This window comes from Agromyces sp. NPDC058110 (assembly GCF_042884735.1).
GTDB lineage: Bacteria > Actinomycetota > Actinomycetes > Actinomycetales > Microbacteriaceae > Agromyces.
Map to the genome: position 1 here is coordinate 1 of NZ_JBHVTI010000007.1, position 55,669 is coordinate 55,669.

At 71.5% G+C, this 55,669-nt stretch carries 51 protein-coding genes (1 of these 51 cut by a window edge); 16 read left to right on the plus strand and 35 right to left on the minus strand.

Translation table 11 applies throughout. From position 1 onward, the window contains the following. Positions 1-176: 176 nt before the first annotated feature. Positions 177-683, minus strand: coding sequence for a MarR family winged helix-turn-helix transcriptional regulator (locus ACFVS8_RS16980; protein ID WP_387064901.1), 507 nt, complete (start codon positions 681-683; stop codon positions 177-179). A 138-nt stretch (positions 684-821) separates the two neighbouring features. Between ACFVS8_RS16980 and ACFVS8_RS16985 the strand changes: the two genes are divergently transcribed. After that, positions 822-2,255, plus strand: coding sequence for an MFS transporter (locus ACFVS8_RS16985; RefSeq protein ID WP_387064904.1), 1,434 nt, complete (start codon positions 822-824; stop codon positions 2,253-2,255). Positions 2,256-2,382: 127 nt separating this feature from the next. On the opposite strand, the gene ACFVS8_RS16990 is transcribed toward ACFVS8_RS16985, so the two are convergent. Next, positions 2,383-2,976, minus strand: a complete 594-nt coding sequence (locus ACFVS8_RS16990; protein WP_387064907.1) for a nitroreductase family protein — start codon at positions 2,974-2,976, stop codon at positions 2,383-2,385. Between the two features lie 173 nt (positions 2,977-3,149). Here ACFVS8_RS16990 and ACFVS8_RS16995 point away from each other — a divergent pair, with 173 nt between their 5' ends. Then, positions 3,150-3,704 (plus strand): TetR/AcrR family transcriptional regulator, encoded by a 555-nt coding sequence (locus ACFVS8_RS16995; protein ID WP_387064909.1) that lies wholly within the window; start codon positions 3,150-3,152, stop codon positions 3,702-3,704. Between the two features lie 71 nt (positions 3,705-3,775). On the opposite strand, the gene ACFVS8_RS17000 is transcribed toward ACFVS8_RS16995, so the two are convergent. Next, positions 3,776-4,894, minus strand: coding sequence for a threonine aldolase family protein (locus ACFVS8_RS17000; protein WP_387065559.1), 1,119 nt, complete (start codon positions 4,892-4,894; stop codon positions 3,776-3,778). A gap of 338 nt (positions 4,895-5,232) precedes the next feature. Between ACFVS8_RS17000 and ACFVS8_RS17005 the strand changes: the two genes are divergently transcribed. Continuing rightward, positions 5,233-9,108 carry a hypothetical protein gene (locus tag ACFVS8_RS17005; protein ID WP_387064912.1) on the plus strand — a complete coding sequence of 1,292 codons (3,876 nt, stop codon included), beginning with the start codon at positions 5,233-5,235 and terminating at the stop codon, positions 9,106-9,108. Between the two features lie 69 nt (positions 9,109-9,177). Here the strand turns inward: ACFVS8_RS17005 and ACFVS8_RS17010 are convergent, their stop codons facing one another. The 4 genes from ACFVS8_RS17010 to ACFVS8_RS17025 form a co-directional block, all read right to left on the minus strand. Further along, positions 9,178-11,289, minus strand: a complete 2,112-nt coding sequence (locus ACFVS8_RS17010) for an alkaline phosphatase family protein (RefSeq protein WP_387064915.1) — start codon at positions 11,287-11,289, stop codon at positions 9,178-9,180. A gap of 301 nt (positions 11,290-11,590) precedes the next feature. After that, positions 11,591-12,715 carry an ABC transporter permease gene (locus ACFVS8_RS17015; protein ID WP_387064917.1) on the minus strand — a complete coding sequence of 375 codons (1,125 nt, stop codon included), beginning with the start codon at positions 12,713-12,715 and terminating at the stop codon, positions 11,591-11,593. Continuing rightward, the gene (locus ACFVS8_RS17020; RefSeq protein WP_387064920.1) at positions 12,712-13,596 is read right to left on the minus strand and encodes an ABC transporter ATP-binding protein; all 885 of its coding nucleotides are present in this window, start codon (positions 13,594-13,596) and stop codon (positions 12,712-12,714) included. The genes ACFVS8_RS17015 and ACFVS8_RS17020 overlap by 4 nt, the downstream gene beginning before the upstream one ends. A gap of 120 nt (positions 13,597-13,716) precedes the next feature. Next, the gene (locus tag ACFVS8_RS17025; protein WP_387064923.1) at positions 13,717-14,718 is read right to left on the minus strand and encodes an Lrp/AsnC family transcriptional regulator; all 1,002 of its coding nucleotides are present in this window, start codon (positions 14,716-14,718) and stop codon (positions 13,717-13,719) included. 104 nt (positions 14,719-14,822) lie between these two features. Between ACFVS8_RS17025 and ACFVS8_RS17030 the strand changes: the two genes are divergently transcribed. The 3 genes from ACFVS8_RS17030 to ACFVS8_RS17040 all read left to right on the plus strand — a co-directional run bounded on the left by ACFVS8_RS17030 (position 14,823) and on the right by ACFVS8_RS17040 (position 19,146). Further along, entirely contained in the window at positions 14,823-16,328 is a 1,506-nt protein-coding gene (locus ACFVS8_RS17030) for an MFS transporter (RefSeq protein WP_387064925.1), read from the plus strand. Beyond that, positions 16,325-17,569, plus strand: a complete 1,245-nt coding sequence (locus tag ACFVS8_RS17035) for an amidohydrolase (protein ID WP_387064928.1) — start codon at positions 16,325-16,327, stop codon at positions 17,567-17,569. Before ACFVS8_RS17030 ends, ACFVS8_RS17035 begins: the two co-directional genes overlap by 4 nt. 215 nt (positions 17,570-17,784) lie before the next feature. Further along, positions 17,785-19,146, plus strand: coding sequence for an MFS transporter (locus ACFVS8_RS17040; protein WP_387065563.1), 1,362 nt, complete (start codon positions 17,785-17,787; stop codon positions 19,144-19,146). Between the two features lie 10 nt (positions 19,147-19,156). Here ACFVS8_RS17040 and ACFVS8_RS17045 read toward each other — a convergent pair whose 3' ends face one another. From ACFVS8_RS17045 to ACFVS8_RS17070, 6 genes are all read right to left on the minus strand, one after another. Next, complete coding sequence (locus ACFVS8_RS17045) at positions 19,157-19,720, minus strand: dihydrofolate reductase family protein (protein WP_387064930.1); 564 nt, start codon at positions 19,718-19,720, stop codon at positions 19,157-19,159. Then, positions 19,720-20,196: an SRPBCC domain-containing protein gene (locus tag ACFVS8_RS17050; protein WP_387064932.1), complete on the minus strand. Its 477-nt coding sequence runs from the start codon at positions 20,194-20,196 to the stop codon at positions 19,720-19,722. The genes ACFVS8_RS17045 and ACFVS8_RS17050 overlap by 1 nt, the downstream gene beginning before the upstream one ends. After that, positions 20,189-20,530: a helix-turn-helix transcriptional regulator gene (locus tag ACFVS8_RS17055; RefSeq protein WP_092968908.1), complete on the minus strand. Its 342-nt coding sequence runs from the start codon at positions 20,528-20,530 to the stop codon at positions 20,189-20,191. The genes ACFVS8_RS17050 and ACFVS8_RS17055 overlap by 8 nt, the downstream gene beginning before the upstream one ends. Positions 20,531-20,667: 137 nt before the next feature. Beyond that, positions 20,668-21,276: a class I SAM-dependent methyltransferase gene (locus tag ACFVS8_RS17060; RefSeq protein WP_387064935.1), complete on the minus strand. Its 609-nt coding sequence runs from the start codon at positions 21,274-21,276 to the stop codon at positions 20,668-20,670. A 52-nt stretch (positions 21,277-21,328) separates the two neighbouring features. Next, the gene (locus ACFVS8_RS17065) at positions 21,329-22,042 is read right to left on the minus strand and encodes a response regulator (RefSeq protein WP_387064938.1); all 714 of its coding nucleotides are present in this window, start codon (positions 22,040-22,042) and stop codon (positions 21,329-21,331) included. Next, positions 22,039-23,487, minus strand: coding sequence for a sensor histidine kinase (locus ACFVS8_RS17070; protein ID WP_387064940.1), 1,449 nt, complete (start codon positions 23,485-23,487; stop codon positions 22,039-22,041). The genes ACFVS8_RS17065 and ACFVS8_RS17070 overlap by 4 nt, the downstream gene beginning before the upstream one ends. A gap of 118 nt (positions 23,488-23,605) precedes the next feature. Between ACFVS8_RS17070 and ACFVS8_RS17075 the strand changes: the two genes are divergently transcribed. The 3 genes from ACFVS8_RS17075 (at position 23,606) to ACFVS8_RS17085 (ending at position 27,440) form a co-directional block, all read left to right on the plus strand. Further along, positions 23,606-24,181, plus strand: coding sequence for an EXPERA domain-containing protein (locus ACFVS8_RS17075; RefSeq protein WP_387064943.1), 576 nt, complete (start codon positions 23,606-23,608; stop codon positions 24,179-24,181). Positions 24,182-24,222: 41 nt separating this feature from the next. Then, the gene (locus tag ACFVS8_RS17080) at positions 24,223-25,665 is read left to right on the plus strand and encodes an FAD-binding oxidoreductase (protein WP_387064946.1); all 1,443 of its coding nucleotides are present in this window, start codon (positions 24,223-24,225) and stop codon (positions 25,663-25,665) included. A 65-nt stretch (positions 25,666-25,730) separates the two neighbouring features. Continuing rightward, positions 25,731-27,440 carry a SulP family inorganic anion transporter gene (locus ACFVS8_RS17085; protein ID WP_387064949.1) on the plus strand — a complete coding sequence of 570 codons (1,710 nt, stop codon included), beginning with the start codon at positions 25,731-25,733 and terminating at the stop codon, positions 27,438-27,440. Positions 27,441-27,458: 18 nt separating this feature from the next. Here the strand turns inward: ACFVS8_RS17085 and ACFVS8_RS17090 are convergent, their stop codons facing one another. Next, positions 27,459-28,277 (minus strand): alpha/beta fold hydrolase, encoded by an 819-nt coding sequence (locus ACFVS8_RS17090; RefSeq protein ID WP_387064952.1) that lies wholly within the window; start codon positions 28,275-28,277, stop codon positions 27,459-27,461. 51 nt (positions 28,278-28,328) lie between these two features. Continuing rightward, positions 28,329-29,174, minus strand: coding sequence for a PIG-L deacetylase family protein (locus tag ACFVS8_RS17095; RefSeq protein ID WP_387064954.1), 846 nt, complete (start codon positions 29,172-29,174; stop codon positions 28,329-28,331). Between the two features lie 191 nt (positions 29,175-29,365). Here ACFVS8_RS17095 and ACFVS8_RS17100 point away from each other — a divergent pair, with 191 nt between their 5' ends. After that, the gene (locus tag ACFVS8_RS17100) at positions 29,366-30,673 is read left to right on the plus strand and encodes an MFS transporter (protein ID WP_387064956.1); all 1,308 of its coding nucleotides are present in this window, start codon (positions 29,366-29,368) and stop codon (positions 30,671-30,673) included. A 114-nt stretch (positions 30,674-30,787) separates the two neighbouring features. On the opposite strand, the gene ACFVS8_RS17105 is transcribed toward ACFVS8_RS17100, so the two are convergent. Then, the gene (locus tag ACFVS8_RS17105) at positions 30,788-31,177 is read right to left on the minus strand and encodes a phage holin family protein (RefSeq protein WP_387064959.1); all 390 of its coding nucleotides are present in this window, start codon (positions 31,175-31,177) and stop codon (positions 30,788-30,790) included. A 245-nt stretch (positions 31,178-31,422) separates the two neighbouring features. On the opposite strand from ACFVS8_RS17105, the gene ACFVS8_RS17110 reads away from it, so the two are divergent. After that, positions 31,423-32,361 (plus strand): hypothetical protein, encoded by a 939-nt coding sequence (locus ACFVS8_RS17110; RefSeq protein ID WP_387064961.1) that lies wholly within the window; start codon positions 31,423-31,425, stop codon positions 32,359-32,361. A gap of 110 nt (positions 32,362-32,471) precedes the next feature. Here ACFVS8_RS17110 and ACFVS8_RS17115 read toward each other — a convergent pair whose 3' ends face one another. Both ACFVS8_RS17115 and ACFVS8_RS17120 read right to left on the minus strand, forming a co-directional pair. Next, positions 32,472-33,146 carry an SDR family NAD(P)-dependent oxidoreductase gene (locus ACFVS8_RS17115; RefSeq protein ID WP_387064964.1) on the minus strand — a complete coding sequence of 225 codons (675 nt, stop codon included), beginning with the start codon at positions 33,144-33,146 and terminating at the stop codon, positions 32,472-32,474. Positions 33,147-33,281: 135 nt separating this feature from the next. Beyond that, positions 33,282-34,745: a DUF6421 family protein gene (locus tag ACFVS8_RS17120; RefSeq protein WP_387064966.1), complete on the minus strand. Its 1,464-nt coding sequence runs from the start codon at positions 34,743-34,745 to the stop codon at positions 33,282-33,284. Between the two features lie 223 nt (positions 34,746-34,968). On the opposite strand from ACFVS8_RS17120, the gene ACFVS8_RS17125 reads away from it, so the two are divergent. Continuing rightward, a complete protein-coding gene (locus tag ACFVS8_RS17125; protein ID WP_387064969.1) occupies positions 34,969-35,799 on the plus strand; it encodes a DNA alkylation repair protein in 831 nt (276 codons plus the stop codon). Positions 35,800-35,890: 91 nt separating this feature from the next. Here ACFVS8_RS17125 and ACFVS8_RS17130 read toward each other — a convergent pair whose 3' ends face one another. After that, the gene (locus ACFVS8_RS17130) at positions 35,891-36,523 is read right to left on the minus strand and encodes a TetR/AcrR family transcriptional regulator (RefSeq protein ID WP_387064971.1); all 633 of its coding nucleotides are present in this window, start codon (positions 36,521-36,523) and stop codon (positions 35,891-35,893) included. An 89-nt stretch (positions 36,524-36,612) separates the two neighbouring features. Here ACFVS8_RS17130 and ACFVS8_RS17135 point away from each other — a divergent pair, with 89 nt between their 5' ends. Further along, complete coding sequence (locus ACFVS8_RS17135) at positions 36,613-38,145, plus strand: MFS transporter (RefSeq protein ID WP_387064974.1); 1,533 nt, start codon at positions 36,613-36,615, stop codon at positions 38,143-38,145. Between the two features lie 72 nt (positions 38,146-38,217). Here ACFVS8_RS17135 and ACFVS8_RS17140 read toward each other — a convergent pair whose 3' ends face one another. After that, on the minus strand, positions 38,218-38,520 hold the full coding sequence (locus ACFVS8_RS17140; protein WP_387064977.1) for a DUF4190 domain-containing protein: 303 nt from the start codon (positions 38,518-38,520) through the stop codon (positions 38,218-38,220). 172 nt (positions 38,521-38,692) lie between these two features. Beyond that, entirely contained in the window at positions 38,693-40,735 is a 2,043-nt protein-coding gene (gene acs / locus ACFVS8_RS17145) for an acetate--CoA ligase (RefSeq protein WP_387064979.1), read from the minus strand. 262 nt (positions 40,736-40,997) lie between these two features. Between acs and ACFVS8_RS17150 the strand changes: the two genes are divergently transcribed. Beyond that, positions 40,998-41,633 (plus strand): MBL fold metallo-hydrolase, encoded by a 636-nt coding sequence (locus ACFVS8_RS17150; RefSeq protein ID WP_387064982.1) that lies wholly within the window; start codon positions 40,998-41,000, stop codon positions 41,631-41,633. 13 nt (positions 41,634-41,646) lie between these two features. Here ACFVS8_RS17150 and ACFVS8_RS17155 read toward each other — a convergent pair whose 3' ends face one another. From ACFVS8_RS17155 to ACFVS8_RS17180, 6 genes are all read right to left on the minus strand, one after another. After that, on the minus strand, positions 41,647-42,621 hold the full coding sequence (locus tag ACFVS8_RS17155; RefSeq protein WP_387064985.1) for an ABC transporter permease: 975 nt from the start codon (positions 42,619-42,621) through the stop codon (positions 41,647-41,649). Between the two features lie 12 nt (positions 42,622-42,633). Next, positions 42,634-43,671 carry an aliphatic sulfonate ABC transporter substrate-binding protein gene (locus ACFVS8_RS17160; protein WP_387064988.1) on the minus strand — a complete coding sequence of 346 codons (1,038 nt, stop codon included), beginning with the start codon at positions 43,669-43,671 and terminating at the stop codon, positions 42,634-42,636. A gap of 42 nt (positions 43,672-43,713) precedes the next feature. Then, entirely contained in the window at positions 43,714-44,607 is an 894-nt protein-coding gene (locus tag ACFVS8_RS17165) for an ABC transporter ATP-binding protein (protein WP_387064991.1), read from the minus strand. 156 nt (positions 44,608-44,763) lie between these two features. Next, a complete protein-coding gene (locus tag ACFVS8_RS17170; RefSeq protein WP_387064993.1) occupies positions 44,764-45,705 on the minus strand; it encodes an arginase family protein in 942 nt (313 codons plus the stop codon). 2 nt (positions 45,706-45,707) lie between these two features. Next, positions 45,708-47,087 (minus strand): RNA polymerase sigma factor, encoded by a 1,380-nt coding sequence (locus tag ACFVS8_RS17175; protein ID WP_387064996.1) that lies wholly within the window; start codon positions 47,085-47,087, stop codon positions 45,708-45,710. Positions 47,088-47,170: 83 nt separating this feature from the next. Then, positions 47,171-47,524 carry a YciI family protein gene (locus ACFVS8_RS17180; RefSeq protein ID WP_387064999.1) on the minus strand — a complete coding sequence of 118 codons (354 nt, stop codon included), beginning with the start codon at positions 47,522-47,524 and terminating at the stop codon, positions 47,171-47,173. 192 nt (positions 47,525-47,716) lie between these two features. On the opposite strand from ACFVS8_RS17180, the gene ACFVS8_RS17185 reads away from it, so the two are divergent. Next, positions 47,717-48,427, plus strand: a complete 711-nt coding sequence (locus ACFVS8_RS17185) for a DUF998 domain-containing protein (RefSeq protein ID WP_387065002.1) — start codon at positions 47,717-47,719, stop codon at positions 48,425-48,427. Between the two features lie 17 nt (positions 48,428-48,444). On the opposite strand, the gene ACFVS8_RS17190 is transcribed toward ACFVS8_RS17185, so the two are convergent. The 3 genes from ACFVS8_RS17190 to ACFVS8_RS17200 all read right to left on the minus strand — a co-directional run bounded on the left by ACFVS8_RS17190 (position 48,445) and on the right by ACFVS8_RS17200 (position 50,354). Then, a complete protein-coding gene (locus tag ACFVS8_RS17190) occupies positions 48,445-49,047 on the minus strand; it encodes a GNAT family N-acetyltransferase (RefSeq protein WP_387065005.1) in 603 nt (200 codons plus the stop codon). A gap of 120 nt (positions 49,048-49,167) precedes the next feature. Further along, entirely contained in the window at positions 49,168-49,878 is a 711-nt protein-coding gene (locus ACFVS8_RS17195) for an NAD(P)H-dependent oxidoreductase (protein WP_387065008.1), read from the minus strand. Positions 49,879-49,880: 2 nt separating this feature from the next. Further along, positions 49,881-50,354, minus strand: a complete 474-nt coding sequence (locus ACFVS8_RS17200; RefSeq protein WP_387065011.1) for a MarR family winged helix-turn-helix transcriptional regulator — start codon at positions 50,352-50,354, stop codon at positions 49,881-49,883. 249 nt (positions 50,355-50,603) lie between these two features. Between ACFVS8_RS17200 and ACFVS8_RS17205 the strand changes: the two genes are divergently transcribed. Next, a complete protein-coding gene (locus ACFVS8_RS17205) occupies positions 50,604-51,443 on the plus strand; it encodes an SDR family oxidoreductase (protein ID WP_387065013.1) in 840 nt (279 codons plus the stop codon). A 171-nt stretch (positions 51,444-51,614) separates the two neighbouring features. On the opposite strand, the gene ACFVS8_RS17210 is transcribed toward ACFVS8_RS17205, so the two are convergent. From ACFVS8_RS17210 to ACFVS8_RS17230, 5 genes are all read right to left on the minus strand, one after another. Next, a complete protein-coding gene (locus ACFVS8_RS17210) occupies positions 51,615-52,097 on the minus strand; it encodes a GNAT family N-acetyltransferase (RefSeq protein WP_387065016.1) in 483 nt (160 codons plus the stop codon). Between the two features lie 54 nt (positions 52,098-52,151). Beyond that, on the minus strand, positions 52,152-52,607 hold the full coding sequence (locus ACFVS8_RS17215; RefSeq protein ID WP_387065019.1) for a hypothetical protein: 456 nt from the start codon (positions 52,605-52,607) through the stop codon (positions 52,152-52,154). Next, entirely contained in the window at positions 52,607-53,962 is a 1,356-nt protein-coding gene (locus tag ACFVS8_RS17220; protein ID WP_387065022.1) for a serine/threonine-protein kinase, read from the minus strand. The genes ACFVS8_RS17215 and ACFVS8_RS17220 overlap by 1 nt, the downstream gene beginning before the upstream one ends. 88 nt (positions 53,963-54,050) lie before the next feature. Further along, positions 54,051-55,619 carry a hypothetical protein gene (locus tag ACFVS8_RS17225; protein ID WP_387065025.1) on the minus strand — a complete coding sequence of 523 codons (1,569 nt, stop codon included), beginning with the start codon at positions 55,617-55,619 and terminating at the stop codon, positions 54,051-54,053. A 10-nt stretch (positions 55,620-55,629) separates the two neighbouring features. Next, positions 55,630-55,669, minus strand: the end of a protein-coding gene (locus ACFVS8_RS17230; RefSeq protein ID WP_387065028.1) for an exodeoxyribonuclease III. Its footprint extends 803 nt past the window's final position; only the last 40 of its 843 coding nucleotides appear in the window; the start codon falls outside the window, past its right edge; it ends in the stop codon at positions 55,630-55,632.

The following is a 55,669-nucleotide window of genomic DNA, read 5'->3' on the forward strand; positions in this document are numbered from 1 at the left end:
AGGGGGGACCCTGTGGGAGAGTAGGACACCGCCGGACAACCATTCCCGAAGAGCCGCCCACCACGTGGGCGGCTCTTCGCATTTAACACACCAACGCGAACGCGGCCCTCGAGCCCGCCCGCCACGAATGAAGGCCGCCCGATGGGCGGCCTTTTCTGCATTCCAGGGTCTCCGCGCTACGCGTCGACGTCGTCGAGGCGCGCGATGACGACCTCGAGCAGGCGCGCGAGCTCGCCGCGTTCGGCGTCGCTCAGGTCTTGGAGCACGTCGGACTCGACGACGTCGGATCCGCGGATCGCGACGCTGAACAGCTGCCAGCCGGCATCCGTGAGGTTCACGAAGATGCGCGTGCGGTTCTCGGCGTCGGGGGTGCGCTGCACGAGCCCGCGCTCGACGAGCTTGTCGAGTCGATGCGTCATCGACGAGGGTGCGACATTCGTGAGCTCCGCGAGCTGGCTCGGCGTCAGCGCCTCGCCGGCCTTCGCGAGCGACGTCACGACCGCCCATTCGCCCGCAGTGACCTCGAGGTCGACGAGCTGCCTGGCGTACCACTGGTCGAGCTTCTTGGTGAGGCCCTGCACTGCGGTGATCACCCGCTGCACCGACTCCTCGCCCCCGGCCTTGACGTAGGTCGCGACGGCGCGCCGATGGAGTTCCTGCGCGCTCGGAGTTCGTTTGGCCATACGGGAATTCTCGCATGCATCTTTCGGTTGCTAATATTTCGATATCGAAAACTTCGGATTCGAAGAGCGAGGATGACGGGCCGGGGGCGGCCCGCGGCATCCGCCGTTCTTCGACGACCTCGAGAGGAGGGCGCGTCCATGCGCGCGAAACTGCTCGTGCTCGCCAGCGCCATCGGCTCGCTCGGCTGGGGTGCCGTGCTGCCGTACCAGTACGCCTATGCGGCCGACACCCGCGAGTGGGGCGCGCTCATCGCCGCGGGCGCATCATCGCTCTTCTCCGTCGGTGCGCTCGTCGCGGCTCCGCTCGCCGGGCGCCTCGCCGACCGCTTCGATCCGGTGCGCGTCGCCGTCATCGCCCAGCTGATCGGCGCCGCTGGCGTCGCGTCGCTCGTCGTGGCCGACGTGCCCGGACTCTTCCTCGCGGGCATGCTCGTGTTCGGCCTCGGCCTCTCGGCCGCGGTGCCGGCCAAGCAGGTGCTGGCGCTGAACTGGTCGTCGAGCGCCGATCGCCGCAAGATCTTCGCGTACAAGTTCACCGGCGAGTCGCTCGGCATGGCTGCGGGTGCGTTCCTCGCCGGGCTCGTCGTGGATCTCGATCGTCCAGACGGGCTCGACATCGGCTTCATGATGGCCGCAGGCGGCTTCGTGCTCTCGTCGGCCATCATCGCGGTGGCCGGGCGGCTGTCGCGGGCGGGCGCCTTGCGTGCTGCGGCGATCGGCGTCGGCGCGGCTCCCACGACGGGTGCCATCGGCACGGTCGACGCGGCCACCGGGGCGATCGCGGTGGTCGACCTCGACGGCGATGGACACGCGGACGGCGCGGCGCGGTCGCGCGGCGCCCTTCGGCTCATCTTCGCCCAGCCGGCGATGCGCTGGACCGCGGTCGTCACGATCGCACTCGCCCTCGGGTTCTACGCGCAGTTCGAGTCGGGGCTGCCGGCGTACGGCCTGACGGTGCTCGACGTCGACGCCTCGGCGATCGGCGTGGCCGCGGCCGTGAACTGCCTGGTCATCGTGGCGCTCCAGGTGATCGTCGTCAAGCTCACCGCACGGCGCAGCGCGCCGGCGCTGCTCATGGTCGTCGGCAGCATCTGGGTGGTGTCGTGGCTCATCCTCTCGGCCGCGCAGTTCTCCCCCGGCGTCGCGACGGCGATGTTCGTCATGACCTACGGCATCTTCGCCGTGGGCGAGACGATCTACAGTCCCGTGCTGAACCCGCTGACTGCGCAGCTCGCGCCGAAGGGCATGGTCGGCCAGACGCTCGGCACCATCGCGGCGCTGCAGACGGCGTTCTCGGCCGCCGGGCCGCTCGTCGCGGGCGTGCTCCTCGGCGCAGGCCTCACCGATGCGTTCCTCGGCATGCACCTCGCCGTGAGCGTGCTCGCGGTCTTCGCCGCCTGGCGGATCAAGCGGGCACTGGCCACCGCAGGGAACGGCTCCGCGGTTGAGGTCGTCGAGGTCGGAGTCAGCAAGGTCGGGCCGGCCGAAGTCGGGCCGGCCGAGGCGAAGCCGACGCCGCGCGGCGCGCGCGAGGAGCCTCCGACGACACCGGTCGACCTCGTCGGGGTCTAGGCCGCGGCGGGGCATCGGGGCGCCTGCAGGGCGCCGGGGCGTCAGCAGCGTCGGGTCGGGCGGAGGAACGGCAGAGGGGCGGATGCCGCGGCCTGTCGCCGCGGCATCCGGCCCTCGTGGTCTGCTGCTAGGCGCCGACGATGACGAACTCGTCGAGGGCCTTGCGCTCGCGCGGTGCCACCTCGCGCTCGCGGAGCACGTCGGGGAGCGCGTCGATGTTGCCCAGGGCGCCGACCGTGGTGATCGAGACGACCTCCTGGTTCTCGGGGAGGCCGAACGCGTCGTGGATCGCGGCGGCGTCGAAGCCGCCCATCTGGTGCGTGTGCAGGCCCTCGTGCTGCGCCTGCACGGTCATGTGCGCGACCGCCTGGCCGAGGTCGTACCGGGCCCAGGGGCGCGGACGGCCCTCGGCGTCGGACGTCTCCGCGACGTTCACGATGAGCACGGCGGCGGAGTCGGCCCAGGCCTGGTTGAAGCCGGCGAGCGCGTTGTGGATGGTCGAGAAGGCCTCGGTGCCGCGGCGCGCGACCACGAAGCGCCAGGGCTGCGTGTTGTTCGCCGACGGAGCCCAGCGGGCCGCCTCGAGGATCGTGCGCAGGGTCTCGGTGTCGACCACGGCCGCCGGGTCGAATGCGCGGGGGCTCCACCGGTCGGCAAGGGGGTCGATGAGCGGCGCCTCGGTGGCGGCGCGGCGGGAGGTGAGGTCGGTGACGAGAGTCATGGCGAACCAACTTTCGAGTGGGGGAACACTGGTCGGGGCGCCATCGACCCGTTCTATTGCAACGCATGAACCTGTGAGACATTCCCGCGTCGCGTGCGGATCGGGCGCGAGGCATCGGCACGCCCGGGCGAACCGCATGCCGCCGGGCGTCGCACGGATCGTACGATGGCCAGATGATCACCGTCGACGGCAGAGCGGCCGCAGTCCTCACGGCGTACACCGACCTGCTCGTCGAGCGGGGCATCCGCGGCGCGACGATCGAGGCAGTGGCCAGCAGGGCGGGGCTGTCGAAGTCGGGCGCGCTGCACCACTACTCGTCGGTGGGCGCCCTGCGCTCCGCGCTCTTCGTCGAGCTGCGCGCACAGGCGCGTCGCGATGCCGACGAGTTGCGGGCCGATCCCGACAACGCCGTGCGTTACTACCTCGAGTCGTCGCTCGATCGCGACAGCGAGCTCGAGCGGGTGATCGACGCGGGGTACCGCATCGCGCAGACGGGTGACGAGACCGCCCTCGCCGTGCTGCGGGAGTGCCGCGACGACTGGCTCGAAGCTCTGGTCGCGGCGACGGGCGACGAGGGGCTCGCGCGCATGGTGCTCTTCGTCGGCGACGGCATGAACTACAACGCGCTGCTGAGCCTGCCCGACGGCGACGACGTGCTCACCGAACCCCGGGTCGCCGAGCTCGTCGCCGTGCTCGAGGGACTCCGGCGGGACGCCGACGGCGCCTGACCGCCACGTACGCGGACGGCCCGGTCGGGATCGACCGGGCCGTCGCGCATGTCGCGGCGGGGAACGACGGCCTACGCGGCCGCGAGTTCCTCGCGGATGCCGGCCACGAACGCGTCGATGTCGGCCTCGCTCGTGTCGAACGAGCACATCCAGCGCACCTCGCCCTTCGCGGCATCCCAGTCGTAGAACTTGAAGCCGCGGTCGCGCAGGCGATCGGCTACGCCGAGCGGGAGCACCGCGAACACGCCGTTGGACTGCGTGGGCTGGCTGAAGCCGAGACCCGGCAGCTCGCCCGCGGCGATGCCCGCGTCGAGGGCGTCGCGCAGGCGCTTGGCCATGGCGTTCGCGTGCGAGGCGCTGCGGAGCCACAGGTCGCCCTCGAGCAGCGCGATGAGCTGCGCCGACACGAAGCGCATCTTCGAGGCGAGCTGCATGTTGAGCTTGCGCAGATACTTGAGCCCATCGGATGCCGCGGGGTTCAGCACCACGATGGCCTCGGCGCCGAGCGCGCCGTTCTTGGTGCCGCCGAAGCTCAGCACGTCGACGCCGGCGTCGCGCGTGAAGGCGCGCAGCGGGAGTCCGAGCGACGCCGCCGCGTTCGAGAGGCGGGCGCCGTCCATGTGCAGCAGCATGCCGCGCTCGTGCGCGTGGTCGGCGATCGCACGCACCTCGTCGGGCGTGTAGAGCGTGCCGAGCTCAGACGTCTGCGTGATCGAGACGACGAGCGGCTGGGCGCGGTGCTCGTCGCCCCATCCCCAGGCCTCCTGGTCGATGAGCTCGGGCGTCAGCTTGCCGTCGGGCGCGACCACCGTGAGCAGCTTCATGCCGCCGACGCGCTCGGGCGCGCCTCCCTCGTCGGAGTTGATGTGCGCGGTCTTCGCGGAGATCACCGCGCCCCAGCGGGGCAGCATCGACTGCAGGCCGGTGACGTTCGCCCCCGTGCCGTTGAAGACGGGGAACGCCTCGACGCCCTCGCCGAAGTGGTGGGCGAAGACCTGCTGCAGGCGTTCGGTGTAGGCGTCTTCGCCGTAGGCGACCTGGTGGCCGCCGTTCGCCGCCGCGATCGCGGCGAGCACCTCGGGGTGCACGCCCGAGTAGTTGTCGGACGCGAAGCCGCGCACGGTCACGTCGTGGATGGGGGTGTTCTCGAGACTCACCGCACCATCCTCGCATCCGGTGGCCGACAGCATGCTGACGGGGGCGCACGGAACGTGCGTCGACCCGCCCCGACGCGCACGGATGCCGCGGGCGGGCGTCGTCGGCATCCGCGAGCCCGTCCCGACGCCCGTCCGAGCGCCCGTCCCGGCACCTGCTCCGCCGGCCCGGCGCTGCCCGAAGGGGCACCGCCGCCCGCCCGTTCGCGTGCGTGACCGGTGGAGGCTTCCGCCGCGGCATCCGCGAGGCTCGAACCATGGCCGGTGCACGGCTCGCGGCCGATCCTGCTCGGTCGGAGATGACACGTGCCCTCGCCGACGCCCGTCGCCGGGCCGTCGGCGGGCCGTCACGCATGCCCACGGGGGCGGTCGGGATGATCTTGGCGCTGCAGCGCGACGCCGGCAATTCGGCCGTGAGCGCGCTGATGGCCGCGAAGCTCAGGTCTCCGAGCGAGACGGCGCTGGTCGACCTCGATGGCGCGCTCGCGGAGCTGCGGCGCGACGAGCCCGAGCTCGGGGCCGTCGAGAAGGGCCTCGTGCAAGCCAGGGCCGTCGGCATCCCGGTCGAGATCGAGGGGCCCAAGCCGCCTGCCGCCGCGCTCGCGGTGACGAAGACCGGGTTCGGCCCGGCATCCGTCGCACCGAAGAAGCCGGTGCCGCCCACGAAGCCGGTGCCGCCGATCTCGCCGCTCGGCAAGGCCGCGGCCGCGAAGCCGAAGGTCGGCGGCACCGGCGGCGCTGGCGGGAGCGCGACGGCGGGTGCGGGCATCGCCCCTGCCGGCCCGGGCGCCGCGGGTGGTATCGCCGCGGGCGCAACGCCAGGGCCGCTCTCCGCCGACAAGCTGCTGCTGCCGCCCGTTCCGCCCGCGCACACCAAGCCGGGGCAGGATGCGGCGTTCGCGGCGGTGAAGGGCGGGGTGAAGTCCGCCGCAGCGGCCAAGCGGGCGCACCCCACGGCCGCGTCGAAGGCACAGGAGGCGCAGGGCGCCGCGGTGGCCCCGGCCGACGACCTCGCCGGGCAGGCGAAGGCCGCGAAGGCCGACACGATGGACGCGCAGCAGCCGGGCACGTTCGACAAGCAGGCATTCATCGCCGCCGTGAAGACCGCCATCGAGGCCAAGTCGCCGAAGACGCTGAAGGAGGCCGACGATGCCGCGAAGTCGGGCACCGCCGGCGATGTGAAGGGTGACATCCAAGGGCTGGTCGGCCAGAACACGAGCGCCTCGACGAAGGACATCGAACAGGCGACGGAGGCCGCTCCCGACACGTCGAAGGCCATCGCGAAGCCCGTCACCTCGCTGACCCCCGAGAACCCCGGCGCACCTCCGACCGTGGCCGCGGCCGGTGCCGTGCCGAAGGTCGCGCCCGCCGAGCAGACCAACCTCGCGGCCGGCACCCAGCAGGTCGGCGACGAGATGGCGCAGGCGAACGTCACCGACCGGCAGCTCGCCGAATCGAACGAGCCCGAGTTCCAGGGCGCGCTGGCCGACAAGCAGGCGGCGGCCGAGCACGCCCGCGCCGCGCCCGCGGAGTACCGCGCCCAGGAGCAGGCGACCATCGAGCAGGGCAAGGCCCAGGCGGCGGGCGTCACCGCGGCCGGCATGCGCGGCATGCAAGCGTCGAAGGGGGCGGCGCTCGCGCAGCTCGTCGCGCAGAAGGGCAAGGCCAAGTCGAAGGACGAGCAGAAGCGGGCCGAGGTGACGGCGAAGATCCAGTCGATCTTCACGGCCACCGAGACCGACGTGAAGAAGACCCTCGACGGCATCGACCCGAAGGTCGAGAAGACGTTCGAGACCGGTGAGGCCTCGGCCCGAGCCGCCTTCGAGTCGTACGTCGCCGGCAAGATGTCGGCCTACAAGGCCGATCGGTACAGCGGATGGCTCGGCGGGCTGCGGTGGGCCAAGGACAAGCTCGTCGGCATGCCCGACAAGGTCAACGAGTTCTACGAGGCGGGTCGCGAGCTGTACCTCAAGCGCATGGACGACGTCATCTCGAGCGTCGCCGACATCGTGTCGGGCGACCTCGTCGCGGCCAAGCAGCGCATCGCGAAGGGCCGGTCCGAGATCGCCGCCTACGTCGCCTCGCTGCCGAAGGACCTGCAGAAGGTCGGCTCCGAGGCCGCCGACGAGATCGGCGACCGGTTCTCGCAGCTCGAGAGCGACGTGAACGACAAGCAGAACGAAGTCGTCGAGACGCTCGCGACGAAGTACGTCGAGGCGCGATCCGGGCTCGACGAGCGCATCGAGGCGCTGCAGGCCGAGAACAAGGGCCTCGTCGACAAGGCGATCGGGGCGATCAAGGCGATCATCAACACCATTCGCGAGCTCGTGGCGATGCTGACGAACGCACTTGCGCGCGCGGCATCCGTCATCGGCGACATCATCGCGGCACCCGTGAGGTTCCTCGGCAACCTCATCGCCGGGGTGAAGGGCGGCATCCAGAAGTTCTTCGCCGGCATCGAGGGGCACCTGAAGAAGGGGCTCATGGGGTGGCTGTTCGGACAGCTCGGCGACGCCGGCATCGAACTGCCCGACTCGTTCGACCTGAAGGGGATCGTGAAGCTCGTGGCATCCGTCTTCGGGCTCACCTGGACCAACATCCGCACCCGCATCGTGAAGCAGGTCGGCGAGACCGCGATGGGCGCCATCGAGAAGGGCGTCGAGATCTTCACCCTGCTGAAGGACCAGGGCGTCGGCGGACTCTGGCAGAAGCTCGTCGAGAAGATCGGCGACATCAAGGCCATGATCATGGAGCAGCTGCAGGAGTTCGTGGTGACGAAGATCATCGTCGCGGGCATCCAGTGGCTCATCGGCCTGCTGAACCCCGCCGCGGCGTTCATCAAGGCGTGCAAGCTCATCTACGACGTCGTGATGTTCTTCGTGAACAACGCCGCGCGCATCGCGGAGTTCGTCAACACGGTGATCGACGGCGTCGTCGAGATCGCCCGCGGCAACGTCGGGGTCGTCATCGAGAAGGTCGACGCCGCGCTCGGCCGGATGGTGCCGATCCTCATCGGATTCATGGCCAGCGTGCTCGGCATCGGCGGCATCGGCGAGAAGATCCGCTCGATCCTGAAGGCGATCCAGCGGCCCGTGAACAAGGCGCTCGACGCGCTCATCAAGGCCGGGCTGAAGGTCGCCGGGCCGATCATCCGCGGCATCAAGGGCATCGGGGCGAAGGTCAAGGCCAAGGTCGCCGCCGGGAAGGCGTGGGTGAAGGGGAAGGCCGAGGCGGGCAAGGCGTGGGTGAAGGGGAAGGCGGCGGGTGCGTTGAGCGGTGCGAAGACGATGCTCCGTGCCGCTCGTGCGCGGGCCGACCAAGCGCTGACCGCGAACGGAGCCACGCCGGAGTCGGTGCGCGCCGCCCTACCTGGGATCAAGTCGGACTACCGGCTGGTGAGTGCCGAACTCGTCCCCGGTCGTGTCGCGAACACGTACCACGTGCACGTGCAGCGCGAAGACGAGAACACTCCGGACAGGTCGATCGGCGCAGCTCCAGGTCAGCAGGGTCCCGCTGATCCAGTCGCCCGAGCGTCTGCGCTGGTCGGGAAGCAGATCATCATCGGGCGAACGGCAGATGACTACGTCGTCGCCAAGATCGATCGTGTGGAGGCCAAGACTCAGATCGTGTTCTGCACGTTCGTCAAGAAGATGGGCCGGGGAGCGAAGGCGGCGAAGACCACAGGCTGGGGCTACCCGGCTGCACGCTTCGTGAAGAACTACGACGAGACGCATGAGGAACTGAGGCCTCACTCCGGCGGTGACCACAAGTCGAGATTCGTGATCGAGGACGCCTCGACCGGCAAGTACTTCATCGCCCCCGAGTTCCGGAAGAAGTGGCGGTCGTTGTTCTACGGCAGCGATTACGGACCGAAGGTCGACGCCTGGAAGCTTCGTCGATTGACCACAAGCCACGGCGTGGGTGACGGCCTTCGTCACAAGGACGATGTCGGCAAGAACCCGGGGCAGCGTTGGTTCTACGAGGACAACTGGTACGAAAACATCCACAAGAGCCCAGGCGAAGCCACGCTCGATCATGATCCGACCGTGGTCAGCCACTTCAACGGCGCGGGGCAGAACTCGAATCAAGCGGCGCGGAAGGCCTGGTACCAGCAAGGGGAGTTCGCCATCGTGCCTCGCTCGGTAAACAGTTCGTGGGGTAGCGAGAACGAAGACACCGGCTCGCGGGAGAAAGTCGCTTGGGACGCCGGGGTCGGCATGGACTTCCGCGGGCCCGATGAGAGTGCGTGACGCACGGATGCCGCGGGCCAGACGTGCGCCCGCGGCATCCGTTCTGTCATGCCGATTCGGCGTACTCGATCAGTTCAGCGTGAACCCGATCGTCGAGGTGTTGCCGGCCACGTCATGGACGACCAGCGTGTTGGCGCCGCGGACGGCGCCGAAGACGCCCGGCTTCACGCCGTTGAGGTCGGACCAGGCGTTGTTCACGAGGTCCTTGACCGTGCCGTTCAGCACGACCCTGTCGATCTTGCCCGCGTCGAAGAGCTTGAAGCTCACCCGGTCGTAGACGCCGTCGGCGCCGACCGTCTCGCCCGCGCCGGTCTTGACGCTCGCGGTGGGCGCGGTCGCGTCGATGGTGAACGCGAAGGTGCCGGTCTTCGCGATGTTGCCGGCGAGGTCCTCGGCGTTGAACTTCACGGTGTACGAGCCGTCGGGCAGCGTCACCGTCGCGCGGTGGGTGCCTGCTGCTGCGCCGTTCGTCGCCGTCTGCGTGCTCTTGACGAGCGTGCCGTCGCGGTAGACGTTCGCGACGATGCGCTTCAGGCCGCGGTCGTCGGATGCGTCGACCTGCACGTCGAGCGCGCGGAACGGCCCTGCGGCGGTCGGTGCGGCGAGCGTCGCGACGGGCTTCATCGTGTCGGGCGCCTCCGGCGCGGCATCCTGCTCGAGGAAGACTCGATCGACGGCCCAGAACGCGCTGTTCGTGCCCGTGTAGTGGAAGCGGAACTGCGCGGTCTTCGCGCCGGCAGGCACGTCGAAGGCGAGGCGCTCGTTCGTGTTGGTGTTCGCCGCGTACGCCTTGAGCGACTGCGGCTCGCCGCCGTCGAAGCTCACGAGCACCTCGGCCGACTGCGGGCCGTCGATGAAGTAGTTCGTGGCGTAGGCGAGCGTCGCGGTCGCGGCGCCGGTGAGCGGGTAGGCGGGGCTCACGAGCGTCGAGTCGAACTGGCCGGCCGCGTGCGACCTGTCGTCCCACTCGTCGGAGTCGGCGACGGCGAACACATCGCGGCTGCGCACGCTCGTCTCGCGGCGCTGGCCGAGCTCGACGTTCGTCCAGAACTCGTCGGTCGCGAAGGACCAGCCGGCCCACTCGCGCACGCCGCCGGCGGGCATCTTCGAGTTGTCGATGCTCCAGCCCTCAGGGGTCTGGTGCGTCCACCCGAGCACGGTCGCGCCGGGTCGCGTCTCGTCGGCGCGCACCTGCAGCACCGGGCGGAGCGCGTCGAACTCGTCGGCCTGCAGCGCCGAGAGCGCCGTGCCGTCGAGCTTCCACGCCGGGTCGGCCGCGATGCCGTCGGCCGCGAGCACCGTCGGCGCGATGTCGGTGAGCTTCACGTCGTTGCGCACCGATCCGGCGGCGATGCCCGGACCGGTGGCGATCACGAAGGTCTTGCGCTCGGCGGGAGTGCTGCCGCCGTGGCCGCCCGTCGGGGTGTGCCCGTGGTCGGCGGTCACGATGATCGTCCAGTCCTCGGTCGCGCGGGTCGGGCGCGACCCGACGGCGGCGAGGATCTCGCCGAGCTGGCCATCGACCTTCTTCAGCGCCGCCGAATAGGCCGCGCCGTTCGTGCCCACCGAGTGGCCCGCGCCGTCGACGTCGTCGAGGTGCACGAACACGTCGTCGGGGTCGCCGCCGCTCAGGGCCTCGACGGCCTTCGCGGTCGTTCCGACGTCGCTGCCGCCGGCGATGCGCGTGTCGACCTTCGAGCCGAAGATCGTCTGGGGGATCGGCGTCCACGTGCCGACCACGAGGGTGTCGCGCTGCGGCGCTGCGGCCTCGATGCGTGTGAGGTAGTCGGGGAACTCGGCGTAGTTCGGCGCGCTGAAGCTGTTGTCGACGACCCGGTGCTTGTCGGGCCAGACACCCGTGGCGATGGTCGACCAGCCCGCACCCGAGACCGTGCCGGCCATGGGCTGCGCGTAGAGGTTGCTCGAGGCCGTGAGGCCGCCCGCGCGGAGGGTGTCGAGGTTCGGCATCTCGGCCGCCTCGAGGAAGTCGAAGCTCGCGCCGTCGAGCCCGACGACGAGGGTCTTGGCGACGCGGCCGGCGCCGGGCGCGGCGGCAGCGGCGCCGGACGCGGCGGCGGTGGGCGCAGCCTGGGCGGCCTGCGCGCAGAGCGGGGCCGCGACGAGCGCGGCGGCGAGGAACGAGGTCGAAACGGCGCGGACGGCGCGGTTCGGCGAGGGCATGGCGATGGACCTTCCGATGGTGGCTGGGATTCGCGGCGACGGGTGCCGCCGCGATCCAGTCTTCGGAGATCGCAGCCGTGCGTGGGGGCGATTCGCGAGTTGTCGAGACATGTTCGCCGCGGGTTCACGCGGGTCGTCGCGGACTCGCCCGGAACATGTTGAGGGGCAGGTGAACAACTCTCGCGCGTCGGCACCTCTTGTCGATACACGTTCGACGTGCGGATGCCCCGGGGCGCCGGCCCCGGGGCATCCGCACGCCTGGCGGCGAGCAACAACACTGCGGCAAACGCCGCACCGCGACTCAGCCGCGCAGCGCCTCGCCGAGCTTCACGCGGGCGCCCGTCTTCAGCAGCGAGTTGCGGTAGATGCGCTCGCCGAGGAGCACCGCGAGGGCCGTCGTCGCGATCAGGATCACGAGCGACAGGATCGGCTCCCACCACTCCGCCGTGCCGAGGAACACCCGCATCGGCATGCCGACGGGCGCCGAGAACGGCACGTAGCTCATGATCGCGAGCACCGTGGGGTTGTCGTTGAAGAAGATGACGAGGAAGTACGGGATCATCACGAGCATCATGACGGGCATCGTCACGGTGCCCACGTCTTCGACGCGCGAGACGAGGGCCGCCGCCGCGGCGAACAACGCGGCGAGCATGACGAAGCCGATGGCGAAGAACACGACGAACCAGACCACCGACGAACCGAGCCCGCCGAGCAGCACGCGTTGGCCGGTGAGCATGAGGCCGAGCAGGGCCAGCACCGCGATCGCGAGGATCTGCCCGAACGCGAGCACGCTGTTGCCGACCACCTTGCCGGTGAGCAGCGCCCGCGCCGAGACCGTCGACAGCAGGATCTCGACCACGCGGGTCTGCTTCTCCTCGACGACCGAACTCGCGATCGTCGAGCCGAAGGTCAGTGCGGACATGAAGAACACGATGCCGAAGCCGAACGCCACGAGGTATGCGAGCCCGGGATCGACGGCCGCCGGCTCGAGCAGTTCGACGCTGGGGTAGACCGCCATCGCCTGCACGACATCGTTGGGCGCTTGGTCGAGCCCGATCACGACGATGCCGAGCGGGTCGGATGCCGCGGGCGCGACGATCGCCTCGACCTCGCCGTCGCGCAGCAACTGCTCGCCCTCGGCCTGGTCGGTCACGCCGACCGGCTCGAGCGCCGCATTGCCCTCGACCGCGGACGAGGCGCTGCCGATGACGGCCACCTTCGGCACGTCGGTCTGGCCGCCGAACACCGATCCGAGCACGACCGACGCGAGCACGGCCAGCATCAGGATACCCGTCGAGATGAGGAACGACTTGCTGCGCATGCGCGACGAGATCTCGCGGCCGGCGACGAGCCCGACGCTGTCGATGAAGCGCGGAGCCGCGGGGAACGCGGAGTCGGTTCGGGTCTGGGCCTGGCCGGTGCTCATCGCACGACCTCCTTGAAGATCTGGGCGAGCGAGGTTCGCTCGCGAGCGAAGCTGACGAGTCCGCCGCGTGCCACGGCCTCGGCGAGTGCGGCGGAGCGCGCGGCATCCGACTCGGCCTCGAACACGGCCCACCCGCCGTCGAACTCGATCACCCGGATGCCCGCCTGATGGCGGAGCCACCCCGCGTCGCCGTCGACGAGCAGCTCCCAGCGCTCGGTGCCGTGCTCGGCGCGCAGGGCGTCGCGGGTTCCGGATGCCGCGATGCGGCCGCCCGCGATGATCACGAGGTCGTCGCAGAGGCGCTCGACGATGTCGAGCTGGTGCGAGGAGAACAGCACCGGAACCCCGGTCGCCGCGACATCCGCGAGCACGCCCTGCACGGTCTCGACCGCCATCGGATCGAGGCCCGAGAACGGCTCGTCGAGCACGAGGAGTTCGGGCCGGTGCACGAGGGCTGCGGCGATCTGCGCGCGCTGCTGGTTGCCGAGCGACAGCGACTCGATGGTGTCGTCGGTGCGCTCGCCGAGGCCCAGCCGTTCGAGCAGGTCGAGCGCGTTGCGTCGGGCCGGCTCGGCCGACCAGCCGTGCAGGCGCGCGAGGTAGACGGTCTGCTCGAGCACCTTCATCTTGGGGTACAGGCCGCGCTCCTCGGGCATGTAGCCGAAGCGCCGGCGGTCGGAGGCGGTCAGCGGGGCGCCGTCGACGGAGACGGATCCGCCGTCGGCGGCGAGCACGCCGAGGATGATCCGCATGGTCGTGGTCTTGCCGGCGCCGTTGCCCCCGACGAACCCGGTGAGCCGACCGTCGCCGACGGCGAAGCTCACGTGGTCGAGGGCGAGGCGCTCGCCGTAGCGCTTGGTGACGTCGTGGAGTTCGAGCATGCCCCAACGGTACGGATGCCGCGTGGCGGCGGCATCCCCCGTGCGGATGGTCGCGACGGCGACCCGCACAGTGCTCGGGGCTCCGTGCCCGGGCCGGCATCCGCCGTGCGGGGGAGGACGTCAGCCGAGCGGCACGCTCTCGCCGGTGGCGAAGCCCGACGGCGAGATCATGCGGCCGAGGTGCTTGTGCACGCGCAGCACCATCGAGCGGTCGACGATGCGGGCGCCCGGCAGGCGTCGCTCGAGGTCGGCCTCGCGGTGCACGATCTCGGCGCGGGAGCGCGCGCTCACCGCGAGCACGAGGTTGAACGGCCCGGTCGTGATGGCGGCGAACTGCACCTCCGGCATGGTCGCGAGCAGTGCGGAGTTCGCCTCGATCGTCGAGCTCGGAGCCTGCACGAAGAACCACGACACGATCGGCCAGGTCGAGTACGGGTCGGAGACGTCGGTGCGGATCAGCAGCCGTTCGGTCTGGCGGAGGCGTGCGAGGTAGTCGCCGGCCCGCTGCGCGCTGATGCCGAGGCGCTTCGCGATCGTGTCGTGCGATGCGCGACCGTCGCGCTCGAGCACGCGCCTCATGCCCTCAGTGATCACGGGGTCGACCCGTTTGGCCGAGCTCGCCCTCGGCGGGCGACGTGCCGGGATGCGGCCGACCTGCTCGTCGGTGAGGGCGCGGACGGTCCAGCTGGAGCCGACGCGCACGCTGACGTTCACGATGTGCGACTGCACGGAGCGCACGCCCGGAATGCCGCCGAACCGTTCGATCACGGCCTCCGCGAGCGCGTCGTCGTCGTCGGTGACGACGGTGGCGACCAGATCGCGGCGACCGCTCGTGATGTCGATCGAGTAGACGGTCGGGTCGACCGAGAGGTGCGCCGCGGTCTCGACCGTGCGGCCCGGTTCGCAGCCGAACTCCACGATCGCCGACGCGCGTTCGTCGAGGAGGCCGGGAAGCGTGGTCAGCCAGGCGAAGCCGCCCCGCTCGATGCGCGCCCACCGGCGTGCGAGCGTCGCCGGGTCGCCGCCGAGGATCGGGGCGAGCGCCGTCCAGGGCACGCGCGGCTCGACCTGCAGGGCGTGGATGATCTGCAGATCGAGTTCGTCAAGACCGGAATCCGGCATCTGGTGCACCAATCGCGTGAATATCCGGCATCCTAACCGCATCCGTCGACGTCGGCGCAGAATCAGGCGACCATCCCGTCACCGTCGATCGAAGAGGAACCGTCGTGACCCAACACCCCCTTGCAGCCGCCGACCCCAGGGTCGGCCGCTTCCTCGTCCCCGTGCTCATCACGCTCGAGCTGTTCAGCGGCATCATCCAGGGCTGGATCGTGCCCCTCCTCGGCGACATCGCCGGGCACTACGCCGTCTCGGGAGGTGCCGTGAGCTGGGTGCTCACCGTGGGCCTGCTCTCGTCGGCGGTGTCGGTGCCGCTCATGGTCGTGCTCGCCGACCGCTTCGGCCGCCAGCGGCTGCTCGTCATCGCCGTCGTGCTCTCCGCCGGGGGTTCGGTGCTCATCGCCTTCGCGCCCGTGTTCCCGCTCGTGCTGCTCGGCGCCGTCATCCAGGGGCCGGTCGCCGCGTGCCTCCCGCTCGAGATGGCGCTGCTCAAGCACTTCCGCCCCGAGCGAGCGAACCGCGTGATCGGCTCGCTCGTCGGCATGCTCACCATCGGCGTCGCGCTCGGCGCGGTGGTCGGCGGCCTCGCGATGGACGCGATCGGCAACCTGCCGGTCGTGCAGTTCCTGCCCGCCGCCGTGCTCGTGCTGTACATCCCCCTCGTCTGGTCGCTCGTGCCCCGCGACCAGGGCGACGTCACCCGGTCGGTCGACTGGATCGGCGCCACCACCCTCGGCATCGCGCTCATCGGCATCATGTACGGCCTCTCCGAGGGGCCCGCCACGGGCTGGACCGGCGTCTCGGTCGTGCTGCCCCTCGCGCTCGGCATCGTCGCGCTCGTCGGCTTCTTCATCGCGGAGACCCGCGTGCCGACCCCGCTCGTCGACATCGGGGCGCTGAAGGGCGCCCGCATCCTGCCCGCGCTCGTGGTCGGGTTCCTCGCGGCCATCGCGCTCTTCGGCAACCAGACGCCGACCGTGCTCTACTTCACCGCCGACCCGGCGAGCGTGGGCTACGGGCTCGGCGGATCCGCGGGGCTCGCGGGCGTCGTCTACGGGGCCACCGCCCTGCTCTCGAGCCTCGGCGCGTTCCTCTCGTACGGCATCGCCAAGCGCATCGGCGCGCGGTTCGCGGTCGCGGCCGGATGCCTGCTCATCGCCGCCGGCGTCGGCGGCATGGTGCTCGCCCCGAGCGACCTCGCCGCGGTCGCCGCGCTCGGCGTGCTGTCGGCGTTCGGCTCGGGCGTCGTGTTCGGCGTGCTGCCGGGCATCGTCGTCGAACGCGCACCCGAGACCGACGCGGCATCCGTCTCGGGGGTCTACAACACCACGCGCACCATCGGCGGGGCGCTCGCAGGGGCCTTCGTCGCCTCGGTGCTGGCCGCCGTGGTGCTCTCGACCGGAGGGGCGGATGCCGCGGCGCCGGCCGTTCCCGCGCTCGGCGCGTTCCAGATCATCTGGGCCGTGTTCGCCGTGCTCAACGTCGTCGCGGCCCTGGTCGCCCTGACGCTCGGACGGTCAGATGTCGACGCGTCCGCCTCGTCTTCCTCCGCCGGGCCTTCGGCCGACCGGACCTCCCCCGACGCACCCCTCACCATCGGAGCCACCTCATGACCCTCATCGCAGACCCCGCGAACACCGCCCGCCGCATCGAGACCGACGAGCTCGCGGCATCCGTCATCGAAGCCGTCGAGGCGAGGCGAGCCGACCTGATCGTGCTCAGCCGGGCCATCGGCGAGGACCCGGAGCTCGCGTTCGACGAGCACCGGGCCGCCGAGCGGGTCGCCGTGGCGCTCGAGGCGAACGGGTTCGACGTGACCCGCGGAGCCTACGGGCTGCCGACCGCGCTCGAGGCCGTCTACGGCAGCGGCGACGTGACGGTCGCGTTCGCCTCGGAGTACGACGCGCTGCCCGACGTCGGCCACGGATGCGGCCACAACCTCATCGCCGCGTCGGGCGTGGGAGCCGCGATCGGCCTCCGGGCGGTCGCCGACGCGCTCGGCATCCGCGTGAAGCTGCTCGGCACGCCCGCCGAGGAGCTCGGCGGCGGCAAGATCGTGATGCTGCGCGCCGGCGCGTGGGACGACACGACGTTCTCGCTCATGGTGCACAGCGGCGGACCCAAGCAGTACCGAACGGCGCCCATGACGACCGCAGCGCTCGAGCGCATCATCGTGCGGTTCACCGGGGTGCCGGCGCACGCCGCCGCGAGCCCCTTCGAAGGCGTGAACGCGGGCGACGCGGCCGTGCTCACGCAGGTCTCGCTCGGGCTGCTGCGCCAGCAGCTGAAGCCCGGCACCGTGCTCTCGTCGTTCGTGCGCAATGCCGGCGTCGCGGCCAACATCATCCCGGCGCACGCCGAGCTCGAGATCGAGATGCGATCGGCCGACGCCGAGGCGTGGGCGACCGTGCGTCGCCGGGTGCGCGAGTGCCTGGCGGGCGCCGCGCAGGCCACCGGCTGCACCCTCGAGATCGAACTGCCCGAGCTGCCGTACGGCGTGCTGAAGCAGGACGAGCGCCTCGCCGAGCACTTCGACGACGTGCTGCGCGAGCTCGGCTACGAGATCGAGACCTCGCCCGACACCGCGATGGGCTCCACCGACATGGCGGATGTCTCGCAGTACCTGCCCGCGATCCACCCCATGATCGCCATCCGAGGCGTCGAGGGCGTGTTCCCCATCCACCACAGCCCCGAGTACGCGGCGCTGCTGCAGACGCCGGAGGCGGATGCGGCCGTCGTCGACGGTGCGGTGGCGCTCGCCGTCGCGGCCGCCAGGGTCGTCGCCGACCCCGCCCACCGCGCCGAACTCGTGGCCGCGCAGGCCGCGCGCGGCCCCTTCACCTGGGAGGACTGAGCGCCGGCTCGCCGACCGGGCGCAGGATGGCCGAGCATCCCGCGCCCGGTCGCCCGGGGGTACCGGATGTCGGCGGCGCTGGTTACCCTCACTGGGTGAGCGATGCAGTGGGCGACGGGGTGAGCGCGGGCGGGGGCGGCGTTCCGGGCGACGGTGCGCGCGAAGCTGCGACGGCTGCAGCGGCATCCGATGCCGTCGTGCCGCCGCCGAACGGCATGCGCACCTTCATGCAGGTGCTCGTGAACACCGCCATCGCCAACGTCACGACGAGCTTCCTCTGGTTCGCGCTCACGTTCTGGGTCTACCTCGAGACGAGGTCGGTGCTCGCGACGGGCATCATCGGCGGCGCCTACATGCTGCTCATCGCGTTCTTCGCGATGCTCTTCGGCTCGATCGTCGACCGGCACCGCAAGCTCCAGGTCATGATCTTCTCGAGCCTCGTCACGCTCGGGGCGTTCGTCATCGCGGGGGTGCTCTACCTGCTGCAGCCCGAGTCGTCGCTCGTCGACCTCGGCGGCCCCTGGTTCTGGGCGTTCTCGGGCATCATCCTGCTCGGCGCGGTCGTCGAGCACATGCGCAACATCGCGCTCTCGACCACGGTCACCCTGCTCGTGCCGGTCGAGCGCCACGCCAACGCCAACGGGCTCGTCGGCACCGTGCAGGGCATCGCGTTCATCGTGACGAGCGTGTTCAGCGGGCTCGCGATCGGGTTGCTCGGCATGGGGTGGACCCTCGTCATCGCGATCGCCCTCACGCTCGTCGCCCTCGTGCACCTGATGTTCCTGCGGGTGCCCGAGCCGCGGCCGGTGCCGGCCGAGGGCGAGCGCGCGGCGACCATCGACCTCGCGGGCAGCATCCGCGCGGTCCGCGCCGCGCCCGGCCTGTTCGCGCTCATCATCTTCTCGACGTTCAACAACCTCATCGGCGGCGTCTACATGGCGCTCATGGACCCGTACGGCCTCACGCTGTTCCCCGTCGAGGTGTGGGGCATCGTGCTCGGCGTCACCGCGACCGGCTTCGTGATCGGCGGCCTCGCGATCGCCAAGTTCGGGCTCGGCAAGAACCCGATACGCACGATGCTGCTCGTCGTCATCGCCATGGGCGTGCTCGGCGCGCTCTTCACGATCCGCGAGCAGTGGTGGATCTACGCCCTCGGCATCTGGGTGTACATGTGCCTGATCCCGGCGGTCGAGGCCTCGGAGCAGACCGTGATCCAGAAGGTCGTGCCGTTCACCAGGCAGGGCCGCGTCTTCGGGTTCGCCGCTGCCGTCGAGTCGGCCGCCGCCCCTGTCACCGCGTTCCTCATCGCCCCGATCGCCGAGTTCGTCATCATCCCCTACATGGAGACCGACGGCGGCCGCGACGCCTGGGGCTGGCTGCTCGGCGAGGGCGACGCTCGCGGCATCGCGCTCGTGTTCCTCATCTCGGGCCTCGCGATGGTCGTGCTCGCGCTCCTCGCGTTCACGACCCGCTCGTACCGGGTGCTGTCCGAGGAATACCAGGGCGCCGAGGCCGCGGGCGAGGCGGATGCCGATGCGGAGGCGACAGCCGCACCGGCCGACACCGAGCGCGGGTAGCGCTGTCGGTTCAGCGCACGACGTACGTGGTGCCGACGTGGCCGCTGGGGTGCGCCACGCTGTGGTCGAGATGCAGCCGACGCTCGCCGAGGTCGGGCGGCGTGAACGGCCGCCCAGCGCCGATCAGCACGGGCACCGTGCGCAGGCGCAGCGCGTCGACCAGCCCGGCGCGGAACAGGGCATCGGTGAGCGTGAGGCTGCCCCAGACCACGATCGACTCCGTGCGGCGCTTCAACCCGTCGACCGCCGCAACCGGGTTGCCGGCGAGCACCTCGATCTCGCCAGTGCCCCACGGGGCGGACTGCAGCGTGTTCGAGACCACGAACTTCGGGATGCGGGCGATCGGCTCGGCCACGGGCTCGACGGCCGGATCGGCCTTCGGCCAGTACTCCGCGAACATGCGGTACGTGGTCGCACCGAGCAGGATCGCATCGACCTCGTCGAGGAACGCCATCTGGTCGGCGTCGCTCGGGTCTGGTTCGTCGACCGCCGACATGAACGAGATGCCCCCGTCGGGCTCGGCCGCGTAGCCGTCGGCGCTGACGATCTGCTCGACCGTGAGCCGACCGGCCATCAGCTGGCTCCCCCGTCGGCGAGGTGTTCGACCAGCAGGTCGAACGCGGAGTCCCAGCCGTCGTAGACGTTCTCGTCGCCGGGGGCGCCGTCGATGCCCTGCACGTGGAAGGTCATGAGCGTCTGGTCGCCCGCCTCGCCGTGCACGGCGAGGTCGATGCTGATCACCGGCAGCTCGTCGTCGGCGTCGCCGGGCGAGCCCCACGTGAAGACCAGCCGCGACGGCGGGGTGATCTCGCGGTAGACCCCGACGGTCGGGTACTCCGTGCCGTCGGGCGCGATCATCGTATAGCGGTAGCTCCCGCCGAGACGGGCGTCGATCTCGACCGACTCCCGCGGAGTCTCGATGCCGCGGGGATGCCACCAGACGGCGGCTTCGTCGGGATCGGTCCATTCGCGCCACACGACTTCGCGCGGGGCGTCGAAGACGCGGGTGATGGTGAACTGCTTCGATCCGGTGGCGGTCTGCTCAGGCATCCGTCTGTCCTTTCAGTGCTCGGAGTCGTTCGCTCAGCAGGTCGAAGCGCTCGTTCCATTCGCCGCGGTGCCGATCGACCCAGGCGGATGCCTCGTCGAGGGGTTCGGTGCGGAGCGTGCAGGTGCGCCACTGGGCGTTCGTGGTGCGCTCGATGAGGCCGGCCCGCTCGAGCACCTTGAGGTGCTGCGAGATCGCGGGGCGGCTGATCGCGAACGGCTCGGCCAGGTCTCCGACGGTCGTCGGCCCTTCGCGCAGCCGCGAGAGGATCTCGCGCCTGGTGGGGTCGGCGAGGGCCTGGAACACGATGCTGAGCTCGTCGTGCGCATCACCCAATGTAAGTAACTCCTTAATTAATGAAGTACTTAACCATAAGCCGGCGATGCGAGCGCGTCAAGGGTTCGTCTGTGCGAGGTGATCAACGGTGGCACGGCAGTTCGTGCGAGAGGGTGACCGGTCGACGCGAAGGTCGGTCAGTCGACCTGCTCGCTCAGCAGACGGCAGAGGATCGCGCCCAGGGGGCGATGGTCTCGGCCGGATCGCAGGTGGGTCTCGATGATCTCGAAGCCCTCGGCCTCGAGGAGCAGGTGCAGCGCGGGCGCCGGCCATCGGTATGCGGACGTGACCGCGTGGTCGAACCGCTCGATCGACGGACCCTCGAAGAAGCCGAGCACGAGCGCCCCGCCCGGGCGGAGCACCCGCGCGAACTCGCGGATCGGCACCCCGATCCGCGACGGGTGGTGGTGGATCGTCGAGAACCACGAGAGCACACCTCCGAGCGAGCCGTCGGGCTGCTCGATCCGGTCGATGCTCCCCGTGTCGAACCGGACTCCCGGATGGGTTGCTCGAGCGTGTGCGAGGAAGTCGGGAACGAGGTCGATGCCGCGTGCGTCGAGTCCGCGGGCGGCCAGGTACCCCGTCCAGTGTCCTGGTCCGCAGCCCGCGTCGAGCACGGGAGCGTCGACCATCTCGGTCCAGTTGTCGATGAGCTGACGGTCCGAGGCGTGCACCTGGGTCATGGAGCCGAGCTTGCCGATGTACTCGGCAGCGCGGCGGGCGTAGGCGTCGGTGACCTCGGTCATGGGCCCGAGCGTAGCGACGGGTGCCGACAGTGCGTCGATCGGGCGCATCGCCTCAGTTCGAGGGCCGCACGATGCCGTGCTCGTAGGCGTAGACGACGGCGTGCACGCGGTCGCGCAGCCCCAGCTTCATGAGCACCTTCGAGACGTGGGTCTTGACCGTGGCCTCGCCGACCCACATGCGCTGCGCGATCTCGGCGTTCGAGATGCCCTCGGCGAGCAGTTCGAGCACCTCGCGCTCGCGTTCGGTGAGCGACGCGAGTTCGGGCGCCTCGACGACGCGCAGCGGCGACGCTTGCGGTGCGGGCGGGGCGACCTCTCCGATCGCTGCGTCGGCTCTAGGCACGCGCCGCGCGACCGCCTCGATGACCCGGCGCGTGACGTCGGGCGAGAGCAGCGCGTCGCCTCGGGCGACGACCTGCACGGCCTCGATGAGCTGCTCGGGGCTCGAGTTCTTCAGCAGGAACCCGCTGGCTCCGGCGTCGAGGGCTTCGAAGAGGTAATCCTCGCGGTTGAAGGTCGTGAGCACGAGCACCGCGGCGGTCGATGCGGAGGCGGTGATGAGCCGGGTCGCCTCGAGTCCGTCCATGCCGGGCATCTGCACGTCCATGCAGACCACGTCGGGCGCGAGCGCGGCGACCTGCGCGACGGCTTCGGCACCGTCGGCGGCCTCGCCCACGACCTCGATGCCGTCTTCGGAGTCGAGGATCGTGCGGAATCCGGCACGCACCAGGCTCTGGTCGTCGACGACGAGCACGCGGATGCTCACGAGCGCACCTCCCCGCGGCGCAGCGGGAACCTGGCGCGCACGAGGTATCCGCCGCGGGCGCGGGGGCCGGCCTCGAGGCTGCCGCCCGCGGCGCCGACGCGCTCGCGCATGCCGAGCAGGCCGAGGCCGCCGCCCTGCCCGTTCGAGACGGAACGCCCGGCGGGGGTCACTGCCACGGGCGCCCCGGGCGACCCGAAGCCGCTCGTGCGCACGATGGACGAGGCGGATGCGGCCGAGGGCGCCACGACCCGCGTCGCCGTTCCGGTGTTCGTGACCTCGACCTCGAGCGCGTCGGGATCCCAGCGCACGCGCACCTCGGCGGTCGCCGATGATCCGGCGTGCTTGCGCACGTTGGTCAGGGCCTCCTGCGCGATGCGGTACGCGCTGAGCTCGACGACCGCCGATACGGGGCGGCCCTCGCCGACGACCGCGAACGTCACCGGGAGTCCGCTCGCGACCGATTCGGCGACGAGTTCCTCGATGCGGCCGATGCCCCTGGTCGACGTGCTCGTGGTCGCGGGCCCGTCGTCGAGACGCGCGCGGGCGGAGCCGAGGGCGCCGAGCTCCACCGGCCCGGTGTCGCTCTCGGCACGCAGCGTGCCGAGCAGTCCGTGGAGCTCCTCGACGGCGTCGCGCGCACTCGACTCGATCGACGAGAGCGAGCCGGCCGCGGCACCCGGATCCTTCGCGAGCACCCGCCTGGCGGCGCCGGCCTGCACGCCGATGACCGAGACGTGGTGGGCGACCACGTCGTGCAGCTCGCGCGCGATGCGCAGGCGCTCGAGGGTGACCGCCTGCGTGCGCGTGCGCTCGCGCTCGGCGGCGAGCTCGGCCGTGCGCTGCTCGAGTTCGGCGCGGGCGCGCGCCGACCGGTAGGCGGCGTCGCCGAAGTACCAGGCACCGCCGAAGTAGAGCAGGTTCGTGAGCACGTTGATGAGGCCGTAGGCGACGAACGGCGAGAGCAGGCCGTCGCGGTCGAGCTCGGGGAGGAAGTCCTGCGCGAACGACGACGTGATGAGGCCCCAGAACAGCCAGCCGAACATGCCGACCACGATGGCGCCTCGCACGAGGTTGGCCCTGACCCGCGAGCGGCCCCAGGCGCCGACCGTGTAGATGGCGATGAAGAGCGCGATGTTGGAGAAGAGCAGTTCGACCACGCCCGCGACCGAGCCGGCGACGAACACCGCGGAGGCCACGATCGCGACGATCTCGGGCCAGCGCCGGCGGGCGGCCAGCGGCAGGGTCATGCCGACCACCCAGAGTGCCGCGCCCCACCAGGGGCCGTTCTCGGTGATGCCCGTGATGCGGTACAGCATGACGCTGGCGCCGGCGGCCGCGGCGAGCACGAGCGCCAGCACGACGTCGTGGCGGTACGCGCGGCGGTCGGGGCGCGGGCGCACCCACTCGACGCCGTCGAGCACGGGCGGTGCAACGGTGGTGCTCATGCGTCAACGCTAGCGAGCGGATGCCGGCGGCGGATCCGTCGTGCGGCGGACTTCCGGGAACACCGGGGCGGCCCGGCCTCTGGCGCCGGCGGACGCCCGGCCACTACGCTCGGGCCCCATGACCGCCGAGACCACGCGAGAGCTGCCCGCCGACGCCGGGGCGGGTGCCGCGGCATCCGTCACCGCCGACCCGTGCCGCCCGCCGAACCTGCGCCTGCGCGAGCGGCCCTTCGACTGGATCTTCATCGTGATGTTCTCGCTGTTCACGATCACGAGCCTGATCAGCGACCTGCTGCCGTCGATCGGCGTGGACTTCTCGCAGCCGTCGTCGAACTTCTTCGTGAACTCGAACTGGTGGTACGCGCACGACACCGATCCGCTGTTCATGGAGCCGCCGACCTGGATGCGCATCGTCACGGGGCTGTCGGCGTTCGTGTACATGCCGTTCTACATCGTGCTGGTGATCTCGCTCGTGAAGGGGTTCAACTGGATCCAGTTGCCGAGCGTGATCTACGCGACCATGATCTCGACCATCACGGGCATCATCGTGTTCGGCGTCGAGTTCTTCGGCGAGCCCGAGTGGGTCACCCCGAACCCGGTGAAGTTCCTCGCGTTCAACCTGCCGTACGTGCTCGTGCCGATCGTGCTGCTCGTGCGCATGCGCAAGCCGCTGCCCTTCGCCCGTCGGTTCTGACCCGGCGGCCGGGCGCCGGCGGCAGGGTTAGGCTCGCTCGCATGAGTTCCACCGCGCCCGACCCCTCCGACCCGGTCACCCGAGGCGAGGAGCAGATCCTCGACCATGCCGAGGCGGTCGGCCAGCTGCGCCGGCTGCTCCGCGCCGACCAGGTGGTGACGGATGCCGCGGCGCTCGCCTCGTACGCGCACGACGACGCCGAGTGGGCGCCGTTCGAACTGCCGCTCGCCGTGGTGCTCGCCGAGCACGACGACGACGTCGTGGCCGTGGTGCGGTTCGCCGCAGCATCCGGGATCCGCATCGTGCCGCGCGGCGCGGGCACGGGGCTCTCGGGCGGGGCGAACGCCGTGGCCCGCAGCATCGTGCTCTCGCTCGAGCGCATGACGCGCATCGTCGAGATCGACGCCGCCGAGCGGTTCGCGGTCGCCGAGGCCGGGGTCATCAACGACGTGCTGCGCCAGGCGGTGGCCGAGCAGGGCCTCTGGTATCCGCCCGACCCGGCGAGCTACCGCATCTCGACGATCGGCGGCAATGCGGCGACGAACGCGGGCGGCATCTGCTGCGTGAAGTACGGGGTGACGCGCGACTACGTCCTGGGGCTCCGGGTGGTGCTCGCCGACGGCGAGATCGTCGACCTCGGCCGCCGCACCGCGAAGGGCGTCACCGGCTACGACCTCACCGCGCTCATGGTCGGGTCGGAGGGCACGCTCGGCATCATTACGCGGGTCACCGTGAAGCTCCTGCCGCTCGCGGGTCGCGAGGAGCGCGCGATCGTCGGCGCGTTCGGCTCGCTCGTCGCGGCTGGCGACGCGGTCGCCGCGATCAGCGCCTCCGGCATCGTGCCGTCGGCGCTCGAGATCCTCGACCGCACGTGCGTCGAGGCCGTCGACGCGTGGCAGGGACTCGGGCTCCCGCACGGGGTCGACACGCTGCTGCTCGCGAAGGTCGACGAGGTGGGTGCGCTCGGCGAGCGGCACGCCGCATCCGTCGCGGAGTTCATGGCCGGCGCCGGCGCGCTCTCGGTGGAGCAGGCCGTCGAGGCCGACGAGGTCGATCGCCTCTTCATGGCGCGCCGCCTCGCCTACCCCGCCCTCGAGCGACTCGGGCCGGTGCTCACCGAAGACGTCTGCGTGCCGCGCGGCGCGGTGCCCGAGATGCTCGCGCGCATCCAGGCGGCGGCCGCCGAGTACGACGTCGTGATCGCGAACATCGCGCACGCCGGCGACGGCAACCTGCACCCGCTCATCATCGCGCCCGAGGGCGACGACGCCGCCAAGGCCCGGGCGAAGCTCGCCTTCGACCGCATCGTCGACGAGTGCAGCGAGCTGGGCGGCACGGTCACCGGCGAGCACGGCGTCGGGCTGCTGAAGCTCCCCGGTGCACGCGCGGAGCTCAGCGACCGCGTGCTCGGCATGCACTCGGCGATCAAGCAGGCGCTCGACCCGAACGGGGTGCTGAACCCGGGCAAGGCGTTCCCCGCGTAGCGTCGCCGAGCGCGCCACGGTCCGGCCCTGTCGCCCGAGGCATCACCGGGTCTAGGGTCGGGCGCATGGAGGATTCGCCGCATCGCGAATCGTGGTTCGCCTCGCGGTGGCGTGCCGTTCGCGGGGTGTTCCGGCGCGACACGCTGGGCAAGGACGCCCTCGCGGGCACGGTCCTCGGAATCGAGAGCGTTCCGGACGGCCTGGCGATCGGGTTGCTCGCCGGCGTCAACCCGGTGGCGGGTATCTACGCGTTCCTGTTCGGCATGGCCGGTGCGGCCCTGGTCACGAGCAGCACGTTCATGGCGGTGCAGGCGACGAGCGCGATGGCGCTCATCGTCTCGGACACCGACCTCTCCACGCGGGCCGATCCCGATCGGGCGCTGTACACGCTCGCCGTGCTCTCCGGCGTGGTCATGATCGTCGCCGGAGCCCTCGGCGGCGGCCGGATGCTGCGCTTCGTGCCGACCGCGGTGATGGTGGGCTTCGTGTCGGCGGTCGGGGTCAACATCGTGCTCGGCCAGCTCGCGAACCTGACCGGGTACGCCGGGGAAGGGGCGAACCGCCTGTTCAAGGCGATCGACACGTTCGCCAACGTCGGGTCGTTCGACCTGCCCAGCGTCGTCGTTGGGATCACCACCATCGTGCTCATCGTGGTGCTCACGCGCACGCCGCTGCGATCGCTCGGTCTCGTCGTCGCGATCGCTGCGGGTTCCGGCCTCGCGGCGCTCTTCATCCACGCATTCGGGAGCGGCGTGATGCTCGTCGGCGACGTCGCCGACGTGCCGAGCGGGCTGCCCGCCCCGTCGCTGCCCACCCTCGACGACCTGGGCTATCTCGCCGTGCCCGCGCTCTCGCTCGCGTTCGTGGGCCTGGTGCAGGGTGCCGGGGTCGCCGCCGGCGTGCCGAACGCCGACGGACGCCCGGCCGACGCCGACCGCAACTTCATCGGTCAGGGCGTCGGCAGCATCGTCGCGGGCGTCTTCCGGGGCATGCCGGTCGGCGGGTCGATGTCGGGCTCGGCATTGATCGTCGCTGCGGGCGCGCGCACCCGCCTCGCGCTGTTCATCGCGGCGATCGTGATGGCGGTGCTGATCGTCGTCGCGTCCGGGGTGGTCTCCCTCGTGGCGATGCCCGCCCTGGCAGGGCTCCTCATCGTCGTCGGCGTGCAGGCGGTGAAGCCCGCGCGCATCCAGTCCGTCGCGAAGACGGGCCCGCTGCAGACGACCGTGATGGTGGTCACGTTCGCGCTCACCCTGCTCATCCCGCTGCAGTTCGCGGTGCTCGTCGGGGTGGGTCTCGCCGTCATCCTGTTCGTCGCGCAGCAGTCGAACCGCATCCGCGTCCGCCGGCTCGAGTTCCACGGCGCGAGCCGACTGCGCGAGGTCGAGCCGATGGCCGTGGTGCCGCCGCACGACGTCGTCGTGCTGCAGCCGTACGGCAACCTCTCGTACGCGACGGCACCGGTCTTCGAAGCGCTGCTGCCGAAGGTCGACGACGACTCGCGCGGGTCGGTCGTCATCGTGCGCCTGCGCGGCATCGACGACCTCGGCCTCTCCGCGGTCGCGGTGCTGGAGCGCTACCTCGACGACCTCGAACGCCACGACTCGGCGCTCTGGCTCGCGGTCGCCGGCCGGCGGCTCGCCGACCAGTTGGCCGCCGGCGGCCTGCTCGACCGCCTCGGTCCCGCCCGCGTGTACGAGAGCTCGGAGTGGATCGGCGAGGCGGTGCACCGTGCGCACGACGACGCATGGGAGTGGGTGCGTGCGAGGCAGTGACGTCGGGCGGGGCGGCCCTCAGCGGGCGAGGAACGCCAGCAGCTCGCGATTGAACCGCGCGGGCTGCTCGATGTTCGCGGCGTGCCCGTCGTGCTCGATGACGACGGACGTCGCAGAGGTGTTCAGCGCAGCGGATGCCGCGGCGTGCGCCGCGGGCCAGAACTCGCTCTCTGCGCCTGCGACGAAGAGCGTGGGCACGGTCGCCGCCGCGATCGTCGGGCGCCAGTCGGCGACGGCGTGGTCGTGCAGCAGCGCGAGCTCGGCGCCGGTGAAGGTCGGCTTGCCGCCCTTCGGCAGCTCCATGGCCCGGAGGATGCGGGCGATGCGCACGAGGCCCTTCGCCTTCGCCGGGAAGCGGCCCGGGTCTGGGATGCCGGTGGCGAAGAACGTGTCGCGGTTCGAGGCGTCGTAGTCGTAGAACCCGAACGCCCAGCCGTCGTCGTTCAGCATCTTGGGCGTCTGGTCCACGATCACGATGTCGCGGACGCGGGCTGCGGCATCCGGGGCCTCCTGCAGCATGGCCCAGACGGCGTTGCCGCCCATCGACTGACCGACGAGGCTCGCGTCGTGCAGGTCGAGCGCTTCGAGCAGGTCGCGGATGTCGGCGCCGTGCCGGCGCATGGTGTGCCCGTCGGCAGGGCCGACCTCCGACCCGCCGTGCCCGCGCCGGTCGAACGCGATGACCCGCAGGCCAGCCCGCTCGAGCGCCCTGACCTGGTAGCGCCAGCTCGTCGCGGCCGCCTTGAACCCCGCGACGAGCACGACCGGCCTGCCGGCCGGGTCGCCCCACTCGAGGTAGTGCAGGTCGACGCCGTCGGAACTCGTGATGCTGGGCATGGTCGATCTTCTCCCGATGGTGGTCGCGGTGCCAGGGTGGGTGCGGCCGGATCAGCCGAGCGGGTCGGCCGCCAGGTCGCGCGTGCGGTAGAACTCGTGGTCCCAGAGCGCGTAGATGGCCCAGGTGGGCAGGATGTACGACTCGGGCATGAAGTCGCGCTGCGACGCGTGGATCTGCCAGCCCTCGAACTTCGTGCCGACCTCGGCGGGCATCGCGTAGTCGGGCTCGGGCTGGTTCGCGACGACGAACGCGCCGACCTTGCCGCCGAACGCGACGAGGGCCTTGGTCGGGCTGATCGTGTAGACGATGTGGTCGGGGCCCGTGTACGACCCTCCGGCCTCCTCGAGCTGGGCGATCGCGAGCTCGGTGACGTGCCCCATCTGCATGTGGTCCTTGTGGCCGGTCGCGCCGCTCGCGGGCCAGAACGTCACGACGACGTCGGGCTTCACGCGTCGCATGGTCGCGGCGACCCGGTCGACGAGTTCCTGCTCGTCGACCTCGGGCACGCCGCCGTCGGGGTAGTCCCAGACCTCGTGCTCGTCGACGCCGAGGTTGAAGCTGTTCTTCAGGGCCTCGGCCTTGCGGATGTCGCCAAGGTCCTCCTGGCGGCCCACGACCGGCCCCTGCTCGCCGGCCTCGCCTCGGGTGGCCGTGATCATGGCCGTGTACGCGCCGTCGCGGTGCTTCGCGCGGTAGAACAGGCCGTTCACGGTCTGCTCGTCGTCGGGGTGGGCGAACACGCCGAGCACGCGGGTGCCGCCGAGCTCGCCGACGACGGATTCGACGCCCTTCGCGGAGGGCTCGTGGAAGAGGTCGCGTCCGGCCCAGTACACCCCGCCGACGAGGGCGAGGACGACGGCCGAGACGATGATGAGCGCGACGGTGCGCTTGCGCATGGGGGTGCTTTCGGGTCGGGCGGATGCCGCGCGGCGGCGTGGGTGCGCCTGGTGCCACGGGCGTGGGGGTTGCAGCATGCTACTCCGCGACATCCGCCCGATCGAATCGCGTTCGGTATCGGCCTGCCGAGCGGGCGGGTGGCGGTGCGGGCGCCGGAGGCGGAGGATGGGCGGGTGAGCGTGATGACGCCATGAGCTCGCCGACGGCTCCGCCGTCGACCCCGACCTCCACGCCCGGGCGCGTGCAGGCCGTGTACTTCACGCTGCTCGTCGGCAACACCCTCGCCGCGTCGTTCATCTGGGGCATCAACACGCTGTTCCTGCTCGATGCGGGCCTGTCGAACCTCGAGGCGTTCGCGGCGAACTCGTTCTTCTCGATCGGCATGGTGATCTTCGAGGTGCCGACGGGCGTGGTGGCCGACACGCTCGGCAGGCGCGTGTCGTACCTGCTCGGAACGGTGACGCTCGCGGTCACGACGGCGCTGTACTACCTGCTGTGGGTGTGGCACTCGCCCTTCTGGGCGTGGGCGCTCGTGTCGGTGCTGCTCGGCCTCGGCTTCACGTTCTTCTCCGGCGCGGTCGAGGCCTGGCTCGTCGACGCCCTGACGGCGACCGGGTACACGGGCAGCCTCGAGAAGGTCTTCGGCCGCGGGGTGTCGGTCGCCGGCATCGCCATGCTGGGCGGGTCGACGCTCGGCGGTGTGGTCGCGCAGGCGACCGATCTCGGGGTGCCCTTCCTCATGCGCGCCGGGGTGCTCGTGCTCATGTTCGTGGTCGCCGCGCTGCTCATGCGGGATCTCGGATTCACGCCGGCCGGTCGCGGGCATCCGATCGCGGCCACGAAGCAGGTGCTCGTCGGGTCGCTGAAGTACGGGCTCGGCAGGCCGGGGGTCCGCTACATGATGCTCGCCTCGATGTTCACGACGGGCGTCGGCTTCTACGTGTTCTACGCGCTGCAGCCGTACCTGCTCGAACTCTGGGGCGACGAGGAGGCCTACTCGATCGCGGGCCTCGCGGCGGGCATCGTCGCCGGGTCGCAGATCATCGGCGGGCTCGTCGCGCCGTGGCTGCGGCGGCGGTTCCGCAAGCGCACGACGTCGATCATGCTCGCGGTGGGCGTGAGCGCGGCGATCCTCGTGGTGCTCGGCGTGAACCGCAGCTTCTGGGCGGCACTCGTGCTGCTCGTGCTCTGGGCGCTCATCGATGCGGCGGCCGGGCCCGTGCGCCAGGCGTACCTGAACGACATGATCCCGTCGAGCCAGCGTGCGACGGTGCTCTCGTTCGACTCGCTCATCGGCAGCACGGGCGCGGCGGTGGTGCAGCCGGTGCTCGGACGATCGGCGGATGTCTGGGGCTACCCCGTCTCGCTCGCGCTCAGCGGCATCGTGCAGGCGTTCGCAGTGCCCTTCGTCTGGCTCAGCCGCCGCAGCGGCGAGGCGGCCGACACGGCGACGACGGTCGCCGCGGCCGAGGATCCGGAGGCGTCGTCAGGGTCGTGAGCCGCGGCATCCGTTCGGCCTCGCTCACCGCGCTGCCCGCGAGCGTGCTCGCGTCGGGACGATGCCGCGATGCCGCGATGCCGCGCTGCCCGCGGCTGTCGCGCGTGCCGGGGGTCAGCCCCTGGCGGGCTGACCCTTGTCGAATCGGGGGGTGATGAACTTTGCGGCGACCCACCCGAGGATCGCGGTGATGAGCCAGACGACGACGGTGGCGAGGATCCATCCGCCGATGCCGTCGAAGCTCACGCCGCTGAACAGCGAGGCGACCCAGAGTGCGAGGAAGGTGGAGATCAGGCCCGCGATGCCGGCCACGGTGGGCGCTGAGCGATGGAAGATGCTGCGCACGAGCCACTCGACGAGGGCCTGCACGATGGCGAAGATCAGGATCGCGACGATGAACCCGCCGGGGTGTACGTGGAAGCCGGGCACGAGTAGCGAGGCGAGCAGCAGCGCGATCGCCGCCGTTGCGAGGAAGACCGCGAGGTTGAGGAGGGTGCGCACCATGCGGTGAGCGTATCGCTCGCCGGGCCCTCCCGGGCCGATGACATGCCCTGAGCATGTCCTGAGAGGGTTGTGCCCCGAATGGGGGGTGTTGGTACCGTTGACTGATGTCACTGCGCCGTGGAATCACCCGGCATCGTCGAATGCCTCCCGCCCGCACCCCGAGCGGTGCGGGCGCCAGGAGAGCCTCGAACCCCGCCAGGAGAGCCTCGAACCCCGCCAGGCGAGGCCCGAGCACGAGAACGCTCGTGATCGGCTTGGCCGGCGTCATCGCGATGTGCGGCCTCGGCGCGACCGCCGGAGTGCACGCGGCCGGCGGCGACGACGCCTCGCCCGCGGTGCTGCTCGCGAAGGTGCTCGGATCCGATCAGGAGCCCGAGGGGCTCGGCACCGACGCGTCGGGTGTGCGGCCGATCGACGAGGGACCCGAAGGGCAGGGTGCAGACGGAGCGCCGCCCGAAGTCGCGCCGACCGACGCCCCGGCGCCCACGGCCACGCCCGCGCCGCCGGCCGACACGGCTCCACCCGTAGACCCCGCGCCCGCACCCGACGGCGACGCTCCCGACCAGGCCCTCGACCCGAGCGACCCGCTGTCGCCCGAGTACAACCCCTACACGACCGTCGGCGATCCCGCCTACGTCACCGACGACCAGAAGGCGACCTGGCTCGGGCGCGAGGCCGTCGTGCGCACGTGCATGGCCGACGCCGGGTTCGAGTACCTCGACTGGCAGTGGTGGCTGGGCGGCAGCCCGCAACCCGCGGACCTCTCGACCGATGCGGCCGCGGCATGGACGGCCGCGTTGCGGGGCACGCCCGAGACCGACGACGGCTGCCAGGCGCAGGCGCTGCGCGCGGCGGAGGAGGCCGAGGCCGCGGGCACGCCGCTCAGGGCCGACCTTCCGGCGCCGCCCGGACCCGAGGTGCCGACCGAGCGCGAGAACTGGCTCGCGTTCCAGGCCGCGGTGCGCTCGTGCATGGCCGATCAGGGCCTCGAGTACCGGTACTGGGAGTACTGGAACCCCGCCTACGACGCATCGGGCGGCTCGCCCGCGATGCCTCCCGGGCTCACGGGCGACGCCCTCACCGCGTGGAACCTGGCGGCGTTCGGCGACACGAGCAACACGAACGCCGGCGGCGGGTGCTGGGCGAGCGGGCTCCAGACCAGCGGGTACCGCACGTTCGACTGAACGCGCGGCGCCGATCCGGGGTGCGCGCTCAGGCGCGGTGTCCGCGCGCCGACCGGGAGCGAGCCCCAGCACGGGTGCGGCGCGCCGGTCGGGAGCGGTCTGCGACCCGACTACGCCGTGAGCTCGACCACGGAGCCGTTCAGCTCGCGGCCGTCCGCGGCATCCGTGCTCCAGAGGTCGACGACGGATGTCGCGAGCAGGTCTTCGAGGCCCGCGAGCGACTGCACGCGGAACGTGACCGCGGCCGCGGGCGCGTCGGCCTTCGCGAACCCCTGCGCGAGCGAGCGCATCCAGGACTCGCTCGCCGCCTTCACCGCCGTGTAGTTGGCGCCGCCGGCCGTGGGCGAGGCGACCGTCGTCGACGAGACCATCGCGATGCGGCCCGCGGGCGAGTCGACGAGATCGTCGTAGAACGCGCGGCTCACGTAGCGGAGCGCGGTGAACGAGCGCGCGAGGAACTCGTAGTCCTCGTTCGTCTGCCCGGCGATGCCGCCGCCGCCGCGCCATCCGCCGACCAGGTGGATCACGCCGTCGACGTCGCCGATGCCCGCGTGCACGCGCATCGCGAGCTCGAGCACGTCGTCGCCGTCGGTGAGGTCGGCGACCTCGCCCACGACGCCCGGGATCTCGGCCTCGAGCGCGTCGACGCGGCCCTGGTCGCTGCCGACCGCGATCACCCGGGCACCCGCCGCGACGAGGGCGCGCGCGACGGTTCGGCCCGAGTCGCCGGTCGCCCCGGCGATCAGGATGGTGCGGCCGGCGACGCCGGTGGGCTGTTCGGTCATGTCGGCTCCCCTTCGAGCGTCTGGAGTCCAGGTGAACGTGCGCTGCTCAGGCCGGAACCTCTCGATCGGTCCTGAGCAGCGTACGTCGTCCTGATGCGGCGGTCGAGCAGCCGCTCGAGCGTCAGCGGTCGAGCGTCAGGCGCTGGCGGCCGTGATGCCGACCGTCGACTCGATGACGGGCTTCATCTTCTTGTCGAGCGCCTCGAAGAACATCGACAGCGGGAACTCGTCGTCCATCACGAGGTCGGTGTAGCCCTTCGGCGGGCCGGCGAGCACCTCGCGCGGCAGCCCCTCGGCCCAGACAGACGCGGGGTTCGGCGTCACGACGCTCGTGACGAGGTCGTAGGCGGCGAGCCAGTGCACGGTCTTCGGCCGGTCGATCGACTTCCAGTACAGCTCGTCGATCGCGTCGCCCAGCTCGACGACCGCGTCGGGCACGGCGTCCCAGTCGAAGGTCAGCTTCACGTCGGTCCAGTCGAGCACGTGCTTGCGGTGCAGCCACGCGAACAGCAGCTGGCCGCCGAGTCCGTCGTAGTTGCGCACGCGCGAGCCGGTGATCGCGAAGCGGAAGATGCGGTCGAAGATCACCGCGTACTGCACGAGCTTGCCGGTCGTGCGCATCTGCTCCTCGACGTCGGTGAGCTCCTCGCCCGCAGCGACGCGGGCGTCGAGGCCGCGCTGGATCTTGACCGACTCGCGGAAGGCGGTGAGGTCGCAGCGCAGCTCCTCGAGCGAGTACAGGAAGAACGGCATGCGCTGCTTGATCATGAACGGGTCGAACGGCAGGTCGCCGCGCATGTGCGTGCGGTCGTGGATGATGTCCCACATCACGAACGTGCGCTCGGCGAGCTCCTGGTCGTCGAGCAGCGCGGCCGCGTCGTCGGGCAGGTCGAGCTTCGTGATCTCGGATGCCGCGCGCACGACCCTGCGGTAGCGGGCCGCCTCGCGGTCCTGGAAGATCGCGCCCCACGTGAACGGCGGGATCTCGCGCATCGCGACGGTCTCGGGGAAGAGCACGGCCGAGTTCGTGTCGTACCCGGGCGTGAAGTCGACGAGGCGCAGGCTCACGAACAGCTTGTTGCCGTAGTCGCCGGCTTCGAGCGCCGCGATGAACTCGGGCCAGATCGTCTCGACCACGAGCGCCTCGACATGGCGGTCGGGCGAGCCGTTCTGCGTGACCATGGGAAAGACGACGAGGTGACGGATGCCGTCGACCCGCTGCTGCTGGGGCTGGAACGCCACGAGCGAGTCGAGGAAGTCGGGCACGCCGAAGCCCTCGGCCTGCCAGCGGCGGAAGTCGACGACGGATGCCGCGAGGTACGCCCGCTCGTGCGGGAACCGCGGCGCGAGGGCCTCGATCGACGCGACGACCGTGTCGACGAGTTCGCCGGCGCGGGCGTGGTCGGAGGCGTCGGCGACCGAGCCGTCCTTGATCTGGAGGCCCTGCAGTTCGGTGGCCGCGGCCTTGAGCGCGAGCCAGGCCGGGTCGGTCTCGACGCCGGCGGCGAGGGCGATCTCGGCCGCGGTGGCGGGCGTGGCCAGCTCGTCTTCGAGGACCTCGGGTTCGCCGATGATGGCGTCGGCAGCAGTGGTCGACATGTGAACCTCCGTTCCTCGGGATGCGTGCCGATCGGCACTCGTGGCGCGCGGGGAATCAGCGCGCACATCAAGGCTACGAGTCATCCGTGTGCGATTGATTGAGAACCGGCGCACGATTGCTGCGTTTCGAGGCCGGATCGCAGAACGGATCGCGGGTCGGTGGAACATGCGTGCGCGGGCCCCGCCCGGCGGCGCGCGGGGCGGCGGCGGTAGCATCCGCAGCATGGCGGACACGGGTGCGGCAGGGGACGGATCGGGCGGCGGCATGACCGCGGAGGCGCTCGCCGCGGCGATCGACGCCGCCGGTGATCCGGTCGACGCCGAGTTCCTCCAGCGCTTCTTCAAGACCGGGCCGGGCGAGTACGGCGAGGGCGACGTCTTCGTCGGCGTGCGCGTGCCCGTCACGCGCCGCATCGTGAAGGGCTTCGAACGGATGCCGGTGGCCGAGGCATCCGCTCTGCTCGAGAGCCCCGTGCACGAGCACCGCCTGGCGGCGCTCATCGTCATGGTGCGGCAGTTCGAGATCGCGGGCCGGGCGCGCTCGCGCGACGATGACGCCCGGGCCGCGCTGCACGCGGCCTACCTCGATGCCGTGCGGGCGGGGCACGTGAACAACTGGGACCTCGTCGACTCGTCGGCCGAGTATCTGGTCGGCGAGCACCTGCGCGCCGAGATCCTGCGCGCCGAGGTCCTGCGCGGCGGGGGCGGTTCGGGCAGGGTCGGACCGGGCGGCGACCTGACGCTGCTCGACGAGCTCGCGGCATCCGCCTCGCTGTGGGAGCGTCGCGTGGCGGTGCTCTCGACCTTCGCGTTCATCAAGGCCGGTGACGCCGGGCCGATCCTGCACCTGGCCCCGAGGCTGCTCGACGACCGCGAGGACCTCATGCACAAGGCCGTCGGGTGGATGCTGCGCGAGGCCGGCAAGCGAGTGGACCGCGCGGTGCTCACGGGGTTCCTCGACGAGTACGCGCCGCGGATGCCGCGCACGATGCTGTCGTACGCGACCGAGCACCTCTCGCCCGAGGAGCGCGCCTTCTACCGCCAGCGGCGCTGACCGCAGCGCGCGCCACGACGTTTCGTCGGTTCACGCCGCTTCGGATGCGTCGTGGAACGCGCGTGGGCCGGCGAAAGGTCGTCGCGGCGGCTCACCAGGGCTCGTCGACCGTCGGGAGCAGGCCTCGGAACTTCTCGACGGCATCGGGGAAGCACTCGTCGAGCACCTCGGTGGCGTTGACCTCGGAACCGTAGTCGCCCGTGAGTCGGAGCCCGACGACGGCGTTGATGAGCATGCCGATGGCGAAGAAGGTGCGGGTCTCTTCGGCCGAGAAGCCGGCCTCGGTTCGGATGCACTGCCACAGGGCGCTGAAGCCGGCCCGCGCGACCCGGCCGATCTCGGCCTCGCCGCCCATCGCGGTCGACCCTGCGATCACGGGGAGCATGCCGCGCTCGGCGAGCAGCCCGGTGTACGCGGCCCCCAGGCGCTTCTCGCGACCTTCGGCCGGCCCGGGGATCGATGCCCGGAAGGCGTCGAGCAGGCGGTCGTAGGCGCGCTGGACGACCTCGATGTAGAGCTTCTCCTTGGTGCCGAACAGGCGCACGACGTACGGCTGGCTCACGCCGGCCGCGCGGGCAACCTCGTCGGTCGTCGTGCCGACGTAGGTCTTGGCTCCGAAGACCGCCGTCGCCGCGATCAGGATCTGCTCGCGCCGATCCGCAGCGCTCATACGACCGCCGGCCGGTGCGGCGGACTCGAGGATCTCGGCGGCTTCGGGACTCATGCTTGACATGTTATCAGTCGATTACTACAGTGCAAGAAATCGTAAGTAATCATCCGATAACAACAATCTCGAATCCAAGGAGTCGTGCCATGTCCACCACGGCCGAATCGACCTCGATCACCGCCGAAGGCCGGGCGACGGATGCCGCGGGCGGCCCGCTCGGTGCCGCCGGCGCCACCGGCAACGCCCCGGGCGGCACGCCCGCGGCATCCGCCCGCCGCCTCCGCCCGTTCTGGCTCGTGCTGCTCGCCGCGGCGCTGCCCATGTTCATGGCCACGCTCGACAACCTCGTCATGACGAACGCGCTGCCCGTGCTGCACGCCGACCTCGGGGCATCCGTCGAGGAACTGCAGTGGTTCATGAACGCCTACACGCTCGCCTTCGCGAGCACGATCCTCATGGCCGTCGCGATCGGCGATCGCTTCGGCCGTCGAACCGTGTTCGTCATCGGCATCGCCGTCTTCACGCTGAGCTCGGCGCTCGCCGCACTCGCCGCGGACCCCGGCCAGTTGATCGCGGCGCGCGCCGCCCAGGGATTCGGCGCCGCCGCGATCATGCCGCTCTCGCTCACCCTGCTCGCGGGTTCCGTGCCGCTGGCGCGACGGGCGCTCGCGATCGGCATCTGGGGCGGCGTCTCGGGCCTCGGAGTCGCAGTCGGGCCGCTCGTCGGCGGCGCCGTGATCGAGGGCTGGTCGTGGCAGGCCATCTTCTGGATCAACGTGCCCATCGGCGTGATCGCCGTCGTGCTCGCACTCGTGGCCCTCCCGAACAGCTTCGGCGCCAAGCTCCGCGCCGACCTCGTCGGTCTGGCGCTCTCGGGCCTCGGCCTGCTCGCCCTCGTGTACGGCATCGTGCGCGGCAACGACGCGGGCTGGGACAGCACCGAGGTGCTGGCCGGACTCATCGGCGGCGGCATCCTGCTGCTCGCATTCGTGTTCTGGGAGACGCGGGCCAAGGCGCCGCTGCTGCCGCTCCGGCTGTTCCGCGACCGCAGCTTCAGCGTCGCGAACCTCGTCGGGTTCGGCTTCAGCTTCGGGGCGTTCGGATCGGTGTTCATCCTGATCCAGTTCCTCCAGGTCGTGCAGGGCGCGAGCCCGCTCGAAGCCGCCGTGCAGACGACCCCGTGGACGCTCGCGCCGATGATCGTCGCCCCGATCGCCGGCATCATCGCACCGCGCGTCGGCACGCGCACGCTCATCGTGATCGGCAACCTGCTGCTCGGCGGAGCGCTGCTCTGGCTCGCCGGACTCCTCGACGCGAGTGTCGAGTATCCCGCGTACGTCGCGCCGTTCGTGCTCGCCGGTGTCGGCATGGGGCTCGTGTTCGCGCCGTCGGCGACGGCGGTGCTCGCCACCATGGCGCCGGTCGACCACGCCAAGGCCAGCGGCACCAACTCGATGGTGCGCGAGGTGGGCATCGCGCTCGGCATCGCGGTGTCGACGGCCGTGTTCACCGGGGCCGGTGGCGCGCTGACGCCCGACCTCTACCAGGTCGGCGCCCAGCCGGCCGTCATCGTGGCGGGCGTCGTGCTGCTCGCGACCGCGATCGTGGCGTTCGCGCTTCCGTCGGGTCGACAGCTCGCAGGCGCGTCGGTCGGCGCGCAGCCGGGTGCGGCCGCCTGACGACGAGGCCCCGACGCACGACGAAGCCCCCGCCCGGAGCATCCGGAGCGGGGGCTTCTGCGAGCGTGCGGCTCAGTAGGTCGAGGTGACGGCGCCCGTCGTGGCGAGCACCGAGATGAAGACGATCGTGAGGATGACGCCGATCACGATCGACGCGAAGCCGATGATCACTGCGGCGAGGGCGAGGCCGCGGCCGCGCTCGCCCGTCTTCTTGACCTGGCTGAGGCCGATGAAGCCGAGCACGATGGCGACCACGTTGAAGCCGATGAGCGACAGCACGAAGCCGACGATCGACAGCACGTTCCACTTCTCGGACGGCGCGACGGGTGCGGCGGGCTGGGCGGGGGGAACGGGTGCGGCGGGCAGGTCAGACATGCGAGCTTCCTTCACGGGTTCGGGGCGGATATCGCCGGATGCAGCGTGGCAGGTCGGTCGCCGGCCGTCAATGGGCAACGCCGTGCTCGCGCCATGCGGCGTCGCAAGCCGTCATGCTCGAGGTCGGGTGCCCTGGCCGACGCCCCTGGCCGACGGCCCTGGCCGGCGCGTCTCAGCCGGCGAGCACCGCGGCGATCGACTCGGGCACGCGGTCGTCCTGCAGCGAGATCACGTCGCCGAGCGGGCGGCGCTCGGCGAGGTCCACGAGCAGTCGCCGCATGATCTTGCCCGAGCGGGTCTTCGGCAGGTCGGCGACGAACACGACCTCGCGGGGCTTCGCGACCGGTCCGATCGCGGTGGCCACGTGCGCGCGCAGTTCCGCGGCGCGTTCGGCCGCGGCATCCGACCGCGTGGCGATGCCGGTGAGGGCGTCGGATGCCACGACGAACGCCACGATGGCCTCGCCGGTGGTGGCGTCGCTGACGCCGACGACCCCGGCCTCGCCGACCGAGGAGTGCGCGACGAGCGCCGACTCGATCTCGATGGTCGACAGCCGGTGGCCCGACACGTTGATGACGTCGTCGACGCGCCCGAGCAGCCAGATGTCGCCGTCGGCGTCGACCTTCGCGCCGTCGCCCGAGAAGAAGTATCCGCGGTCGGCGAAGCGGGCCCAGTAGGCGTCGCGGTACCGCTCGGGGTTGCCCCACACCGTGCGCGCCATGCCGGGCCAGGTGCCGTCGACGACGAGGTAACCTCCATGGCCGGGTGCGACATCCGCCCCCTGTTCGTCGACGACGCGCGTCGTGAAGCCCGGCAGTGCGCGCAGCGACGAGCCCGGCTTCAGCGTCGAGACGCCGGGCAGCGGCGCCATGACCGCCGCCCCCGTCTCGGACTGCCACCACGTGTCGACGATGGGCGCCGAGCCCGCGCCGATCTGCTCGCGGAACCACACCCACGCCTCGGGGTTGATCGCCTCGCCGACCGAGCCGAGCAGCCGGATCGACGACAGGTCGTGGCCGCCGGTATCCGGACCCGGAACGCCCTCGGGGAACCAGGTCATGAACGACCGGATGAGCGTGGGAGCCGTGTAGTAGGTCGTGACGCCGTAGCGCTCGATGATCTCGAAGTGGCGGCCCGGATGCGGGGTGTTCGGCGTGCCCTCGTAGATGACGCTCGTGGTGCCCGTGAGCAGCGGCCCGTAGTGCACGTAGCTGTGCGCCGTGACCCACGCGAGGTCGGCCGTGCACCAGTAGACGTCGTCGGGCTTCGCGTCGAAGACCGCCCAGTAGCTGTAGGCGACGTGCGTGAGGTAGCCGCCGGTCGTGTGCACGAGGCCCTTCGGCCTTCCGGTCGTGCCGCTCGTGTAGATGATGAAGAGCGGATGCTCCGCGTCGAAGCTCTCGGCCTCGTGCACGTCGGGCTGGCGGTCGACGACCTCGTGCCACCAGACGTCGCGGCCGGGCGTCCACGGCAGGTCGGGCGTCTCGTCGCCCGTGCGCCGGATCACGAGCACGTGCTCGACGGATGCCACGCCCTCGACGGCCGCGTCGACGGCCGCCTTGACGGGCACCGCCGCGCCCCTGCGGAACTGGCCGTCGGTCGTGATGACGAGCTTCGCCCGCGTGTCCTCGACGCGGAACCGCAGCGCCTCCGACGAGAAGCCGCCGAACACGAGCGAGTGCACGGCGCCGATGCGCGTGATCGCGAGCGTCGCGATGACCGTCTCGAGCAGCACCGGCAGGTAGACGACCACCCGGTCGCCCGCGACGACGCCGAGCTCGGTGAGCGCGTGCGCGGCCTTCGCGACCTCGCGCTGGAGCTCGGCGTAGGTGAGGCTGCGGCGGTCGCCGCGCTCGCCCTCGAAGTGGAACGCGACCTTGTCACCGCGCCCAGCGGCCACGTGCCGGTCGACCGCGTTGACGCTCGCGTTGAGTCGGCCGCCCGCGAACCACTCGGCCCGCGGCACGCTGAGCTCGCCGGTCTCGCCGTCCGTGCCGGTGGGCGCGGTGGGACGCGCCGGATGCCACGTGTGGGCGGTGTGCCACGGCTCGGCCCAGTCGAGGCGTGCCGCCTGCGCCTCCCAGAAGGCGATCGGGTCCGCGTCGGCCGCGGCGCGAAGAGCATCGGCGTCGGCCGCCGTCACGTTGGCGTCGGCGGCGAAGGCGGCCGGCGCGGGGAAGCGGCGGTGCTCGTGAAGGAGGGGGTCGATGCTCATGCTGGGTCCGTTCGTCGTCGCAGGTCTCCGGCATCGACGTTCCGGCCGTCGTTCACGGAGTGGGTGGGCGTCGCAGCGACGGCGGTGCGGGCATCCGTTCATCCGACGCTACGTGAGCGCCACCGGCGGCGCCTGCTTCGACGTCATGCTCCGTCACGCCGGGGCAGGTCGTGTCGACCTGCGCGACAAGATGCCGTCGCGCTCGGCCCGACGGCCGCGCTTCGTGCCTACCGTAGAGAGACACGCATCGAAAGGACCGCCCATGACCTCGATCACCCTGCTCGGCCACTCCGCGATCGGTCTCGACAACGGCGGCGGCCGGCTCGTCGTCGATCCCGGTGCCTTCAGCGACCTCACCGGGCTCGCGGATGCCGCTGCGGTGCTCGTGACCCATGGGCACCCCGATCACGTGGCGGTCGCCGCGGTCGCAGGTGCAGGCGTCGAGGTCTGGGCGCCCGCCGGGGTGGTCGCCCAGCTCGCGGAGGCCGGTGCGCCGGCAGACCGGCTGCACGCCGTTGGGCCGGGAGATGCGTTCGAGGTCTCCGGGTTCGCCGTCTCCGTCGTCGGAACCGGCGTGCACGCCGAGATCTACCCCGGCCTGCCCCCGGTGGCGAACAACGCCTACCTGATCGACGGACGGCTGCTCGCGCCCGGCGACTCGTTCACCGCCGCCCCCGACGTGGAGGCCGTGGAGGTGCTCTTCGCTCCCATCGCGGCCCCGTGGCTGAAGTTCGCCGAGACGATCGACTACGCGAAGCGGCACCCGAACGCGACGATCGTGCCGATCCACGACGGCATCCTCGCCGACCCGGGTCGCATGCTCTGCGACAACCTCGGCGGCGCGCTGATCGGGAGTGCCTACCGGCGGATCGCTGCAGGCGAGGCGACCGAGTTCTGAGCGAGCGGGCGACTCACGCCCATTTGCGCACCGCCCACTTCTCGAAGAGCCCGACGAGCGCGTCGGTGAGCTTGCCGAGCACGGCGAGCAGGATGATCGCGAGGAAGATGCGGTCGATGCGGCCGTTCTGACCGGAGTCGAGCAGCAGGAATCCGAGGCCCATCGAGCTCGCGATGAGCTCGGCGGCGACGAGGAACAGCCAGGCCTGCGCGAGCGCGAGGCGCAGGGCGGAGACGACCGAGGGTACGACGGCCGGCAGCTGCACGGTCGTGAACAGCCGCAGCCCGCTCAGGCCGAAGGCCCGGCCGGCCTCGAGCAGCTGGCGGTCGACGTGGCGGAGGGCCGCGGCGACGATCGTGTACACGGGGAAGAACGCGCCGATCGCGATGAGCGTGATCTTCGACTCCTCGCCGATCTTCAGCCAGAGGATCAGCAGCGGCACCCACGCGAGCGACGGCACGGCGCGGATCGCGCCGAGCGTCGGCGAGAGCAGGATGTCGCCGAGCCTCGAGAGGCCCACGACGGCGCCGATCGCCAGGCCGAAGAGCGCGCCGATCGCGAACCCGACGAGCACGCGCTGCGTGGAGATCGCGATGTACAGGCCGAGCACGCCGCGTTGGGCGAGGTCGACAGCCGCCAGCCAGACCATCTCGGGGCTCGGCAGCATCGACACCGGCACGAGGCCGTTGGTCGATACGAACTGCCAGGTGAGCAGCAGCACGACCGGGATGATCGCGCCGCCGACGATGACGAACCAGCGGCGGTCGACGAGCCGGCGACGCGCGCCAGTTGCCCGGGGTGATGCAGAGGTGACGGATGCCTCGCCGGCCGGCCGATCGATGCCGGAGGGGCCGAGCGGTCCGGCTGTCGCGACGGCGAGCCCGTGGTCCACCACGGGCGCGGCGAACTGCCCGTCGACCGAGGTCGCCGCGTTCACCGCGGCATCCGCTCGTTCGTCGGCACGGGTCGTGCGCGAGGCATCCGTCATCTCAGATGGTCCTTATTCGAAGCGCGACGGGTCTGCGGCGGTCGCGAACTCGTCGTTGATGAGGGTGTCGAGCGCCTCGTCGACCAGCTCCTGCGAGGAGACGTCGCCGAGCTCGACGAAGATCGGGCCGATCTTCTCGAGCACCGCGACCTGCGCGTCGCCGGGCACGTTGTCGACGTCGAGGTTGGTGCGCTCGTCGATGACCTTCGTGGCCACGGCCTCGTCGAGGCCGGCGACCTCGGCGAGGATCGCGGCGGTCTCCTCGGGGTTCTCCTCAGCCCAGGCGCGAGCGTGCTCGTAGGCGTCGACGACGGCCTGCGCGACCTCGGGCTTGTTCTCGATGAAGTCCTCGGTCGCGTTCAGGAACCCGTAGGAGTTGAAGTCCACGTTGCGGTAGAAGAGCGACGCGCCCGCCTCTTCGGCACCGGCCATGATCGGGTCGAGGCCGGCCCAGGCGTCGACGGAGCCGTTCTGCAGTGCGGCCCAGCCGTCGGCGTGCTGCAGGTTCTGCACGGTGATGTCGGAGGCCTCGAGGCCCTCGGCCTCGAGCGACTGCAGCAGGAAGAAGTAGGGGTCGGTGCCCTTGGTCGCGGCGACCTGCTTGCCCTTCAGGTCGTCGACCGACTCGACGCCGGTGCCGTCGACGGTCACGAGCGCCGACCACTCGGGCTGCGAGTAGATGTCGATGACCTGGATCGGCGAGCCGTTCGAGCGGGCGAGCAGCGCGGCCGAGCCGGCGGTCGAGCCGACGTCGATCGCACCGGCGCGCAGGGCCTCGTTGGCCTTGTTCGAGCCGGCCGACTGCACCCAGTTCACGGTGAGGCCGGCGTCTTCGAGCCAGCCCTGGTCCTTGATGACGAGGCTCAGCGGGTTGTACGTCGCGAAGTCGATGTTGAGCGTCTGGCCCTCGAGCGAGGCCGCCTCGCCGGATGCCGCGGGCTCTGGCTCTGCGGCCTGGCCCTCGCCCGCGACGCAGCCCGAGAGCAGCAGGGCGGAGGCTGCGGCGCCCGCGACGAGCGCGGATCGCAGGAACGGTGCGGTGCGGGACATGGGTTCTCCTCTGGGTGGATGCGACGCCGGTGCTGTGGCGCGTCAGTACGGGTAGTGCGGGATGGTGGTGCCGGTCTCGATGCCGCGAGCGACGCCGTGCCGGTCGATGCCGAGCCCGTCGAGCAGGCGCCCGCGGAGCTCGGCCAGTTCTGCGGATCCGCGGTCGCGGGGTCGGTGCCCCGGCACGACGACGGTCTGGGTGATGACGGCGCCCGGCGCCGCATCCGGCCCGTCCTCGTGACCGAGCAAGATCACCCGGTCGGCGAGCTGCAGCGCCTCGTCGACGTCGTGCGTGACGAGCAGCACGGTCGCGGGCTCCGCTGCGTGCACGTCGAGCAGGAGGTCCTGCATCTTGAGGCGCGTCAGGGCGTCGAGAGCGCCGAACGGCTCGTCGAGCAGCAGCACGGCGGGGTTGCGAGCGAGCGCGCGGGCGAGCGAGGTGCGCTGGGCCATACCGCCAGAGACCTCGCGCGGCCGGTGCTCGGCGAAGTCGGCGAGCCCGACGAGGTCGAGCAGGCGCGCGACCTGCTCACGCCCGGCCGCTCGCGGTGTCGACTTCGGGAGCCCGAGCGCCACGTTGTTCGCGATGGTGCGCCAGGGCAGCAGGCGCGGCTCCTGGAATCCGACGGCAGATCGCGGGTCGAACGGCTTCACGGCCTCGCCGTCGATGAGCGCCTCGCCCTGGGTGGGCCGGTCGAGGCCGCCCGCGATGCGCAGCAGCGTCGACTTGCCGCATCCGCTCGGCCCGAGGATCGCGACGATCTCGCCCGCGGCGATCTCGAGGTCGATGTCGCGCAGCACCTGGCGTTCGCCGCCCTGCGTCGCGAACGCCCGCCCCAGCCCTCGGAACGAGACGGGCGCTGCGGCTGCCGACTGCGCGTTCGTTCGCGCGTTCGATGCAGACGATGCGCGAGCGGTGGCGGATGCCGCGGCCATGGCGTCTCCTCGACGTGCGGGCTGGTGGGGGTCGAACCGACGCTACCCATCGAAGAGAGCGCTGTCAGGCGCGACCGTCGTGCGGCGTAACACGGGCTTTCCGCGGCAGACCCGGGATCGGTCGAAGAATCTTCGGCTGTCCCCAGTCGTGTCGGCTCAGGCGTCCCATCCGAGATCGCGCAGCCCCGCCGCAAGCACGTCGGCGAGCAACCTGGCATGCCGGCCGTCGGGATCGAGATCTGGGTCGAAGACGGTCACCTGGGCACCGGCGGCGCGCGGTGCGAGGGCGGTCAACAGGGCCACGAGTGCGTCGGGAGCGAGGCCGCCGGGGTCGGGGCTGTCGACCGCGGGCATGAAGGCCGGGTCGAGCACGTCGACGTCGAGATGGAGCCAGTAGCCGTCGAGAGCATGGTCGTGCACGACTCGCGTCGTCCGTTCGATCGCAGCCGCCGCGTCTCGCCGCACGTCGCCGGCCGGTACGAGGTCGGCGAGCAGCCCGCGGGCCTCATCGGTGTGCTCGTCGTCGTCGCGGCATCCGATGTGCACGGTGTCGCGCGCCGCGAAGTACGGCGCACGGCCCTCGAGGTCTGAGATCGCGGGCCAGTGCAGGCCGATCGCCGCCGCCAGGTCCTCGCCGGCGACGCTGGCGCACGCGTCGCTGTTGCCCGGGTGGCGGAAGTCGGTGTGGCCGTCGAGGTGCACCAGTCCGAACCGCCCGCGGCGACGCAGGGCGAGCCCGGTGCCGACGAGGATGCTGCAGTCGCCGCCGAGCACGAGCGGCGCCGCTCCCGCGTCGAGCAGCGCGCCCACCCGGTCGGCGAGGCGGAGCGAGTGATCGATCAGGGCGTCGTGGTTGCGCACCCTGCGCGCTGCGGCATCCGCGTCGTCTCGATACCGCCCCGGCAGCACGACGCCCGCGTCGGTGGCCCCGGATCGCAGGAACCGGGCATGCAGGCCCGCCTCGCGGAGCGCTTCGGGGGCCTTCGCGGTGCCGGGAACCGACCCCGGCGACGGCGGCCGGAGGCCGAGGTTCGAGGGCGCCGCGAGGAGCGCGATGGCGGGGCTCTCGCGTGCGACGACGGGGTGCGTCTTCAGCACGTTCAGCTCTCCTCAGGTCTCGCGGCGGGTCCCCGGGCGCCGGAACGCCCGCGCGCCGCATCCGCCCGTCTGCGCAGCAGTGCCTGCTCGCGCTCGTTCGCGGTCATCGCGGCCGCCCGATCGAACTCGGCGGCCGCCTCGGTGCCGCGGCCGAGGCGCTCGAGCAGGTCGCCGCGCACGCTCGGCACGAGGTGGTAGCCGCGCAACGCCGGCAGGTCGGCGAGCTGGTCGAGCAGCGCGAGGCCCGCGTCGGGTCCGGACGCCCGGCCGAGGGCCACGGCGCGGTTGAGTTCGGCGACGGGCGAGCCGGTGCGCTGCCCGAGCCGTTCGTAGAGCTCGGCGATCGCCGCCCAGTCCGTCGCGTCGACGGATGCCGCGCGTGCGTGCTCGTCGGCGATGGCCGCCTGCAGCACGTAGGGGCCGGGCTCGGCGTCCGGGCTCAGGCGCGGCGCGGCCACGAGGATGGCGTCGGCACGCGCGAGGGCCTCCTGCCCTCGGCGGATGCGCGCGGCATCCCACGCCCTGCGGTCCTGGTGTTCGAGCAGCACGGGTTCGCCGTCGGGGCCGACGCGTGCGGCGAGCCTCGAGGACTGCAGCTCCATGAGCGCCGACAACCCGTGCACCTCGGCGTCGTCGGGCACGATCGCGGTGAGGATGCGGCCGAGTCGCACGGCCTCGTCGCAGAGCGCCGGCCGCACCCAGTCCTCGCCCTCGGTGGCCGAGTAGCCCTCGTTGAAGAGCAGGTAGACCACGCCCAGCACGGTCGCGAGTCGTTCAGCGCGTTCGTCGCCGCTCGGCTCCTCGACGGCGGCGCCGGCCTCGGCGAGGGTGCGCTTCGCCCGCGACACGCGCTGCGCGATCGTCGCCTCGGGCACGAGGAACGCCCGGGCGATCTCACGCGTCGAGAGCCCGGCGACGAGCTTCAGGGTGAGCGTCGTCTGCGCTTCGCCCGTGAGCGCGGGGTGGCAGCAGATGAACATGAGGCGCAGCACGTCGTCCTCCACGTGGTCGATGCCGGCGCTCGGGTCGGCGTCGATGGACTCGTCGAGCTCACGCGCGAGCACCGCGAACGCGCCGTCCGCCTTCGCGCGGCGGCGGAACTCGTCGACGGCGCGACGCTTCGCGGTCGTCATGAGCCAGGCTCCGGGATTGCTCGGGATGCCGCTGGCGGGCCATTGCGCGAGTGCGGCGACGATCGCGTCCTGCGCGACGTCCTCGGCGAGGCCGACGTCGCGCACGACGCGCACGAGCGCGGCGATCAGCCGCGTCGACTCCAGGCGCCAGACGGCGTCGATCGCGGCGCGCGTCGCCTGCTCGCCCGCTGCATCGCCCAATGCGTCACCGACGGCGTCGCCCGCTGCGTCGCCCGACTCGTCGCTCACGTCGGCATGAGACCATGCGCCCCGCACGGATGCAAGGCCCTCGTCGGCGTGCCCGCCGACGAGGGCGGCCCGCACGGATTCGCTCAGAACTCCGCGATCTGCCGGATCTCGACGCTGCCGACGAACCCGGGCCAGTGATCGACGTGGATCTGCATGAGCCGCCGCCCGAGCTCGACCGCTTCCTCGTACGACCGCACCTCGATCACGGCATACCCGCCGACGAGTTCCTTCGCCTCGGTGAACGGGCCGTCGACGGCCTTGATCGCACCGTCGGCGAGCGACACGATCGCGCCCGCCGAGCTCGGCAGCAGCCCCTGGCTGTCGATGAGCACGCCCGTCTCGCGGCCCCAGCGGTCGTACTCGGCCATGGCCTCGTAGATCGCGGGCGGGGTCTCGCCCTGGTGCTCGTCGGACTTCATCAGGCACATGTACCGCATGGGATTCCTCCTCGGTGAGGCCCGCCCCGGTGGCGTGCCCTCACCATAGCGTCGGCAGTTCGAGGCCGTTCTCGACACGGCACCCGGAATTCCTCCGAACTTCTTCGACCGGCGATGTCGAGAACGGATGCCGCGCCGCGACGCCTTGGTGAACGACCCGTTCCATCGGGCCGCCGACCGAAGGGAATCACCATGCACACGTCACTCGACACCGCGACCGGGGCGGGATCCGAACCCGCTGCACTCGCGACCGCCGATGCGGCCCGCCCCGCGCACGCCGCCGACCCCGCCACGAGGGGGCTCGTGCTCGCGGGCGTCGTCGCCGGCCCGCTCTTCGTCACCACCGGTCTCGTGCAGGTGCTCACGCGCGAGGGATTCGACCTGACGCGGCATCCGCTCAGCCTGCTCTCGCTCGGCGACCGCGGGTACGTGCAGATCGCGAACTTCGTCGTGGCCGCCATCCTGATGCTCGCCTTCGCGGTCGGCGCTCGCCGCAGCCTCGGCGACGGGCCCGGCCGTGCCTGGGCGCCCGCACTGTTCGCCGTCTACGGCGTGGGGCTCGTGCTCGGCGGCGCGTTCACCGCCGACCCGGCCCTCGGGTTCCCGCTCGGCACGCCCGACGGGTACCCGACCGAGTGGACGTGCCACGGCGGCGTGCACGCCTTCGCCGCCCCGCTCGCGTTCCTCGCGCTCGTCGGCGTGACGTTCGTCGTGGCGAAGCGCCTGCGCTGGGAGGGACATCGCGCCGCAGCCGCCTGGTCGATCGCGATCGGCCTGCTGTGCCTGCTGCTCTGCATCCCGTTCGGCCCGGCAGCGAGCGTCCGGCTGTTCGTGGGCGTCGCGCTCGGCTTCGCGTGGATCACCGTGTACGCAGCGCACCTGCTGCGCGGGCGAGCGGAGTGAGGGCACGCACGGGGCGGTCAGGCCTCGACCGGCCGCCACATGGTCGTGATGGGCGACGCCTCGTCGAGCGGCGAGGCGAACCCGCCCACGACGCGGAACCCCGCTCGCTCGTAGCGGCGGTCGTTGGCCGGGTTCGTCGACTCGAGGTACGCCGCGAGGCCGAGCGAGGCGAACTCGCCCAGGTTGCGGGCGAGCAGCTGCTGGGCGAGGCCCTCGCCGCGTCGCGACGGGTGCGTCGCCAGGAGGCTCAGGTACACGTGCGGCGGCGCATCGTGCGGGTGGTTCGCGTCGAACCGCAGCATGATCTCGTCGAACGCGGCGACCTGTCGCGCATCGAGGGTCTCCTCGACGATCGCGCGCACGCGTGCGGACTGCGCCTCGCTCATCTCGTCGACTCCGGCGGGGAGCCACACGGCGACCGAGGCGCCGTCGTCGACGACCCAGACACGGTCGTGGGGCAGCGCGCCCTCGACGAACGGGGTCCAGAACGGCACCAGGTGGTCGCGCGTTCCGTCGGGGCCGCGCAGGATCGGACCCCAGACGGGGTCGTCGGCGAACGCGAGGGCCAGCGTCTCGGCGATGGCCGGGACGTCGGCCTCGGTCGCGCGTCTCTGCTGCATGCGGTCATGCTCTCACGTCGACGGCGGGAGGACAGCTGCCGCAGGGGAGGACGATTCGAATCGTCCTCCCCTGGCCCCGAAGTCCTCCGTTGAAGCGAGGCTGGTCGCGGCGGGCCCGGCCTACCCGGTCGCGCCCGCCGCCACGGGCGCGGGCTGGCGACGGCGGAGGGCCCGCGCGGCATCCGCGACGCCGAGTCTGCGCACCGTCTCGAGCCAGGCGCCGCGCTTCTCGGGGGTCGAGAACCGCACGGGGGTGAACCGGGTGATGCCGACGGTCTTCACGCCGCAGTACGCGAGCGTCGCGCGCTTCAACGAGGTCTCGGCTGCACTGCGGTAGACGATCCGGTTCCACGCGACGGGTGCGTCCATGGTCATCACGATGCGAGCCGTCTTGCCCGTGAGCAACCGCGTCGAGATCTGGCCGCGGCCGTACTTGAAGGCCGTGCCCGAGAGCACCGCGCGGTCGAGGAACGCCTTCAGCACCGCGGGGTAGGTGCCCCACCACTGCGGGAAGAGGAAGACGAGGTGGTCGGCCCAGGCGACGTCGTCGATGAACTCGCGGATGCGCGGTTCGAGGTGCGAGGTGTCGCCGTCCGGGGCGCGCAGGTCGCGGCGGTCGGCGGGCAGCAGGTCGAACTCGCGCTCGGCGAGGTCGATGACCCGCACCTGCGAGCCGTCGGCCGGGCCGCCCGTCGAGGGGTCGACGTATGCCGCGCGCAGGCCTGCGACGTACTGGTCGGCGAGCGCGTGGTTGAAGCTGCCGGCGTTGGGGTGGCCGATGATCACGAGCGTGTTCGTCATGGTGCGGTTCGTCGCGGTGCGGTGCGTCATGTTCAGTGCTCCTTGGAATCGAGGTGGCGGATGACGGCCTTGAGGTCTTCGTGCAGCGCGTCGAGGTCGGGCGACTCGAGGTCGTCGAACTCGTCGGAGAACGACGCGCCGAGCACCGGCAGCGCCTCGGCGAGGAGCTGCCCGGCCTTCGGGGTGATCGACAGCAGCACGCGCCTGGCGTTCGCCGGGTCGGCCTCGGTCTGCACGAGCCCGGCCTCGACGAACGCGGGCACGCGCTTGCTCACGGCGGCCTTGCTGACGCCGAGGCAGTCGGCGAGGAACGTGATGTCGGGCGGCGACGGCAGGTTCGCGATCACCGCGATGAACTGGAACTGGCTGAAGCTGATGCCGTAGCGCGCCTGCAGCAGGGCGTCGGCGAAGCGATCCATGCGGTCGACGAGCAGGTGCAGGGTGACCGTGAGGTGGTCGCCGAGCGGGCCGCCGGGCTGCGGGAGGGACTTCGGTTCGGGGCTCATGCCATGAGTCAACCTGTTGACACGTTGGATGTCAACAGGTTGACGAAAAAAGGTCAACGCGTTGACGAAGCTCGCGGTGTCGCGCGAACGGTCTGCATCGCGGCGGGATCGCGGCCGTTCGCGCGACATCGCGGCTGCGGTGCTGCGATGCTGCGGTGCTGCGGGGCGGGCGGCGGGCGGCGGGCGGGCGGTGGGCGGGCGGCGCTCGGGCGTGCTGCCGGGGCGAGCCTCGTGCGGGAGAATGTACGGATGACCAGAACGGTGCGCGGAGCGAGGCTCCTCATCACGGGTGCCGCGGGCGGCATGGGCCGCATGTACGCGCAACGCGCGGTCGCCGAGAGCGCGGCATCCGTCACCCTGTGGGATCGCGACGCCTCGGCGCTCGCGCGCACGGTCGACGAGCTCGGGTCGGTCTCGCAGGGGCGCACGCGCATCCACTCCTACGTCGTCGACCTCGCCGACCTCGGCTCCATCGCCAAGCACGCGCAGCAGGTGCGCAAGGAGGTCGGCAACCCCGACGTGCTCATCAACAACGCGGGCATCGTGCGCGGCAACGCCTACTTCTGGCAGACCGACAACGGCGACGACACCCGGCCGACCATGCAGGTCAACGCCCTGGCTCCCATGTACGTGACCCGTGAGTTCCTGCCCGGCATGATCGCCGACGCCTATCGGGCGGCCCGCATCGTGAACATCGCCTCCGCGGCCGGCACGCTCGCGAACCCGCGCATGGCGACCTACGCCGCGTCGAAGGCCGCCCTCATCGGCTGGAGCGACTCGCTGCGCCTCGAGCTCGAGCAGGCCGACCACACCAACGTCAAGGTCACGACCGTCACCCCGAGCTACATCTCGACCGGCATGTTCGCGGGTGCCCGCGGGCCGGTGCTCGCGCCGATCCTCGAGCCCGACTTCGTCGTCGACCGCGTGTGGCGCGCCATGCTGGCCGGCAGGCCGCTGCTCGAGCTGCCCTGGAGCGTCGGCCTCTCTCGGGCGCTGCGCGGGCTGCTGCCCACCCGCCTCTTCGACCGGCTCGTCGGCGACGGGTTCGGGGTCTACCGCTCGATGGAGCGGTTCACCGGACGGCGCTGATCGTCGTCGGCACGCGCGCGGACCGGCGCGGGCCGGCGACGCAGGGCGACGAGGAGCATCGGGCCGACGACACCGGCGAGGCAGATGGCCGCGATCCAGGATTCCGGGTTCACGCGGGCGAAGCTACGCCCCGAGCCTGAACGCCGGCCGCGAGTCGCAGAGCCGCGAGCTTCAGAGCACCTTGCGCATGTGCAGCGAGGCCGTCAGGTAGCCGAGGCTCTCGTAGAGGGTGATCGCCGGGATGTTGTAGGCGAACGCGTTCAGCCCGAGGTTCTTCGCGCCGCCCTCGCGCGCGATCGCATCGGCGCGCTGCATCACGATGCGCGCGATGCCGCGCCGCTGGAACTCGTCGTACACGCGGATGTCGTAGATCCACCAGTCCTCGACCCCGACGGCGCCCCACGGCCCGAGCCAGAACCAGCCGGCGTCCTCGCCGGCGAGGCGGATCGTGAAGAGCAGGTGGCCGTCGACGAGCCGTCCGTCGGGGAAGAAACGCTGCTCGGACTCGGCTCGGGCGGCATCCGCGCCCTCGGCGCTGTCGCCGGCCTCGAGCCGGGACTCCTCGTACTCGCGCATCGCCACGGGCAGCCAGGCCGTGACCTCGTCGGGCGTCTTCAGATCGAGCGTGATCTCGTCGGGGTTCGCCTGCGTCATGGCTCCATGGTGGCGGATGTCGCGCCGGATGTCTCGGGCCGCCGCACGGCTCGGTCAGTCATCCTCGTTCTTGTCTTTGTCCTTGTCCTTGTCCTTGCCTTTTCCCTTGCCCTTGTTGCCGCCGTTGCCCGGCGAGTCATCGGAGTCGCCGGAGTTCCCGGACTCGTCCGAGTCGTCGGTGGTGGGCGTCGGGGTGGGGGTCGTGGCTGCCTCGGCGGTCTCGAGATCGGTTCGGACCAGGGCGATCGCGTCGCGGATCTGCTGCTCCTGCGCGGCATCGAGTTCGCCGGAGGTCGCGGCCTCGTCGACGTCGGCCTCGAGGAGCTCGAGCTCGGCGAGAGCACCGGCGTAATCGGTCGAAGCCGCGCGTTCCGACACCCGCACGACCGACGCATGCATCTCGGCGGCCGTGTCGTCGTGCGACGGAGCGCACGACGTGAGGCCGACGCCGAGCAGCAGTGCGAGGCCGGCGGCGACCGCCGCCCCACGCGGGCGAGCACTCGAGCGCATCACGGGTTCACCGCCTCGTCGAGCTGCTCGAGGTGCACGCCGAGTTCGCCGGGAACGCTCGGCAGCGGTTCAGGGGCGGGCTCGCGCGGGGCGGCGAGGGGAGCAACGACGATCCAGACCAGCGTCGCGGCCACGGCGGCCAGCAGCACGAGCATTGCGACGCGCGCGGGCCGTCTCGCCGGACGCCCCTCACGGCGGCGGTCGCGCGCGGGCCCGTCTGCTGGCGTCGCCCGGGTCACTGGCGTCGGCTCGGGCTGCGCCGCCTGCGCCGCGGTGAGCACGCGCGTCGGTTCCTCGCCGGTCGCGTCGTAGCGCGGTTCGGCGGGCATCCGCTCGGTCGTGACCTCGTCGGCGACGGATGCCGCGGCCCCCGTCATGGCGACGGTCGCCGTGCCGGCTGCGTCGGCCGCGTCGGCTCCGACGGTGCCGGCTCCGACCGCGTCGGGTCCGGCCGTGTCGCCGAACGCGATCGTGGTCGCCGTGGTGGCGGGATCCGTTCGGTCCGACACGTCGAGCGCGGACGCCCCGACTACGACCTCGAGCGCGGTCGGGCGTTCGCCGGGATCGCGAGCGGTCATGGCGCGGAGCAGCGCGACCCAGTCGTCGCCGAGCTCGGGCGGCACGCTGGGGTCGCGCACGAGTCGGGCGCTCGCCGATTCGGCGGCCGGGCCGGGGAACGCCGCTCGCCGGGTGCGTGCCTCGAGCGCCAGCAGGCCGAGCGCGTAGACGTCGGCGGGCGGTGCGGGCACTGCGCCGGTGACCTGCTCCGGGCTCACGTAGCCGGGCGTGCCGACGAGCAGACCGGTGCTCGTGAGCCGCGCGTCGTCGATGAGCCTCGCGATGCCGAAGTCCGCGAGCTTCGCGTTCCAGGTGCGGCTCGGCAGGTGCGCGGGCTCGAGCAGGACGTTCGCGGGCTTGATGTCGCGGTGCACGATGCCGCGATCGTGGATGGTGTGCAGCGCCTCGGCGAGGTCGGCGAGCATCGACGCGGCATCGGAGGGGCCGAGGGGCCCGAGCCGCAGGGTCTCGCGCAGGTCGCGACCGTCGACGAACTCCATGACGAGGAACTCCCGCCCGGTCGCAGGGTCGTGGCCGGCGTCGTAGAGCCGCACGAGCGCGCGGTGCGAGAGGCTCGCGAGCAGCGCGATCTCGGAGGCACGGCGGTCACGGTCGTCGAAGCCCTCCGCCGCCGCGCCGAAGACCTTCACCGCGACCGGACGGTGCAGCACCAGGTCTTCGCCGCGGTAGACGACGGCCATGCCACCGCGGCCGACGAGCCCGTCGAGGCGGTATCGTGCGGCCATCGTGATCCCGATGAACGGGTCTCCGACGACGCGTTCGGGAGAGGTCGTCACCACTCGAGCGTAGATCGATCCGCCGGGAACCGCCCATCGGATGAGAGGGCTGGCCCATTGGAGGCCGATGCGGTAGACGGCGACCGGCTCACTGGTACGACACCAGGTCGGGCGCCGGAACCACCTCGGTCATCGTCTGCTCGGGCGTGAGCATCGGGGCATCCTCGTCGATGAAGTTCTTCCACCCCCAGGCCGCGTCGGGTGCGCCCTCGCGGAGCGCGTTCCACGTGGCCTGCTTCGCGGGCTGCGTGCCGTTGCCGTCGACGTGGAAGAGCACGTCGACCTCGGGCCGATCGACGTCGACGCGTTCTCGGTGCAGGATCATGTCGGCGCGGAACTGGTGCAGCACGAGCAGCTTCGGCGGCAGGTCGTGCTCGTCGCAGATCGCCGCGAGCTCGTCGATCACCTGGTTCACCTCGCTCGCATCGACCTGGCCGATGTCGACGAGGTGGCGCTGATTCGCGTCGAGGCGCCACTCGGGGTCGAGCGCGAGCCCCACCCACGGGTACTCGAGCAGGGCGCGGTACTCGTCGAGCTGCGTCGGGAACGAGTCGCGGCCCGGCTGCAGGTCGAGGATCACGTACTGGCCGGCGGCACCGGCCGCCTCGATCCACGGCACGAGGCCGGCCGCGTCGGGTTCGCTCGAGAAGTCGCCGTCGCTCGTCGGATCGCCCGAGGCGACCGTGGTGATGATCTCGAGTGCGGGCACGACCGTGCGATCGGTCAGGTCGTCGTAGTCGGATGCGACCTTCGCGGCTCGCTGCACCGTCGCCTCGAGGGGCTGCTCGCCGAGCACGCCCAGCGTCGGAGCCCCGGGCTTGCCGTAGAGCGCCACGAGCAGGCGATCGGGGAAGAGCACTTGGCCGCCGCCGGGCAGCTGCGCGCCGGTGCGCGCGGTGCGCACCTGCCAGTCGAGGGCATCGGATGCCGCGAACCCGCGCCCGATCGCGACCGCGGGCGCCCCGTCGGCCTCGTGCAGAGCCGTGATGGCGTCGGCCGACCGCTGCGGGTTCGGGTCGTCGGCGGGCAGCATCTGCACGTCGGCGCCGGCGGCCCTGGCCGTGGCGACGGCGGCGCTGTCGTCGGTCGCGAGCACGACCGCCGCCGACGCGTCGTGCTCGAGCGCGATGCCGAGGTCGTCGACGGCCGCTTCGGCGTCGGATGCCGCGTCGTCGCCGCTCACCGTCACGACGCCGCGGTCGACGTACGTCTCGGAGAGGACGGCCGCGTCGTCGTCGGAGCCGATGGCGACGATCTCGGTGGCGTCGAGTCGGTCGAGTTCGGCGAGGATCGCGTCGGCCGTCGCCCGCGGCGTGGGGGAGGCCGTCGTGGTCGGCGGGGCGGTCGCGTCGGGCGAGTCCGAATCGGGCTCGAGCAGGAGCGGCACGCCGAGCTCGACGGCGACCCCGGCCGCGACTGCGACGTCGGCTGCATCGGCGGCCACGACCACGACGGGCGAGGTGTCGAAGAAGGCCGAGCTGGCGGCGAGCGCCGCGCCCGCGGCATCCGTCTCGTCGATGACCGTGAGCGGCGCGTCTGGCGCCTGCACGACGACGGCCTGCGGCTCGGGAGGTTCGGGCGTCGGGGTGCACCCGGCGACCGCGATCACGGCGCCGAAAGCGACCATCGCCGCGCCCGACCTGCGGATCGTGCTCATGGCGTCACCTCTACAGGAACATCGGCCGATCGAAGTCGTCGTCGTCGCCG

Coding starts and splice junctions, on each gene's coding strand:
- ACFVS8_RS17105 (WP_387064959.1), bottom strand. CDS start 31,177: ATGGTGCGCACCCTCCTCAACCTCGCGGTCTTCCTCGCAACGGCGGCG.
- ACFVS8_RS17005 (WP_387064912.1), top strand. CDS start 5,233: ATGATCTTGGCGCTGCAGCGCGACGCCGGCAATTCGGCCGTGAGCGCG.
- ACFVS8_RS16985 (WP_387064904.1), top strand. CDS start 822: ATGCGCGCGAAACTGCTCGTGCTCGCCAGCGCCATCGGCTCGCTCGGC.
- ACFVS8_RS17130 (WP_387064971.1), bottom strand. CDS start 36,523: ATGAGTCCCGAAGCCGCCGAGATCCTCGAGTCCGCCGCACCGGCCGGC.
- ACFVS8_RS17160 (WP_387064988.1), bottom strand. CDS start 43,671: ATGTCCCGCACCGCACCGTTCCTGCGATCCGCGCTCGTCGCGGGCGCC.
- ACFVS8_RS16990 (WP_387064907.1), bottom strand. CDS start 2,976: ATGACTCTCGTCACCGACCTCACCTCCCGCCGCGCCGCCACCGAGGCG.
- ACFVS8_RS17075 (WP_387064943.1), top strand. CDS start 23,606: ATGACCGCCGAGACCACGCGAGAGCTGCCCGCCGACGCCGGGGCGGGT.
- ACFVS8_RS17025 (WP_387064923.1), bottom strand. CDS start 14,718: ATGCCGGATTCCGGTCTTGACGAACTCGATCTGCAGATCATCCACGCC.
- ACFVS8_RS17080 (WP_387064946.1), top strand. CDS start 24,223: ATGAGTTCCACCGCGCCCGACCCCTCCGACCCGGTCACCCGAGGCGAG.
- acs (WP_387064979.1), bottom strand. CDS start 40,735: ATGAGCATCGACCCCCTCCTTCACGAGCACCGCCGCTTCCCCGCGCCG.
- ACFVS8_RS17070 (WP_387064940.1), bottom strand. CDS start 23,487: ATGAGCACCACCGTTGCACCGCCCGTGCTCGACGGCGTCGAGTGGGTG.
- ACFVS8_RS17095 (WP_387064954.1), bottom strand. CDS start 29,174: ATGCGCAAGCGCACCGTCGCGCTCATCATCGTCTCGGCCGTCGTCCTC.
- ACFVS8_RS17000 (WP_387065559.1), bottom strand. CDS start 4,894: ATGCTGTCGGCCACCGGATGCGAGGATGGTGCGGTGAGTCTCGAGAAC.
- ACFVS8_RS17045 (WP_387064930.1), bottom strand. CDS start 19,720: ATGGCCGGTCGGCTCACGGTCGAGCAGATCGTCAGCGCCGACGGCTAC.
- ACFVS8_RS16980 (WP_387064901.1), bottom strand. CDS start 683: ATGGCCAAACGAACTCCGAGCGCGCAGGAACTCCATCGGCGCGCCGTC.
- ACFVS8_RS17060 (WP_387064935.1), bottom strand. CDS start 21,276: ATGACCGAGGTCACCGACGCCTACGCCCGCCGCGCTGCCGAGTACATC.
- ACFVS8_RS17100 (WP_387064956.1), top strand. CDS start 29,366: ATGAGCTCGCCGACGGCTCCGCCGTCGACCCCGACCTCCACGCCCGGG.
- ACFVS8_RS17225 (WP_387065025.1), bottom strand. CDS start 55,619: ATGAGCACGATCCGCAGGTCGGGCGCGGCGATGGTCGCTTTCGGCGCC.
- ACFVS8_RS17180 (WP_387064999.1), bottom strand. CDS start 47,524: ATGCGGTACATGTGCCTGATGAAGTCCGACGAGCACCAGGGCGAGACC.
- ACFVS8_RS17200 (WP_387065011.1), bottom strand. CDS start 50,354: ATGAGCCCCGAACCGAAGTCCCTCCCGCAGCCCGGCGGCCCGCTCGGC.
- ACFVS8_RS17015 (WP_387064917.1), bottom strand. CDS start 12,715: ATGAGCACCGGCCAGGCCCAGACCCGAACCGACTCCGCGTTCCCCGCG.
- ACFVS8_RS17035 (WP_387064928.1), top strand. CDS start 16,325: ATGACCCTCATCGCAGACCCCGCGAACACCGCCCGCCGCATCGAGACC.
- ACFVS8_RS17050 (WP_387064932.1), bottom strand. CDS start 20,196: ATGCCTGAGCAGACCGCCACCGGATCGAAGCAGTTCACCATCACCCGC.
- ACFVS8_RS17085 (WP_387064949.1), top strand. CDS start 25,731: ATGGAGGATTCGCCGCATCGCGAATCGTGGTTCGCCTCGCGGTGGCGT.
- ACFVS8_RS17150 (WP_387064982.1), top strand. CDS start 40,998: ATGACCTCGATCACCCTGCTCGGCCACTCCGCGATCGGTCTCGACAAC.
- ACFVS8_RS17195 (WP_387065008.1), bottom strand. CDS start 49,878: ATGACGCACCGCACCGCGACGAACCGCACCATGACGAACACGCTCGTG.
- ACFVS8_RS17210 (WP_387065016.1), bottom strand. CDS start 52,097: ATGACGCAGGCGAACCCCGACGAGATCACGCTCGATCTGAAGACGCCC.
- ACFVS8_RS17185 (WP_387065002.1), top strand. CDS start 47,717: ATGCACACGTCACTCGACACCGCGACCGGGGCGGGATCCGAACCCGCT.
- ACFVS8_RS17020 (WP_387064920.1), bottom strand. CDS start 13,596: ATGCTCGAACTCCACGACGTCACCAAGCGCTACGGCGAGCGCCTCGCC.
- ACFVS8_RS17090 (WP_387064952.1), bottom strand. CDS start 28,277: ATGCCCAGCATCACGAGTTCCGACGGCGTCGACCTGCACTACCTCGAG.
- ACFVS8_RS17010 (WP_387064915.1), bottom strand. CDS start 11,289: ATGCCCTCGCCGAACCGCGCCGTCCGCGCCGTTTCGACCTCGTTCCTC.
- ACFVS8_RS17120 (WP_387064966.1), bottom strand. CDS start 34,745: ATGTCGACCACTGCTGCCGACGCCATCATCGGCGAACCCGAGGTCCTC.
- ACFVS8_RS17155 (WP_387064985.1), bottom strand. CDS start 42,621: ATGACGGATGCCTCGCGCACGACCCGTGCCGACGAACGAGCGGATGCC.
- ACFVS8_RS17135 (WP_387064974.1), top strand. CDS start 36,613: ATGTCCACCACGGCCGAATCGACCTCGATCACCGCCGAAGGCCGGGCG.
- ACFVS8_RS16995 (WP_387064909.1), top strand. CDS start 3,150: ATGATCACCGTCGACGGCAGAGCGGCCGCAGTCCTCACGGCGTACACC.
- ACFVS8_RS17190 (WP_387065005.1), bottom strand. CDS start 49,047: ATGCAGCAGAGACGCGCGACCGAGGCCGACGTCCCGGCCATCGCCGAG.
- ACFVS8_RS17125 (WP_387064969.1), top strand. CDS start 34,969: ATGGCGGACACGGGTGCGGCAGGGGACGGATCGGGCGGCGGCATGACC.
- ACFVS8_RS17040 (WP_387065563.1), top strand. CDS start 17,785: ATGCGCACCTTCATGCAGGTGCTCGTGAACACCGCCATCGCCAACGTC.
- ACFVS8_RS17115 (WP_387064964.1), bottom strand. CDS start 33,146: ATGACCGAACAGCCCACCGGCGTCGCCGGCCGCACCATCCTGATCGCC.
- ACFVS8_RS17140 (WP_387064977.1), bottom strand. CDS start 38,520: ATGTCTGACCTGCCCGCCGCACCCGTTCCCCCCGCCCAGCCCGCCGCA.
- ACFVS8_RS17205 (WP_387065013.1), top strand. CDS start 50,604: ATGACCAGAACGGTGCGCGGAGCGAGGCTCCTCATCACGGGTGCCGCG.
- ACFVS8_RS17215 (WP_387065019.1), bottom strand. CDS start 52,607: ATGCGCTCGAGTGCTCGCCCGCGTGGGGCGGCGGTCGCCGCCGGCCTC.
- ACFVS8_RS17165 (WP_387064991.1), bottom strand. CDS start 44,607: ATGGCCGCGGCATCCGCCACCGCTCGCGCATCGTCTGCATCGAACGCG.